This is a genomic window from Kribbella jiaozuonensis (assembly GCF_005233875.1).
Lineage (GTDB): Bacteria > Actinomycetota > Actinomycetes > Propionibacteriales > Kribbellaceae > Kribbella > Kribbella jiaozuonensis.
Window position 1 is genome coordinate 55,876 of record NZ_SZPZ01000008.1, and the last position, 54,291, is coordinate 110,166.

General features: G+C 67.2%; 56 protein-coding genes, 1 tRNA gene and 1 pseudogene (1 of these 58 only partly in view). 35 read left to right on the forward strand and 23 right to left on the reverse strand.

What is annotated here, in order from left to right:
• The 8 genes and pseudogenes from FDA38_RS41550 to FDA38_RS41585 all read left to right on the forward strand — a co-directional run.
• Positions 1-276 carry the 3' portion of a methylenetetrahydrofolate reductase gene (locus FDA38_RS41550; protein WP_233714928.1) on the forward strand. The gene continues 402 nt to the left of window position 1, outside the view, so the window shows 276 of its 678 coding nt (coding positions 403-678); its start codon lies beyond the left edge, outside the window; its stop codon occupies positions 274-276.
• 182 nt (positions 277-458) lie between these two features.
• Positions 459-674, forward strand: a pseudogene (locus tag FDA38_RS43340) (4Fe-4S binding protein); the annotation flags it as partial.
• 128 nt (positions 675-802) lie between these two features.
• Positions 803-1,297: an NADH-quinone oxidoreductase subunit J family protein gene (locus tag FDA38_RS41560; RefSeq protein WP_137256660.1), complete on the forward strand. Its 495-nt coding sequence runs from the start codon at positions 803-805 to the stop codon at positions 1,295-1,297.
• Between the two features lies 1 nt (position 1,298).
• A complete protein-coding gene (gene nuoK / locus FDA38_RS41565; protein WP_137256661.1) occupies positions 1,299-1,628 on the forward strand; it encodes an NADH-quinone oxidoreductase subunit NuoK in 330 nt (109 codons plus the stop codon).
• Positions 1,625-3,391, forward strand: a complete 1,767-nt coding sequence (locus FDA38_RS41570) for an NADH-quinone oxidoreductase subunit 5 family protein (RefSeq protein WP_137256662.1) — start codon at positions 1,625-1,627, stop codon at positions 3,389-3,391. The genes nuoK and FDA38_RS41570 overlap by 4 nt, the downstream gene beginning before the upstream one ends.
• Entirely contained in the window at positions 3,388-4,935 is a 1,548-nt protein-coding gene (locus FDA38_RS41575) for a complex I subunit 4 family protein (RefSeq protein WP_137256663.1), read from the forward strand. Before FDA38_RS41570 ends, FDA38_RS41575 begins: the two co-directional genes overlap by 4 nt.
• Positions 4,932-6,383 (forward strand): NADH-quinone oxidoreductase subunit N, encoded by a 1,452-nt coding sequence (locus FDA38_RS41580; protein WP_137256664.1) that lies wholly within the window; start codon positions 4,932-4,934, stop codon positions 6,381-6,383. The genes FDA38_RS41575 and FDA38_RS41580 overlap by 4 nt, the downstream gene beginning before the upstream one ends.
• Before the next feature lie 18 nt (positions 6,384-6,401).
• Positions 6,402-7,208: a hypothetical protein gene (locus FDA38_RS41585; RefSeq protein WP_137256665.1), complete on the forward strand. Its 807-nt coding sequence runs from the start codon at positions 6,402-6,404 to the stop codon at positions 7,206-7,208.
• Here FDA38_RS41585 and FDA38_RS41590 read toward each other — a convergent pair.
• Positions 7,195-8,046: an arylamine N-acetyltransferase family protein gene (locus FDA38_RS41590; RefSeq protein WP_170989861.1), complete on the reverse strand. Its 852-nt coding sequence runs from the start codon at positions 8,044-8,046 to the stop codon at positions 7,195-7,197. The genes FDA38_RS41585 and FDA38_RS41590 overlap by 14 nt on opposite strands.
• Here FDA38_RS41590 and FDA38_RS41595 point away from each other — a divergent pair.
• Both FDA38_RS41595 and FDA38_RS41600 read left to right on the forward strand, forming a co-directional pair.
• Positions 8,045-8,596, forward strand: a complete 552-nt coding sequence (locus FDA38_RS41595; RefSeq protein ID WP_137256667.1) for a GNAT family N-acetyltransferase — start codon at positions 8,045-8,047, stop codon at positions 8,594-8,596. The two genes, FDA38_RS41590 and FDA38_RS41595, sit on opposite strands and share 2 nt — an antisense overlap.
• A gap of 18 nt (positions 8,597-8,614) precedes the next feature.
• Complete coding sequence (locus FDA38_RS41600) at positions 8,615-9,628, forward strand: lactonase family protein (protein ID WP_137256668.1); 1,014 nt, start codon at positions 8,615-8,617, stop codon at positions 9,626-9,628.
• Positions 9,629-9,630: 2 nt separating this feature from the next.
• On the opposite strand, the gene FDA38_RS41605 is transcribed toward FDA38_RS41600, so the two are convergent.
• The gene (locus tag FDA38_RS41605; RefSeq protein ID WP_202877811.1) at positions 9,631-9,927 is read right to left on the reverse strand and encodes a hypothetical protein; all 297 of its coding nucleotides are present in this window, start codon (positions 9,925-9,927) and stop codon (positions 9,631-9,633) included.
• Positions 9,924-10,790 (reverse strand): phytanoyl-CoA dioxygenase family protein, encoded by an 867-nt coding sequence (locus FDA38_RS41610; RefSeq protein ID WP_170989862.1) that lies wholly within the window; start codon positions 10,788-10,790, stop codon positions 9,924-9,926. The genes FDA38_RS41605 and FDA38_RS41610 overlap by 4 nt, the downstream gene beginning before the upstream one ends.
• A 100-nt stretch (positions 10,791-10,890) precedes the next feature.
• On the opposite strand from FDA38_RS41610, the gene FDA38_RS41615 reads away from it, so the two are divergent.
• Both FDA38_RS41615 and FDA38_RS41620 read left to right on the forward strand, forming a co-directional pair.
• Positions 10,891-11,670, forward strand: coding sequence for an AraC family transcriptional regulator (locus FDA38_RS41615; RefSeq protein ID WP_137256669.1), 780 nt, complete (start codon positions 10,891-10,893; stop codon positions 11,668-11,670).
• 10 nt (positions 11,671-11,680) lie between these two features.
• The gene (locus FDA38_RS41620; protein ID WP_137256670.1) at positions 11,681-12,412 is read left to right on the forward strand and encodes a hypothetical protein; all 732 of its coding nucleotides are present in this window, start codon (positions 11,681-11,683) and stop codon (positions 12,410-12,412) included.
• Here FDA38_RS41620 and FDA38_RS41625 read toward each other — a convergent pair.
• Positions 12,409-13,158 carry a helix-turn-helix transcriptional regulator gene (locus FDA38_RS41625; RefSeq protein ID WP_137256671.1) on the reverse strand — a complete coding sequence of 250 codons (750 nt, stop codon included), beginning with the start codon at positions 13,156-13,158 and terminating at the stop codon, positions 12,409-12,411. The two genes, FDA38_RS41620 and FDA38_RS41625, sit on opposite strands and share 4 nt — an antisense overlap.
• 141 nt (positions 13,159-13,299) lie before the next feature.
• Here FDA38_RS41625 and FDA38_RS41630 point away from each other — a divergent pair, with 141 nt between their 5' ends.
• Complete coding sequence (locus FDA38_RS41630) at positions 13,300-14,535, forward strand: vanadium-dependent haloperoxidase (protein WP_137256672.1); 1,236 nt, start codon at positions 13,300-13,302, stop codon at positions 14,533-14,535.
• Here the strand turns inward: FDA38_RS41630 and FDA38_RS41635 are convergent.
• Complete coding sequence (locus tag FDA38_RS41635; RefSeq protein WP_170989863.1) at positions 14,519-15,457, reverse strand: phosphotransferase enzyme family protein; 939 nt, start codon at positions 15,455-15,457, stop codon at positions 14,519-14,521. The genes FDA38_RS41630 and FDA38_RS41635 overlap by 17 nt on opposite strands.
• Before the next feature lie 57 nt (positions 15,458-15,514).
• Complete coding sequence (locus FDA38_RS41640) at positions 15,515-16,006, reverse strand: YajQ family cyclic di-GMP-binding protein (protein WP_137256674.1); 492 nt, start codon at positions 16,004-16,006, stop codon at positions 15,515-15,517.
• An 82-nt stretch (positions 16,007-16,088) separates the two neighbouring features.
• Here FDA38_RS41640 and FDA38_RS41645 point away from each other — a divergent pair.
• Positions 16,089-16,171 (forward strand) — tRNA-Tyr (locus FDA38_RS41645).
• A 119-nt stretch (positions 16,172-16,290) separates the two neighbouring features.
• Here FDA38_RS41645 and FDA38_RS41650 read toward each other — a convergent pair.
• On the reverse strand, positions 16,291-17,202 hold the full coding sequence (locus FDA38_RS41650; protein ID WP_137258553.1) for a tyrosine-type recombinase/integrase: 912 nt from the start codon (positions 17,200-17,202) through the stop codon (positions 16,291-16,293).
• A gap of 124 nt (positions 17,203-17,326) precedes the next feature.
• On the opposite strand from FDA38_RS41650, the gene FDA38_RS41655 reads away from it, so the two are divergent.
• Positions 17,327-17,935, forward strand: a complete 609-nt coding sequence (locus FDA38_RS41655; protein WP_137258554.1) for a flavoprotein — start codon at positions 17,327-17,329, stop codon at positions 17,933-17,935.
• Here the strand turns inward: FDA38_RS41655 and FDA38_RS41660 are convergent, their stop codons facing one another.
• Both FDA38_RS41660 and FDA38_RS41665 read right to left on the reverse strand, forming a co-directional pair.
• Complete coding sequence (locus FDA38_RS41660) at positions 17,936-20,446, reverse strand: hypothetical protein (protein WP_137258555.1); 2,511 nt, start codon at positions 20,444-20,446, stop codon at positions 17,936-17,938.
• Positions 20,446-21,297, reverse strand: a complete 852-nt coding sequence (locus tag FDA38_RS41665) for a hypothetical protein (protein WP_137258556.1) — start codon at positions 21,295-21,297, stop codon at positions 20,446-20,448. Before FDA38_RS41665 ends, FDA38_RS41660 begins: the two co-directional genes overlap by 1 nt.
• A 628-nt stretch (positions 21,298-21,925) precedes the next feature.
• On the opposite strand from FDA38_RS41665, the gene FDA38_RS41670 reads away from it, so the two are divergent.
• The 3 genes from FDA38_RS41670 (at position 21,926) to FDA38_RS41680 (ending at position 23,702) form a co-directional block, all read left to right on the forward strand.
• Positions 21,926-22,867 carry an aminoglycoside phosphotransferase family protein gene (locus FDA38_RS41670; RefSeq protein ID WP_137258557.1) on the forward strand — a complete coding sequence of 314 codons (942 nt, stop codon included), beginning with the start codon at positions 21,926-21,928 and terminating at the stop codon, positions 22,865-22,867.
• Between the two features lie 113 nt (positions 22,868-22,980).
• Positions 22,981-23,256 carry a YggT family protein gene (locus FDA38_RS41675; protein WP_137258558.1) on the forward strand — a complete coding sequence of 92 codons (276 nt, stop codon included), beginning with the start codon at positions 22,981-22,983 and terminating at the stop codon, positions 23,254-23,256.
• 104 nt (positions 23,257-23,360) lie between these two features.
• Positions 23,361-23,702: a YciI family protein gene (locus FDA38_RS41680; protein ID WP_137258559.1), complete on the forward strand. Its 342-nt coding sequence runs from the start codon at positions 23,361-23,363 to the stop codon at positions 23,700-23,702.
• 6 nt (positions 23,703-23,708) lie between these two features.
• On the opposite strand, the gene FDA38_RS41685 is transcribed toward FDA38_RS41680, so the two are convergent.
• Positions 23,709-24,197 carry an SRPBCC family protein gene (locus FDA38_RS41685; RefSeq protein WP_202878000.1) on the reverse strand — a complete coding sequence of 163 codons (489 nt, stop codon included), beginning with the start codon at positions 24,195-24,197 and terminating at the stop codon, positions 23,709-23,711.
• Positions 24,198-24,403: 206 nt separating this feature from the next.
• On the opposite strand from FDA38_RS41685, the gene FDA38_RS41690 reads away from it, so the two are divergent.
• The 4 genes from FDA38_RS41690 to FDA38_RS41705 all read left to right on the forward strand — a co-directional run bounded on the left by FDA38_RS41690 (position 24,404) and on the right by FDA38_RS41705 (position 31,186).
• A complete protein-coding gene (locus FDA38_RS41690) occupies positions 24,404-27,814 on the forward strand; it encodes a phosphodiester glycosidase family protein (protein WP_170989983.1) in 3,411 nt (1,136 codons plus the stop codon).
• A gap of 133 nt (positions 27,815-27,947) precedes the next feature.
• Positions 27,948-29,036 (forward strand): hypothetical protein, encoded by a 1,089-nt coding sequence (locus tag FDA38_RS41695; protein WP_137258562.1) that lies wholly within the window; start codon positions 27,948-27,950, stop codon positions 29,034-29,036.
• A complete protein-coding gene (locus tag FDA38_RS41700) occupies positions 29,033-29,551 on the forward strand; it encodes a YciI family protein (RefSeq protein WP_137258563.1) in 519 nt (172 codons plus the stop codon). The genes FDA38_RS41695 and FDA38_RS41700 overlap by 4 nt, the downstream gene beginning before the upstream one ends.
• A gap of 42 nt (positions 29,552-29,593) precedes the next feature.
• Positions 29,594-31,186 (forward strand): purple acid phosphatase family protein, encoded by a 1,593-nt coding sequence (locus tag FDA38_RS41705; protein ID WP_137258564.1) that lies wholly within the window; start codon positions 29,594-29,596, stop codon positions 31,184-31,186.
• Here FDA38_RS41705 and FDA38_RS41710 read toward each other — a convergent pair.
• The gene (locus FDA38_RS41710; RefSeq protein ID WP_137258565.1) at positions 31,158-31,853 is read right to left on the reverse strand and encodes an alpha/beta fold hydrolase; all 696 of its coding nucleotides are present in this window, start codon (positions 31,851-31,853) and stop codon (positions 31,158-31,160) included. The two genes, FDA38_RS41705 and FDA38_RS41710, sit on opposite strands and share 29 nt — an antisense overlap.
• Positions 31,850-32,272, reverse strand: a complete 423-nt coding sequence (locus tag FDA38_RS41715) for a MarR family winged helix-turn-helix transcriptional regulator (protein WP_137258566.1) — start codon at positions 32,270-32,272, stop codon at positions 31,850-31,852. The genes FDA38_RS41710 and FDA38_RS41715 overlap by 4 nt, the downstream gene beginning before the upstream one ends.
• Before the next feature lie 93 nt (positions 32,273-32,365).
• Between FDA38_RS41715 and FDA38_RS41720 the strand changes: the two genes are divergently transcribed.
• Positions 32,366-33,253 carry an LLM class flavin-dependent oxidoreductase gene (locus FDA38_RS41720; protein WP_137258567.1) on the forward strand — a complete coding sequence of 296 codons (888 nt, stop codon included), beginning with the start codon at positions 32,366-32,368 and terminating at the stop codon, positions 33,251-33,253.
• On the opposite strand, the gene FDA38_RS41725 is transcribed toward FDA38_RS41720, so the two are convergent.
• From FDA38_RS41725 to FDA38_RS41735, 3 genes are read right to left on the reverse strand one after another with little or no spacing between them, the layout of a single operon-like run.
• Positions 33,254-34,126: an aldo/keto reductase gene (locus FDA38_RS41725; RefSeq protein WP_137258568.1), complete on the reverse strand. Its 873-nt coding sequence runs from the start codon at positions 34,124-34,126 to the stop codon at positions 33,254-33,256. It lies immediately after the preceding gene.
• A complete protein-coding gene (locus FDA38_RS41730) occupies positions 34,123-34,806 on the reverse strand; it encodes an RraA family protein (protein WP_137258569.1) in 684 nt (227 codons plus the stop codon). Before FDA38_RS41730 ends, FDA38_RS41725 begins: the two co-directional genes overlap by 4 nt.
• Positions 34,807-34,839: 33 nt before the next feature.
• Positions 34,840-35,349, reverse strand: coding sequence for an AAA family ATPase (locus FDA38_RS41735; protein ID WP_233715120.1), 510 nt, complete (start codon positions 35,347-35,349; stop codon positions 34,840-34,842).
• Between the two features lie 111 nt (positions 35,350-35,460).
• Between FDA38_RS41735 and FDA38_RS41740 the strand changes: the two genes are divergently transcribed.
• Entirely contained in the window at positions 35,461-36,717 is a 1,257-nt protein-coding gene (locus tag FDA38_RS41740) for an AlkA N-terminal domain-containing protein (protein ID WP_137258570.1), read from the forward strand.
• Here the strand turns inward: FDA38_RS41740 and FDA38_RS41745 are convergent.
• A complete protein-coding gene (locus FDA38_RS41745; protein ID WP_137258571.1) occupies positions 36,696-37,445 on the reverse strand; it encodes an isocitrate lyase/PEP mutase family protein in 750 nt (249 codons plus the stop codon). The genes FDA38_RS41740 and FDA38_RS41745 overlap by 22 nt on opposite strands.
• Positions 37,442-37,744 carry a putative quinol monooxygenase gene (locus tag FDA38_RS41750; protein WP_170989984.1) on the reverse strand — a complete coding sequence of 101 codons (303 nt, stop codon included), beginning with the start codon at positions 37,742-37,744 and terminating at the stop codon, positions 37,442-37,444. Before FDA38_RS41750 ends, FDA38_RS41745 begins: the two co-directional genes overlap by 4 nt.
• 159 nt (positions 37,745-37,903) lie before the next feature.
• Here FDA38_RS41750 and FDA38_RS41755 point away from each other — a divergent pair, with 159 nt between their 5' ends.
• On the forward strand, positions 37,904-38,698 hold the full coding sequence (locus FDA38_RS41755; protein WP_137258573.1) for a class I SAM-dependent methyltransferase: 795 nt from the start codon (positions 37,904-37,906) through the stop codon (positions 38,696-38,698).
• Here FDA38_RS41755 and FDA38_RS41760 read toward each other — a convergent pair.
• The 3 genes from FDA38_RS41760 to FDA38_RS41770 all read right to left on the reverse strand — a co-directional run bounded on the left by FDA38_RS41760 (position 38,681) and on the right by FDA38_RS41770 (position 41,740).
• The gene (locus tag FDA38_RS41760) at positions 38,681-39,487 is read right to left on the reverse strand and encodes a TrmH family RNA methyltransferase (protein WP_137258574.1); all 807 of its coding nucleotides are present in this window, start codon (positions 39,485-39,487) and stop codon (positions 38,681-38,683) included. The two genes, FDA38_RS41755 and FDA38_RS41760, sit on opposite strands and share 18 nt — an antisense overlap.
• A gap of 9 nt (positions 39,488-39,496) precedes the next feature.
• Positions 39,497-40,675 carry a hypothetical protein gene (locus FDA38_RS41765; protein WP_137258575.1) on the reverse strand — a complete coding sequence of 393 codons (1,179 nt, stop codon included), beginning with the start codon at positions 40,673-40,675 and terminating at the stop codon, positions 39,497-39,499.
• A 66-nt stretch (positions 40,676-40,741) separates the two neighbouring features.
• Positions 40,742-41,740, reverse strand: coding sequence for a LacI family DNA-binding transcriptional regulator (locus FDA38_RS41770; RefSeq protein WP_137258576.1), 999 nt, complete (start codon positions 41,738-41,740; stop codon positions 40,742-40,744).
• A gap of 124 nt (positions 41,741-41,864) precedes the next feature.
• Here FDA38_RS41770 and FDA38_RS41775 point away from each other — a divergent pair, with 124 nt between their 5' ends.
• From FDA38_RS41775 to FDA38_RS41790, 4 genes are all read left to right on the forward strand, one after another.
• Positions 41,865-43,691, forward strand: a complete 1,827-nt coding sequence (locus FDA38_RS41775) for a glycoside hydrolase family 127 protein (protein WP_137258577.1) — start codon at positions 41,865-41,867, stop codon at positions 43,689-43,691.
• A 2-nt stretch (positions 43,692-43,693) separates the two neighbouring features.
• On the forward strand, positions 43,694-45,004 hold the full coding sequence (locus FDA38_RS41780) for an extracellular solute-binding protein (protein ID WP_202878001.1): 1,311 nt from the start codon (positions 43,694-43,696) through the stop codon (positions 45,002-45,004).
• Positions 45,005-45,080: 76 nt separating this feature from the next.
• Entirely contained in the window at positions 45,081-45,962 is an 882-nt protein-coding gene (locus tag FDA38_RS41785) for a carbohydrate ABC transporter permease (protein WP_137258578.1), read from the forward strand.
• Positions 45,962-46,792: a carbohydrate ABC transporter permease gene (locus FDA38_RS41790; protein ID WP_137258579.1), complete on the forward strand. Its 831-nt coding sequence runs from the start codon at positions 45,962-45,964 to the stop codon at positions 46,790-46,792. Before FDA38_RS41785 ends, FDA38_RS41790 begins: the two co-directional genes overlap by 1 nt.
• Here the strand turns inward: FDA38_RS41790 and FDA38_RS41795 are convergent.
• Complete coding sequence (locus tag FDA38_RS41795) at positions 46,782-47,990, reverse strand: TerC family protein (RefSeq protein ID WP_137258580.1); 1,209 nt, start codon at positions 47,988-47,990, stop codon at positions 46,782-46,784. The genes FDA38_RS41790 and FDA38_RS41795 overlap by 11 nt on opposite strands.
• A gap of 101 nt (positions 47,991-48,091) precedes the next feature.
• Between FDA38_RS41795 and FDA38_RS41800 the strand changes: the two genes are divergently transcribed.
• Both FDA38_RS41800 and FDA38_RS41805 read left to right on the forward strand, forming a co-directional pair.
• Positions 48,092-48,700 (forward strand): acyl-CoA-like ligand-binding transcription factor, encoded by a 609-nt coding sequence (locus FDA38_RS41800; protein ID WP_137258581.1) that lies wholly within the window; start codon positions 48,092-48,094, stop codon positions 48,698-48,700.
• Positions 48,701-48,765: 65 nt separating this feature from the next.
• Complete coding sequence (locus tag FDA38_RS41805; protein ID WP_137258582.1) at positions 48,766-50,322, forward strand: FAD-dependent monooxygenase; 1,557 nt, start codon at positions 48,766-48,768, stop codon at positions 50,320-50,322.
• On the opposite strand, the gene FDA38_RS41810 is transcribed toward FDA38_RS41805, so the two are convergent.
• The gene (locus tag FDA38_RS41810) at positions 50,289-50,852 is read right to left on the reverse strand and encodes a helix-turn-helix domain-containing protein (protein ID WP_137258583.1); all 564 of its coding nucleotides are present in this window, start codon (positions 50,850-50,852) and stop codon (positions 50,289-50,291) included. The genes FDA38_RS41805 and FDA38_RS41810 overlap by 34 nt on opposite strands.
• 38 nt (positions 50,853-50,890) lie before the next feature.
• Here FDA38_RS41810 and FDA38_RS41815 point away from each other — a divergent pair, with 38 nt between their 5' ends.
• The gene (locus FDA38_RS41815; RefSeq protein WP_137258584.1) at positions 50,891-51,412 is read left to right on the forward strand and encodes a GNAT family N-acetyltransferase; all 522 of its coding nucleotides are present in this window, start codon (positions 50,891-50,893) and stop codon (positions 51,410-51,412) included.
• 11 nt (positions 51,413-51,423) lie between these two features.
• On the opposite strand, the gene FDA38_RS41820 is transcribed toward FDA38_RS41815, so the two are convergent.
• Positions 51,424-51,972, reverse strand: coding sequence for a M15 family metallopeptidase (locus FDA38_RS41820; protein ID WP_137258585.1), 549 nt, complete (start codon positions 51,970-51,972; stop codon positions 51,424-51,426).
• Positions 51,973-52,057: 85 nt separating this feature from the next.
• Between FDA38_RS41820 and FDA38_RS41825 the strand changes: the two genes are divergently transcribed.
• From FDA38_RS41825 to FDA38_RS41835, 3 genes are all read left to right on the forward strand, one after another.
• Positions 52,058-52,720 carry a response regulator transcription factor gene (locus tag FDA38_RS41825; protein ID WP_137258586.1) on the forward strand — a complete coding sequence of 221 codons (663 nt, stop codon included), beginning with the start codon at positions 52,058-52,060 and terminating at the stop codon, positions 52,718-52,720.
• Complete coding sequence (locus FDA38_RS41830; protein ID WP_202878002.1) at positions 52,717-53,793, forward strand: sensor histidine kinase; 1,077 nt, start codon at positions 52,717-52,719, stop codon at positions 53,791-53,793. The genes FDA38_RS41825 and FDA38_RS41830 overlap by 4 nt, the downstream gene beginning before the upstream one ends.
• Positions 53,794-53,835: 42 nt before the next feature.
• Positions 53,836-54,291: GNAT family N-acetyltransferase (locus FDA38_RS41835; protein ID WP_137259663.1), on the forward strand; the 456-nt coding region annotated here is incomplete at its 3' end.

A 54,291-nucleotide genomic window follows, 5' to 3' on the forward strand; every position in this document is an offset into this window, starting at 1 on the left:
CTCCGCTGGCGCGAGTCGGTCGAGCTCGACATCCCGGTGTACGCCGGCGTGATGGTGCTCGCCTCCGCGAAGATGGCCCACAACCTCGCCGCGCTTCCCCAGCTCACCATCCCGGACGAACTGATCGAGGCAGTGGAGCGGGACCGCGACGCCGGCGTCGACCATGCCTGCGAGCAAATCCTCAAGATCCGTGACTCAGGCGCCTTCGACGGCGTTCACCTGATACCTGTCAGCCGCTACCGCCAGGTGGCCGCCCGCCTCGAACGCGAGCTGTAAAGGCGGCAGATCAGCTAATGTCCTGCTAAGGAGACGGGAGGTGGAGCGTGGGGGTGCCTGGTAAGGGGCTCGTCGAAGGGCTGAAGGTCACCGCGAAGACGCTGGCCCGTCGGTCCGTCACCGAGCAATATCCGGATGTGCTGCCGGAGCTGCCGCCGCGCAGCCGTGGCGTGATCGCGTTGATGGAGGAGAACTGCACCTCCTGCATGCTGTGCGCCCGCGAGTGCCCGAGCTGGTGCATCTACATCGACTCGCACACCGAGACCGCGCCGTCGGTCGGTGAGCAGGCGCGCGAGCGCAGCCGGAACGTGCTGGACCGGTTCGCGATCGACTTCAGCCTCTGCATGTACTGCGGGATCTGCATCGAGGCCTGCCCGTTCGACGCGTTGTTCTGGTCGCCGGAGTTCGAGTACGCCGAGACCGACCTGCGCAACCTGACCCACGAGAAGGACCGCCTCCGCGACTGGATGTGGACCGTCCCCGCACCACAACCCATCGACCCCGGCCCGGCGACCGAGGACGAGGCGTGACGACATTCCTCTTCAGCGTTGCGGGCGCGGTGGCCCTCATCGCCTCCGTCCTGGTTGTGACGTCCCAGCGGATCGTGCACGCCGCGCTCTGGCTGGTCGTTGCGCTCGGCGCGATCGCCGGCTGCTTCGGCGTACTGCATGCCGAGTTCGTCGCGCTGGTGCAGATCCTGGTGTACGTCGGCGCGATCGTCGTACTCGTGCTGTTCTCCCTGATGTTGACCAAAGCGCCGACCAACCCGCTGCCCAGCCTGACCACCGGCCGCAGTCCGTTCGCCGCCGTCGTCGCCGGTGTGCTCGCGGTACTCCTCGGCACCGGCGTGGTTCTTGCCTTTGGCAACGAGAAGATCAAGCCGGTCGCGGACGGATCCGCACAGGCCGTGGGTACGCAGGTCTTCAAGACCTGGGTGCTGCCGTTCGAAGTTCTCTCGGTTCTCCTGCTGGCCGCGCTGATCGGCGCGATCGCCCTGTCCCAGCGGAAGAAGGAGGACTGACGTGCCGTTGATCCTCCCGCTGCTGCTGGCCGTCGCGCTGTTCTGCATCGGGGTGTACGGCGTTCTCGCGCGCCGCAACCTGATCACCCTGCTGATGTCGTTCGAGCTGATGCTGAACGCGGTCAACCTCAACCTGGTCGCGTTCGACGCGTGGCGGATCAACGAGGCCACCGGTCAGACGCTGGCGGTCTTCGTGATCACGCTGGCCGCGGCCGAGATCGGTCTCGGGCTGGCGATCGTGCTGCTGCTGTTCCGCGGCCAGGGCCACGTCGACGCAGATGCCGCACGTGACCTGGCAGAACAAGTGGTGGAAGAGGAGCGAGCCACGTGATCGCCACCGCCTGGCGGGTGGTCGGCGTCGGCTTCTCGCTCCTCGTCGTGCTGGCCGCGGCCCTCCTGTACGGCGTTGACCCGCAGCAGACCATGGCCGGCGGAGCCATGATCGGCGAGGACTTCTGGTTCTCGTACGAGTTCCGCACCGACGGCCTGACCGTACTCATGCTCGCCGTCGTCGGGGTCGTGTCCGCCTGCGTCCAGATCTACTCGATCGGGTACGTCCGCGAGCGCATCGCGTCGTACACGGCTCTCGTCACGCTGTTCACCGCGGCGATGGTGACGGTGGTGATCTCGGACAACCTGTTCCTCCTGCTGATCGGTTGGGAGGTGATGGGCGCCTGCTCGTACCTGCTGATCGGTCACTACTGGGAGCGCCGCGACGCGCGGGCCGGTGCGATGAAGGCGTTCCTGATGACCCGGCTCGGCGACGTCGGGTTTCTGTTCGGGATCTTCGTGCTGGGCGTCGGGTACCACAGCTTCCGGATCTCCGAGCTCGGCACCAGCCCGATCGAGCCGCACACGTTGACGATCGGCACGATCCTGCTGCTGGTCGGCGTCATCGGCAAGTCCGCGCAGGTCCCGCTGCAGACCTGGCTCCCCGACGCGATGCCCGGCCCGAGCCCGGTCAGTGCCCTGATCCACGCGGCGACGATGGTTGCCGCTGGTGTCTTCCTGATCGCCCGGCTGTACAACGTCTTCGTCGAGGCCCAGACCACGCTGACGGTGCTGGCCGTCGTTGCCTGCGTGACGATGCTGTTCGCAGCGTCCTGCGCGATGGCGGCGGTGGAAGTGAAGCGGGTGCTCGCCTGGTCGACCGTGAGCCAGTTGGCGATCATGTTCGCCGGGCTGTCGCTCGGTACGCACGACGGTCGCCGCGCGGCGCTCTTCCACCTGCTGACGCACGCGGCGTTCAAGGGTCTGCTCTTCCTCTGCGCCGGCGTGCTCCTGCATCAGGTCGGCAGCGCGGCGTTCGTCGTACTGCGCCGTTACACCCGCCGCGGCGCTTCGCGGAAGCAGTTGCGGGTGACGTTCGTGACGATGACGATCGGGCTCGCCGCGCTGGCCGGCGTACCTGGGTTCGCAGGCTTCTTCTCGAAGGACTCGGTGGTCGAAGCCGCCTGGGAGCAGGCCCGGGACGGTTCGACGGTGGGCTGGATTGTGCTCGTGTCGGTTTGCCTGACCGCGGCGATGACTGCGTTCTACTGCGTCCGCCTGTGGCTGTGGGTGTTCTTCCGTACTCCGGCCCTCGCGGGCGCGGTCGGCGCGTTCGAAGGCGATGACCCGATGGCGGATCTCGACGAGCCGGACGCGAACAAGCTGCGCGACGGTTCGTGGGTGATGCTCACGCCGATGGTGCTGCTGGCCGTCGGCGCGATCGGGCTGGGCTACACGGACGGCGTGCACCTCAACTGGGCGATCGCCGCCATCACGACCGTGCTCGCATTGCTCGGCGGCCTCGCGGCGTACTCGCTCTGGCATCGGGGCGCTGATCCGCGACCGGTCGTGCTGGAGCGCGAGTACGGCGTGGATCCGGCGTACCAGCGGCTCTTCGTCGTACCGGTGCAATGGCTGGCAAAGCTCGCGGTCGGCAACGATCGGGATGTCATCGGCGCTTACGTACGGGCGACCGGACGCGCCGGCGTGCTGGCTTCGCAGGGGTTCCGGAAGCTGCAGACGGGGAACGTGCAGACGTACCTGACCGCGGCCGTGATCGGTGCAGTCGCGCTCGCGATCCTGGCGGGGGTGATCGGCTCGTGAGGGACTCGTTGCTGATCGCCCTGATCGCGGTACCGACGCTGACCGCTGTGGTGCTGTGGGCGCTGCCCGTGGTGACTGCCGATCGCATCGCGGCGCTCGTCGGGACGATCGTGTCCGGGGTCCTGCTGGTCGCGTCGATCGTCCTGTGGTGGGACATGCGGCGGCCGCACTGCCCGTGTACAGCTGAAGCCGTCTTCGGCCCGCTGCCAAGGACGGTGCCCGGCAAGCTGACGCCGTACGTCGACATCAACACGCCATGGATCCCGTCGCTCGATGTGCGCTTCCACCTCGCCGTCGACACGATCTCGATCCCGCTGATCGCGTTGACGACGCTGCTCGTCTTCCTCTGCTGCGTTTACTCGCTGAAGATCACCCCACGCATCGGTCGGACCCGCTCGCTGATCGCGTTGCTGCTCGTGATCGAGACCGGCGTGATCGGCACCTTCTCCGCCTCCGACCTCGTGCTGTTCTTCGTCTTCTTCGAGATCGTCCTCATCCCGATGTGGCTCGTGATCGACATCTGGGGTGACGACCACGACCGGGCCGGGCGTCGGCGCGCGGCGACCACGTTCATCTTGATGACGGTGTTCGGCTCGGCGCTGATGCTGTTGGGCTTCCTGCTCATCCATCGGCACGCGGGCACGTTCGACCTGGTGTTCCTCGGGCAGCATCCGGTCAAGGGCGGGCACGGCGTTCCGCTGGCCGCCGCGATCCTGATCGCCGTCGGGCTCGCGGTGAAGATGCCGCTGTGGCCGTTGCACATCTGGTTGCCCGACGCCCATGCCAAGGCGCCGACGGTCGGCTCGGTGCTGCTGGCCGGCGTACTGCTGAAGCTGGGCAGCTACGGGATGATCCGGATCCTGTTGCCGGTCCTGCCTGACGCGACGGCCACCATCGCGCCGTACCTGGCCGGGTTCTCGGTTGTCGCCATCATCGCCGGATCGTTGGCCTGCCTGGCGCAGACCGATGTGAAGCGGCTGATCGCGTACTCGAGCGTCGGGCACATGGGCTTCATCGGGCTCGGCATCGCGACGATGTCGCCGGAGGGACTGAACGGCGCGCTGTACGCGAACCTTGCCCACGGCATCATCACCGGCCTGCTGTTCTTCCTGGCCGGGGCGATCAAGGACCGGCACGACACCAGCGACCTGCGCGCGATCGGCCGGGCGCTGTACGCGCGGTTGCCGCGGATCAGCGGGCTGCTCACCTACGCCTGCCTCGCGTCGCTCGGGTTGCCCGGGCTGGCTGGGTTCTGGGGCGAGATGCTGGTCCTGCTCGGTGCGTATCACCCGGCCGATTGGTTGCCGCGGGCTACTTTCATCGTGCTGATGGTGATCGCCGGGCTGGGCACCGTACTGACCGCCGCGTACTTCCTCCGGCTGATCCGCGAGCTGTGCCAGGGTGATCCCGCCGAGAATCCGCCGGCCGCGTTCGCCGTCGACCTGAGCCGGATCGAGTTCGTGACGTTCGCGCCGTTGGTCGTGCTCACGGTGTTCCTCGGTCTGTGGCCCTTCACGTTGCTCAACCAGTGGACGTTCCTATGACGCTGACGTGGACCGATTGGCAGGCGATCGCCGTACCGCTGGTGCTGGCGATCGGTGCGGTTGCGGTGCTGCTGATCGACAGCTTCTGGAAGAGTGCGTCGGCTGAGCTGCGGCATACCGTCGTCACGCTGCTGACGAGTGCGGTGCTGCTGTTCGGGCTCGTGTTCGTATGGGCGCAGCGGGGCGGGTTCAAGCCTGCCTTCTGCCGGCCGGCGGTCGAGGGGCCGGCGGAGTGCAGCTTCGTGTTCGAGCCGTTGACGGCCGGGTTGTGGGCGGTGCTGCTGGTCGGCGGGCTCGGTGTGGTGGGCTTGTCGACGTACCGGCTGTTGGCCTCGGATGTTCCGATCGGGGAGTACCACTTCCTGCTGCTGAGCGCGCTGACCGGCGCGACCGTGCTGGCCGGCGCGCGGGATCTCGCGACGCTGGTGATCGCGCTCGAGGTGGTGTCGCTGCCGAGCTTCGCGATGGTCGGACTGCGGCGGGACCGGCGCGGCTCCGAGGGCGCGATGAAGGCGTTCCTGGTGTCGGTGCTGTCGACTGCAGTGATGCTCTTCGGAGTGTCTTATCTGTACGGCGTGACCGGCTCGCTGTACCTGACCACGATCGCGAACCGGCTGACCGGTCTCGACCCTGACCTCGGGCGGGTGGCGTTCGCGGCCGGGCTGTTCGTGATCGTCGGGTTCGCGTTCAAGATCGCGGCGGTGCCGTTCCACGCCTGGTTGCCGGACACGTACGTCGGGGCGCCGATCGAGGTCACCACGTTCCTCGCCGTCGTCTCGAAGTCGGCCGGGGTCGCCGGGCTGCTCGTGCTGGTGACGGCCGGGATCGCGCCGGACGGCTCGCATCTGCGCACGGTGATCGCGATCCTCGCGGCGCTGACGATGACGGTCGGCAACCTCGCCGCGCTGCGTCAGGTCGAGGCGGTCCGGCTCCTCGCGTGGTCGTCGATCGGCCAGGTCGGCTTCCTGCTCGCGCCGTTGGCGGTCGGCGATGCGCAGGCGGTCGTCGGGTACTTGGCGGCGTACGTCGTGGTCACGCTCGGCGCGTTCGGGGCGGTCGCCGTCGTCCAGCGCCACCGCCCCGGCGGGCTGCTGACCGACTACCGCGGCATGGTCCGCTCCGAGCCCGGTCTCGCCGCGGCGCTGATCTTCTTCCTGGTTGTCCTGGCCGGTTTGCCGCCGGGTCTCGCGGGCCTGTTCACCAAGTTCGCCGCCTTCCAGGCCGTCATCGACGCACACCTCGGCTGGCTGGCGATCGTGATGGCCCTCAACGTGATGATCGGCCTGGCCGTCTACCTCCGCTGGATCGCCGAACTCTTCCGCCTCCCCGCCGACGACCCGTTCTCGGTAGACATCGAAACCCCCGCCGTCGCCATGATCTCCCTCTTCGCCGCCCTCACCGCCGTAGTCTCAGTCCTCCCCAGCATCCTGTTCGCCCTGGCCACCTGACCGGCTAACCTTCGGCGGGTGAGCGCGCGACTTCTGGTAGTTCTGTTGGCGCTGGGGGCCCTGGTGGGATGCGGAAGTTCGGGCACGTCCGCGAGCCGCCCGACACCAGTGCAGGTCGAGTCCGTTCCGGCGACGCCGGTGGCGCGGACCTCCACCCCGGCGATTGCTCCTGCGGCGAAGGACGGGCAGAACTACAAGGCCTGTGCCGACGGCAACTGCGAGGTGCTGATCCGCGGCTCCGCCGTGATCGCCGTCTACACCGTGCTGTTCACCTTCACCGTCGCCGAAGGCTCCTTCGACGAACGCGGTGGCGGCGGCTTCCTGCACGTGTCAGGTATCGGCGGTCCCGCCCCTTTGGGCGGCTTCACAGGTGCCGAGCCCGCTCTCGAGGTGACGTTCCACGAAGGTGACACAGCTGTCGTGGCGATCCGCACGATCGGCACTCCAACACCCACGCGATTCCGTACGCCGATCGCGATCGCGACCGCGTCGCCCCGGCGCACGACCCCGCCGCCCACCAAGCTGCCGATCTATCAACCGGCCGACGGTACGAACTACGAGGCCTGCCGCGACGGCCACTGCGAGGTCCTGCTGCACCGGTCCGCGAAGATCACCATCGGCAACCTGCCCTTCGACTTCACCGTCACGAACGGTGCTGTGCACATGCTGTCGTGCAGGCAGGACAACCCGCTCGACTGCTACGACTTCCACCTTGACGGCTCGGGCGGAGCAGGCTGGTCGGACGAGCCCGGCGGCGTGATGTACGACGCGAACCTGAAGGCCTACGACGGTGAGGATGCGGTGCTGTCCGTCACGACGGAGTAGTCCGTGCGAGGAAGTCTTCGTACTGGGACCACACTCGGCGCCAGAGTTGGGCGCGGTCGGATTGTGTGTAGTGGGGGAGGGGGAGGTGGAAGACGTCGGCGAGTGCGGTGAAGTAGTCGGCCGGCGTTTCGAGGAGGGTGTTGTCCACTCGGTCGGCGGAGGTTTCGCTCAGGCCGATGGAGCGGAGTACGACGACGGACTTCGGCGTACGGCGGAAGGCGGAGGCGAGTCGGACGAACGGGGACGTGGGATCCGTCGACAGACGGGCGTGCTGGGCGGTGAACGCGTCGAGGCCGACGGATGCCGACTCGAAGTCCATGCCGATGAGGTTCGCGCGGGGATCGTGGTCGAGGCGCCAGCCGTTGGTCAGGTCTGATGGGCGGAGGCGCAGGGTGAACGGGTGCTGGCGGACCTCGCCGACTTCGAGTGGCATCGGGTGACGTAGGCCGTCGCCGAGGCCCACGTCGACCAGCCAGACGCGGTCGGGATCTTCAAGCAGCCCGGTGACGGTGAGGACCATGTGACTGGCGTCGACGCCGCCTGGGCGGTTGGCCGTCTGTACGCCGCCGCGGTGCATCTGCACGCGATAACCGAGCTCCGTGAGCAGCAGCGCGAACGACCCGTTCATCTGGAAGCAGTACCCGCCGGCCTCACGCGCGATCATCCGCTTCACCACGTCCTCCGGCTCCAGCGGGCCGCCCGGCGTCAGCTGGTACTGAATCGACTCGTACGGCACCCGATCCACGAACGCTTCGTGCAGTCGCGTCAACGCCTCCAGCCGCGGCGGCCCGTCGTACTCGCCGACCCCGATCCGCTGCAGGAACGCCGTGGTATCCATGCGCCTTGGGCTAGGCGAGGTGATCGACACCCTCGACCGAGATGCAGCGCTTGCCATCGGCCCGGAGCTCGGTGAGATCTTCGTCGCGGCCTTCGGATCGTACGGCGAGGAGCCCGCGGACGCCGACCGGTTCGCGACTGAGCAGCTCCCGACCCACGCTGACCGCGAGGACTTCAGATTGGTCGCCGCACGGCTGGACGGTCGCGTGGTGGGATTCGCCTACGGGTTCACCGGGCGGCGCGGGCAGTGGTGGCCGGACCGGATCGCCGAGGCTGTGTCTGCTGAGCTGGCCGACGAGTGGATCGGCGGGCACTTCGAGGTGGTCGAGCTCGCCGTCCACCCCGATGCCCAGCGCAACGGTCTCGGCACCGCGCTGATGACGGCATTGATGTCGGGTCTGCCGCATGAGAAGGCGTTGCTGACGACGTACTCCGATGACCGTCCGGCACCGCGGCTGTACCGACGGTTGGGATGGCAGGTGCTGGTCCCCGACCTCGGCTGGGGCTCGGCGCTCTACGGTTTGGACAGGGGAGTGCCCGTCGCCCGATGACCTGGCAGGGTAGGGCTCATGACTTCTGAGCGGATCTATGTCGGGAGCTACACCAGTCAGGCCGGCGGTGGGGACGGGATCGCGTTCGGGCCGCTGGACGGGATCGCGACGGTGGCGACGATCGCCGATCCGTCGTTCCTGGTCAGGTCCGCGGACGGGCGGTTCCTCTACTCGACCGACGAGGAGGACAACGGCCGGATCGCGGCGTTCGCCATCCAGCCGGACGGCGGGCTCGAGCTGCTCAACCAGCAGCCGACCGGCGGCGTACACCCGTGTCACGTGGACATCGACCCGTCCGGCCGGTTCGTGCTCTCGGCCAACTACACATCGGGCTCGGTCGCCGTACACCCGATCAACGAGGACGGCTCGCTCGGCGAGACGGCGTACTTCATCCAGCGCTCCGGCACCGGACCGAACGCCGACCGCCAGGAAGGGCCGCACGCGCACCAGATCGCGTTCGACCCGGCCGGTGCGTACGTGTTCGACATCGACCTCGGCTCCGACACGGTCTACACGTCCACACTGACCGAGGACGGGCAGCTGGAGGAGGTCGACCAGCTCCACATCCACCCCGGCGCCGGGCCGCGGCACATGGTGTTCCACCCGACGGCGGGCGCGGCGTACGTGATCAACGAACTCGACTCGACGCTGACCGTCTGCAGCTACGCGGACGGGAAGCTGCAGACGGTGCAGACCGTCTCGACCCGGCCCGCCGACTCGCCGGGCGAGAACTACCCGGCCGAGCTGCTGATCTCCGCCGACGGCCGGTTCCTCTACGGCTCGAACCGCGGCGACAACACGATCGCGGTGTTCGCGACGGCGGCCGATGGTCTGTCCGTCGAGCTGGTACAGACCATCGGCTCCGGCGGCGACTGGCCGCGACACCTTGCCTTCAGCAACGACGGACAGACGCTGTACGCCGCGAACGAGCGCTCGGACCAGATCGCGACGTTCAGCATCGACGACGGCAAGCTGACCGCTGCGGGTGAGCCGGTCAGCTGGCCGAAGCCGGTGTGCATCCTGCCTGTCTAGACCTAGACGAGCTTCTCGAAGAAGAACTCGTGCTTGAGGAACGACACGTCGTACTCGTGACCCGGGTACGGCGGGTTCAGCTGCGACGCCTGGAACAGCCGCCAGCCGTCCTTGAGCGCGTCCAGTCCGGTCGTGTACGGCGGCTCGTCGCTGTCACCCGTGGTGGGGTGCGTCTCGCCCGTGCCGTCGTACGTCGACCAGCCGACCACGCGCGCGTCCAGCGCGGAGGAGGCCAGGTAGAGCACCAGCACCTGCTGGCGCAGACCAGTCTGGACCGGGGTCTCTGCTGTGGCGGTCATACCATCTCCCTCTTGACCTTGGCGTGCGGGTTGTTGGCGCGGTCCGTCACGACACGCTGCGGCCGGTTCGAGACGCGCGTGACCCAGTAGTTCGGGTCGTACGTGTCGTCGCCGCTGATCGCGCGCCACAGCAGGATGCGGTTGTACCGCTCCAGCCGCCCGGTCGCGTTCTCGTACCACGGGAAGTTCTGCTCGAGCTCGGCCGCGACAGCGTCGTCGTACAGGTCGTCGGTGTTCCAGAGCCGGACCTGCCGGACGGTCGGGTTGAACCGGATCTTGAACATGTAGCGGTCCAGGTCGCTGTCGTTCTTGCGACCGCCGTGCCAGATCCCGTGGTGCAGGAACTGGACGGTGCCGGCCGGGCAGACCAGACGGGTCTGGCCGAGCAGGTTCTGGTAGCGGCCGGTGTCGGACTCGTTGGTCCGGCGCAGGTGGCTGCCGGGAACGCTGAGCGTGCCGCCCATCTCGAGCGTCACGTCCTGCGGGTAGTACATGAGTTGTACGTCGAACGCGTCGGTGCGGACGTCGATGATCGCGTCACCGTGCAGGTTCTGCGCCTCGCCCTCGTGCGCCTTGCGGATGTGGACGGCGTGGTGATCGACGGTCGGCTCGGGACCAACCAGGCTGTGGATGGCGCCGGCGACCTCGGGCAACTGGACCAGTCGCTCGACGAACTCGCTGTCCGCGAACGCCTCCGACAACGGGGTGCCGTACGGAACCCCCGGGATGCCGTTCTTCAGGACCTCGATCGCCTGCTGGTTCATGTCGTCCGGTACGACGGCATCCATCCGGAGCGCGCCGGTGGCCACGAAATGCGCCATCTGTACCGAGGTGAGCAGGTGCTTGCGATGCGGATGGGGCATCAAGACTCCCTGGTGGATAGTGGTTACTACTCCTCCAGCGTAAGTTTGGACAGCGTTGTCTCGCGTGGGCTGTGATCACCACTAGTGGTAATTTCTCACCATGATCGAACTGCAGCTGGCAACTCCGCCCGAGGTGCTGAACGTCGGTGCGGGGATCCACGGCGTGCGCAAGCGCAGGGACGTCTTCCGCCTGCCGGACCTCTGGCAGCTGCACCTGTACAACTACACAGCCGAGCTCACGCTGGACGGGACCGCCTACACCGTGGCTCCTGGCTATGTCTCGATCACACCTGCCGGTGCCTCGGTGCAGTTCGACTACCTGGGCCGTTCGGAACACCTCTACGCACACTTCCGGCCGCGTGCGTCCGGCTCGCCGTCACACGTCCCCGCCGTGCAGGACGCCACCGCGATCGCGCCTTTGCTCTCCACGCTGCTGCGGTCCGCCATCGAGTCCTCCCCGTCCGGCTCCGGCCGTACCACCGCCGAGGTCTGGACCGCTCTCTGGCGCATCGCCGAACTCACGCCGGCCACAACCGAGACCGGACACCCGGCTGTCGCCGCAGCCATCGCCTACATCGAGGCGAACCTCGCCCAACCCCTGACCGTGCCCGCGCTGGCCCGGCTGGCCGGCGTCTCGCACAACCACCTCACCCGTCTCTTCCAGCAGGAGACCGGTCAGACGGTGATCGCCTACATCCGCACCCGCCGGATGAACCGAGCTCGCCACCTCCTGGTCTCGTCCACGCTGTCCATCCCCGCGGTGGCCGCCTCGGTCGGAGTCCCCGACCTGCAGGCGTTCAACAAGACCTGTCGCCGGGAGCTCGGCGCATCGCCGCGCGGGGTGCGTAATGCGGTAGCCGGGGTCGGAGCAGCGGGCTAGCGTTCCGAGCATGTATGAACTGATCCCGGCCGCCGACGGCCCGCAGTACGACGAAGAGGCCGAGCGGCGCTTCGTCGAGGAGTGGCCGGAGTTCATCTTCCACGACGAAGGCGTCACGCCGTACCGGGATCGGCGGGTGCAGTACTTCCCGGACTGGGAGTTCTACCTGGTGTCGGACGAGCGGCTGATCGGGGGCTGCTGGGGTGTGCCGATCGCGTGGGACGGGACGGTCGGCGATCTGCCCGGCGGGTTCACGGACTCGCTGGCGCGGTCGGTGACGTCGTACGAGCAGGGCGTCGTACCGAACACGTTCGTGCTGATGGCGGCCGCCGTACGCTCCGACGAACAGGGCCAGGGCCACGCGGGCCGTGTCATCACCGCCGTCCGCGAGCGGGCGATCGCCCGGGGGCTCGGCCAGGTGATCGCGCCCGTCCGCCCGACCCTGAAGTCGAGCTATCCACTCACTCCGATCGAGACCTTCATGCACTGGACTCGTGACGACGGCCTCCCGCTGGACCCGTGGCTGCGCACGCACGTCCGCCTGGGCGCCACCTTGCTGGCACCGGCCCCCGCCTCCCAGACGATGACCGGCACGGTCGCGGACTGGGAGAAGTGGACCAAGATGCTGTTCCCGTCGACCGGCACCTACACGATTCCGGCGGGCCTGACGACTTTGACCATCGACCGCGAGGCCGACCTCGGGACGTACGTCGAACCGAACGTCTGGATGCGGCACGCCTAGGCCGAGACGGCGACCGGGAACGCCGTAGCGACGGCCGCGGTTCGGCTGTTCACGCCGAGGCGCTCGTAGATGTTCTCCAGGTGCTTGCGAACGGTGCCCTCGGCAACGAACAGCCGACGGGCGATCTGCGTGTTGGTGTGCCCGGCGGCGACCAGGCGTAGCAACTCCCACTGGCGGCTGGTCAGCTCGGGGATGCCGGCGCGGCGGCGCTCCAGATCGCGACGGATCTCGACCAGGTGCGGCCGGAGCAGCTGAAGCATCAACCGCTCACGCTCGGAGAAACCGGGCCCGGTGGTCCGGAACAGGAGCATCCGGCGGTCCTCGCCGTCGTGCTCCGGGAGTGGCACCACGATCTCGCTGCGTACTCCGTTCATCCGGTCCCACAGGCCCGCCTCGCTGTTCACCAGTTGACGCATGGACAGGTAGTCGGACGTCATCCAGACGCTTTCGTGGTCACCGGTCCGCTGGGGCCGGCTGCACGTCTTGTGCCGCCAGAACAACTGCCAGAACAGCTCGTCGCAGTCGTCGTCCAGCCCCGGAGGCACGCTGGTCAGCTCCTCCAGACCGACGAAGACGCGGTCGTGCGGCCGGCTCACCTGGAACGTGACGTCGTCGGCGGGGATCAGCTCGTGGAGCGCGCGAAGTACGTCCCGCGGGAACTCCTGGCCGGCGCTGTCCCATCGCTGGTGATCGACGACGTCGAGCATGCGGCGCAGATCGCGTTCGGTGACGGTCAATTGCTCCATGACTGCCCTCCCCCTGAATTCAGCCTAGGCCCGATCCGCTACCGGGCAATACGTCGAACTGCGTATGGCACGCGCGGACCCGGCGCGGCGACGGTGGATGGGGGGCGGCATCGCGCCGCCCGTTCTCGGGAAGGAACGACCGTGAAACTGCTGACTCGCCGGCTTGCGTTGCTGCTGACTGGATCGTTGGTTCTGACCGGGGTCGGATTGTCGCCGCCGCCGAGTACGGCCGGTGTGAGCGATGCCGCGCCGGTGCTGGATTGGAGTCGGTACGCGACGCAGGCGATCGTGGCCGGGCGTCCGCCGGCCAGCTCGGAGGTGTTGCTCGGGATCGTGCACGTTGCGATCGCGGATACCGTGGCTGGGCTCGGGTACGGTCGGCCGTTCAAGTTCGCCGTACGGCCGGATCATCGGGCGTCTCCTGCGGCGGCGGTTGCTACAGCGGCGTACGACGTACTGCGGGCTCGCGTGCCTAATGCAGCTGGGTTGGATTCGACGTACGCCGACTATCTGGCGCGGGTGCCGTCTGGGTCGGCGAAGGATCGCGGGGTGGTTCTGGGGCGGTCGGTGGCGGCCGCCGTACTGGCGTGGCGTGCGGGGGATGGGCTGGGCAACACCGTGCCCTATGTGCAGCGGACGCCGGGGCCGGGGGTGTGGGAGCCGACGCTGCCTACTCCGCCGGCGGATATTGTGCTGACGCAGGTCCGGCCGCTGGCGCTGCGGTATCGGGCGCAGTTCCGTCCGGACGGGCCGGATGCGCTGACGAGCAAGCGGTACGCACGGGACGTGGCTGAGGTCGCTTCGCTCGGCCGGGCGGACAGTACAACCCGTACGGCGAAGCAGACCGAGACCGCGATGTTCTGGTCGGAGCAGACCGCACAACAGTGGAGTCGGGCGCTGCTGCAGTTGGCGGCTGACCGGCACCTCTCAATGGCTGCGGCTGCGCGGATGCTCGCCCTGGTGCATGTGTCGGCCGGTGACTCGGTGATCGCCTGCTGGGACGCCAAGTTCCACTACCTGTCGTGGCGGCCGGTCCACGCGATCCAGCGCGCCAACACGGACGGCAACCCGCGTACGCACGCCGATCCGGGCTGGCAGTCGCTGCTGAACGTCAATCACCCGGAGTACCCCTCCGGCCATGCCTGCTTCACCGCTGGAGTGGCAGGTGCGTTGCAGGCGTTCTTCCACACCTCACACGTGCGCCTGTCGATGTCCAGCCTGGTCACCGGCACCACGCGCGTCTATCCGAACCTGTCCGCGGTGAGGGCCGACGTACGAGAAGCTCGGATCGTCTCAGGGCTGCACTTCCGTCACTCGATGGTGGACGGCGATGCACTGGGCACGCAGGTCGTCGGCTGGATCAGCGCTCGGCACTGACCGCCAACGCAGCCAGGCCGTGGTTGAGGATGCCCTTGACCACGGTCAGCGCGTAGGACTCGTCCGGTCCGGTGATGGCTTGGTGGGACCAGCTGATGACGTCCTCGAAGGCTCTGACGTGGCGGTAGTAATGGATGGCGTCATCGTCGAGGGTGTGGGGACCGTAGCCGGCGAGGAAGGCCTCGCGCTGGGTGGAGGTGGTGGGGCCGACGTCGCCCATGCCGCCGAGCATGAACATCAGGTCCTGCTCGCGGGGCGCGAAGATGACGTCGTCCCAGTCGATGAGGTGGAGGTGCTCGTCGACCAGTACGTTGCCGAGGTGCGGGTCGCCATGGCAGATCACCCGCGGGCCGGACGGCGCCGGCGGGCGGTTGGTGCGCAGGTCGGCGATGACGTCGTCGTACTGCTTCCACACCGCCGCCAGCTCCTCCTCGACCTCCCCGTCGGGTGTCTCGAGGCGCTTGTCGACCTCCTGCGCGATGGCCGGCATCCGTACGTCGATGTGGCTGTGCTTCGGCAACGCGTCCCGCAGCCGGTGCGGGGGTTCCGAATCATGCACCCGCCGGATGAGTACGCCGTACTCCGACCACTGCTCGTCCGTCAGCCCGCTCTGCGCCGCACGGACCCCGTCGATCCACGGCGTGATCGTCAGCCGCTTCTTTGCGTGGACGGACCACAGCCCGCCCTCCGTGGTCCGGATCAGCTCCGGTACGCCGGGCAGGCCGCTGTCCGCCAGGAACGCCGCCACCTGATGGCCGGTATTGGTCCCGGCGGCGCTCCACTTCACGGCGTACGTGTTGGTCGCCGTAGCGGCCTTCCACACCTGCGCGGCGACGTCAGCGCCGTACACGACCGGTGTGAGCTCGACCACCTCGAGCCCGAAGTCCGCCAGTAACCACTTCCGCAGCAACGTCTCACCCACGCCCGCCAGCATGCCCGGCAACCGCCCTCGGAGCGAGCCGATTACCGGGCGTCCGGGTCAGCGGTAGTTGACGAACTGCACCGCGAAGTCGAGCTCCTGGCCCTTGATCAGGGCCTGCACCGCCTGGAGGTCGTCGCGGCTCTTGCTGGAGACGCGGAGCTCCTCGCCCTGGATCTGCGCCTTCACGCCCTTCGGGCCCTCGTCGCGGATCAGCTTGGAGAGCTTCTTCGCGTTCTCCTGGGTGATGCCGGCGTCGATCGTCGCGGTGATCTTGTAGATCTTCCCGGACAGCTTCGGCTCGTCCGCGTCCAGCCCCTTGAGCGAGATCTGCCGCTTGACCAGCTTGTCCTTGAACACATCCAGTACGGCGCTCACCCGCTCCTCGGTGTTCGCCTGCATGTCGATCGCCTCGCCGGACCACTTGATCCCGGCGTCCACGTTCTTGAAGTCGAACCGCTGGCTGATCTCCTTCGCCGCCTGGTTCACGGCGTTGTCCACCTCCTGACGGTCCACCTTGTTCACGATGTCGAAGGAGGACTCCGAAGCCATGGGCACATCCTTTCCGATTTGCTGTCAGGGCCACTACCTGTTGTATCGTCTCCCACGCCGGTTCACGAACCGGCAGCACCCTGGCGGGTTGCCCGAGCGGCCAAAGGGAGCAGACTGTAAATCTGTCGGCGTATGCCTACGCAGGTTCGAACCCTGCACCCGCCACACGCGAGAAAAGAGCCCCTGACCTGCGGAAACGCAGACCAGGGGCTCTCGTGTTGTGTCCGGTGGTGTCCGGCCGCGTCCGGTGATCTACGGCTGTCCTTGCCCTATTCCTGCCCTAGCTAGAGGCCTCCTCCAACGCCGTCGCTGCCATGAGGACCCGGAGGGCAGTCTGGGCCTGGCCCTCGATGCAGCCCGCGTAGACCTCCAAGACGACCTTTGGCGGAGTTGCCCGCCCACTCCGAGACCTGCGTTGCAGTCACGCCGCCGTTGAGTTGGAAGGTGATGCCGGCGTGCCGAAGGTCGTACGGCCGGGCCGCGAGCTTCTTGGCGACCTGATCGTCGGTCAGGACCTTGTGGCGAGCCTTGGCCCCCACTCGGCTCACGGTGTTGGGGTGCACCGGCTTGCAGTAGGCCACGGGGACCGGGCGGCCGAAGCGTCCCGTGCGGGTGACGAACAGGTGGCCGTCCGGCCCAGCACCGAAGAGTTCGACGTGCCGCCTGAGCACCTGGACGAGTTCTGGATCCGCCGGAACTCGCCGGGTGGTGTTGTCGGGTCGGTGCTTGAGCGAACGCTCCTGTCGTACGGAGCCGTCATCGCTCCAGCGAGCGCCCGTCTGCTGTGTAGAGCCGTCGAGCAACAGCTCGCCCCAACCTTCATCCGGAAGGTCGATGAGATTGTCCAGGCTCAGGTGCCTGGCTTCTGCGGGCCGCATCATCGCGTAGTAGAGGCAGGCGAAGTACGCCTCCAGCCATGGGCAGAAATCACGGATCTCAGCCAGTAGCCGCTTGACGGTACTTCGGTTGGGCAGCTGACGCGGGTCGATTCGGACGCTGCTCCGCGGTGATTCCCACTGGATCGTGTCGAGCGGATTGGCAGGCAGCAGACCGAGCGGTACGGCGTACTGAATCGCCGCGTGCAACGTCGCTCGCCGCCTGGTGATCGTCTTTGCTGCGGCCGGCTTCCCGTCGCTGCGGGTAGCTAGCTTGTCGAGCACACCGGACAGGACCTCGTTCTGTTCAAGGTCCGCCACGTCCAGTGTGTTTCCTTTCAGCCATTCGATAGCCGACTCGTACTCCGTTGGCGGGACAGCCTGCACGATCGGCACTCCATCCCGCGCGACCTTGCTGAAAGCCCAGTTGTGCAACGCCTTCCGGATGTCTGCGTCCGTAGGCCGACCATTGCCGCGACCGAGTAACATCGTTGCATGCGGCGCACCCCTGGCGTCCCGGATTGAAGACGGTGTGCGCGCAGCGCGCGAGCGAGGCTGGCAGCCCTATGTCATCCCAACGGACGCTGCGCTTCCATGGCTTGAAGGGCAGGATCTAGCCGAGGTTTCAGTCGTCAGCGGCAACCGCGGTCCCGGCGAGCCTAAGCGCACGCCGAAAGCAGACGCGGTGGCTGTGGTGCCGACCACCTTCAATACGCTCAACGCCTGGGCGAACGGCAGCGCCAACACGTATCCGCTCACGATCCTGTGCGCGGCACTCGGCTCTCGTACCCCCATCGCAGCAGTCCCGTTCGCCAAAGACGACCTAGCCGGCCACCCGGCCTGGCTAGCGTCGCTGGCTGTGCTCCGCTATGCGGGAGTGCGAGTGATCGATCCCCATGACGGCTCGGCCGCATCGCTCAAGCCTGTTGTATACGGCACAGGGGATCGAGTCGCCGACAACTTTCGATGGGACTGGGTTCTCCGCGAACTCGAACCTCTAACCCAGTATCCAGGCGATCAAGAAGTTCTTAAATTTACATTTCCCAAATGCTAATCACTCTCGGTGCTCCACAGTTGGTCGGCGGCCATAAAGATTGAGTACGGTCTCAGCCGAATCCCTGACAATTCGCGAACCATGCAAGTCGAATAGAGCACGCACCTCCTGCTCGCACCATAGGGTCTCGGGAGTGAGCGCCTGATCACGTCTTGCTGCTGCCAAACCCTCCAAAGCTCCAAGCGCCACAGCAAGACCCGGCCTGGCAAGTAGCGAAATGACGCGGTCGGCTACCGCGTTTCCTAGGGCCAAGTCTGGCAGCACACTGAGGTATGCCAGCCATTTAGAAACGTTGCGCATGACGCGAGGATCCTGATCGTGAGACAGCTGTATCAGGATGATTTCTGGCCATTCCAGCGCCGGTGCGCTGACCGCCGCGAAAAAGCAGGCCCGTGCAGCCTCGCTGCGTACTCTACTTTCTCTCGAACCAACGTCGCGCAGTGTTGCCATCTGCATTTCTTCGGGTGTTGCGATATCGAACGCTAGATAGAAGCTCCGACACGCGGCGTCGAATTGCCCCTCTGGCAGTGCGAAAAACGTATGGTCTAAGTCATGGCCTGCCCACGGGATACTCTTCGAGGTCAACTCGGACTTAACTTCAGGAGGCAGTTTAAGTGGCCAAGCATGAGACATCAGGGCATCTAGTGCATCGAGCTTCCCGTCGTTTGGTAACGCAGGATCACTCAACGCGGCCGTTAGGCGAGGCCAAAGATCTGTTCTGCCCTGGGATGCAATGAGATAGGCCGCCATCGCGAATGGCGACCAGGTATATCCCGTATAAACGCCATTTACAGCGTCTTGTCGCATGGAATCTAATGTGCTTCCGACCGTTTCGACGGCCTTGTCCAGATCTGCACTCGATGGCGGTTCGCCAAGCAGGCCTTCTATCAATGCTGCGGTGTGCTCAAGCCCATCAAGTCTAGAAAGCACCTCTTTGGGCTTCGGGGCGTCAAGCGCTGCGTACACTCGAATGCAATCAATAGCAAGAACGTCTGGCGACTGACTTGCCACCTCAACGGTTTTGGCCCATTCCGCGCGAACATCCACTGAGACAGCCGGCCAATTGATTTTCGATGCCAACCTGGCCATGGCCGAAAATATCAATTGATCCGCTGCTGATCTCGGGAAGTCGACCAATTTTAGGGTCGAGGAAGCGATGTACTCCATGTCAACTTTTCGATTTCCAGAAACGATCGCATTGGCGGTCTTGAGTGCCTTTTCAACGAGCGACCAGTCCGCCGCGCGTGACCCTTTGACCCGACCGCTCGCGTTCTGGCTGGCATACCTGATTGCTAACCCTAGGCCGCGGTCACAGTGCAGCGTCGAAATCAGATCGGCCGCGAAGTCGATCAGAGCTAGATCCGCACTAGTAACAAATTCCTGGCTGTTTCGCGTATCGATTAGTTTCTCAGCCGCGAGCTTGATGGTGGCGAACGAGCCCTGAGCTCTTAGGTTGTCAAGGAACGGGCGGAGGTGATCCTCAGAATCTCCCTGCCTGAATAGCCGGATCGCCTCTTCGTACCACTCTAGGTAATTCGGCTCGCTTGACAGTCTGACGGCAAACACGTTTCCCACTGTCTGGCGCAGCCGTGCCGTGCGAGCCATATTTCCCGTTAATTCAGCATTTAGCAGCGATGAGTACAGGAGCTGAAGCGCGGTGTCGCCACCTCCCAGGATAATGCCCTGTCTTCCCCTGGGTGAATACTTCTGTTTGAATATCTCATCGACGACTGTGGTCATCGCTGACAATGCATCTTGTACTGGGCGTGCAGCTGCATTCGGAAACGGAGCCCTCACGACTTCGGTCCACGATCGGTCGAGGTGATCTCCAGTATTTACGAGAAGGGACCGCGCATTACTGGTCGTTAGTTCAGTCAGTCGACGCTGAGAAACAGCCGCATTCCAACTGATACCTCTAGATACTGCGAAATCGTCCCAGTCGTCGTCTAGATCGGCGAGAGTCTCAACTACCTTGCTCGCAAACGCGCGTGCTTCTGACTTACGACCGGACTGCAGGGATTGAAAAGCGCATTGTTGAAGTAGAATTCCGGTCGCCAGATTACGGGAAGAGGAGCCGCCGAGGGTACTATCCTGGATAGCTGAAGCGAGTTCTGCGAGCAAGCTGACGTAAGCGTCCGGCTTGTCGAGTTCGCTGCTCGAAATCGCCGCGAGAAGAGCAGCAGCCGCCCGTTGCCCCAATGCCAGCTCGTCATCTTCCGCCTCGGCGACCAAGCGGTTAAGACCATCCAGGATGCTTACGGATTCAAGAGCCTGCCGTGCGGCGTCTGGAATCGCATATCGCTCGATGGGGGTTCCAGGCTGGTTCTCTTGCCCGTCCTCTGAGAGGTCGCGATAGGTCGCATATTCTCGCCACTTGAACTGAACCACGAGAGCAAGTAACTCTGCGCCTTTCGCGCTGTCGCTTTTGAAGTTCGGATGTGGAGCAACGTCTCCGGGTGACAGGCAAGCTACGAGCCACTCGATGTGAAGGTCGCCGCTACTGCTCGTCATCACTCAATCTCCCGGTCAGAGATGCGGGTATTCCGGGCCTGGTCTAAGAGGGCCTGCATATTTTCGACTTCAACTGTAAATAGCAAATTCGAGGAGAGGCTTGATTGAAATTCGTCTTCGGTGGCGCAGATGATGAACTGGGCGTCGTCTAGATCATAGCCCGCCGCCTGAAGGAGGCGGTGGCCGTCCTCGGTCGTTATCGGCTCGTCTGCGAAGTCCACGGCAGCCAAGATCAGAGGAGTTTCGGGATAGCTCTCCCTGGCACTTCTCATCTTGGCGAGCGTCCGCTTCTTGACCAGCGCCTGTTGAGCCGCGGAGAACGCAATCACGATCGCAGTGACGTTCGAAAGCTTCATGTTCTGCTCTTCAAGCCGAACGCATAGTGCGTCTGGGTTGACGGCCCTTGCTGTGGTCAGAAGTCTCTGACGCCACGAGCCGTCGAGAAATGGGGACGCGTAGAACAGGACCACTGGCTGCGACCGTGGCTTCCTCTCGAGTTGCGGTTGCGCTAGCTCCTCAGCGGGTTGCGCCGCGCTGCTCATCGCCGGCGCGCCTGCGCCTTGCGAGAGCGCGACCGGCCCGTTGAAGGTCGAACCCTGCAGGTTAATCGTGGGTCCGGGGCCGCTGGTTACTTGGCCTCGATCGACCCAGCGGCGTCCCAGGAGGATGAGTGCCGTCAGAGCGATCGTCGTGCCAGCTACGAACCACCACGAATGCTGCCGGACGTAGTCGAGCGGACCGGGCCACTTATCCAGGCCAGCTGCCCTATCGAGCGCGAGGCCACCCACCTGGCCGACCCAAAGAAGACCGACGGCGACGACTGCCGCCCAGAGAGCTTCCCGTCGGCCCACTTACGCTCCACAGATTCTTGTGGTGGGTGGCACTCACGGTGCCGTCGGGTAGGTAGCGTATCGGTTGAAGTGACCGAGATCACTCGCGACCCCGCCCTCATCGGGGTTCGGCTGCGAGGCCGGCCGGCTCTTGGCATCGGCCGAGCGATCTGGGCGACCGACGGGAAGCTCGCCTGACGGCGACCAGCCGGTCACTTGGAGCCAACCATGCAGCTCCGTGCGTGTCCGCGGTTCCTGACGCTCGGCCGAAGGACTGACACACCTCGAACTGGCCAGGTCAACACTGATCACGGCGACGGGGGCATCGGACCTTGCAAGGAGGAGTAGGCGCGCCCTAGCCATGCCCTGAGGGTGGCAGGAAGGGGCATTTCTGCTGGTAAGAAGGCGTTTGTGGACTGGGCTGTAAATCTGTCGGCGTATGCCTATGCAGGTTCGAACCCTGCACCCGCCGCCAGCTTCCAGCAAGCGTGACAATGGCCCTTGACCTGCGGAAACGCAGACCAGGGGCCATCGTCATGTATGGGTGTCAGTGTCCGGCTGTGTCCGCCCTCGTCCTGGCCATCGATGCAGCCCGCGTACACCTCTAACTGTATGTTGGGAAGCCACTGCTGCGTCATAGCGTAATGAAATGGCAGGAGCAGACACAGGCAAGATGCCGAATGACCAGGTTCTGCGCTGGGCGGCCGAGGCGGTTGGTGGGACGAGCGTCGTTTCGGCCGAGGGCCTGACCCGCGGCGAGCACCGCCCTTCGGGCACGTTCCGGCTGGGGATCGAAGGACCGGCGGCCCGGACCAGGGACGTGATCTTGAAGGTCCCTGTCCGGGGATGGATCGCCGCCGCGTGGGTGATCACGAACGCACGCGCGCTTCAGCTGGCCGAGACTCATCGCCTGGCCGCGCCGCGGCTGATCGCTTCGGATCTCGACGGGAAGGCGAGCGGAACCGTCGCCACCCTGGAGACCTTCCTGCCCGGCAGTGCCGGTCTCTCGCCGACGGTTTCGGTCGCCCGCCTCCGCGAAGCGGGAGCGGCCCTTGCCAGGGTCCACGCCTTCAGGCTGGATCCGCAGGACCACCTGCCATACCGGCCCCGGCCGTGCGCCGTCGACGACCGCGCCGATGAACGCCGGCGGGGCCTGATGCCGACCACACCTTTGCTGCAGCAGGCCGACGAGCGGGTCAGGTCGCACGGGATGCCGGCAGTCGCGTCGGTGTTCGTGCATGGTGACGCCTGGGGCGGCAACATGCTGTGGGAGGGTGACCGTTGCGTTGCGCTGATCGACTGGAATACAGCCGGGGCTGGTAATCCGGGCGTCGATCTCGGCAGCCTGCGGATGCAGATGACCCTTCAGTACGGCCAGGACGCGCCGTCCCATGTGTTGGAGGGCTGGGAGCGGCAGGCGGGCCGGGAGGCAGTCGGCGTGCCCTATTGGGATGCCGTGGCCGCGCTGAACACGCCGACGGTGATGGACGGTTGGGCGGGATTCGCCGACGACGGTAGCCTCCTGGGCGCCGCTGCCGTCACCGAAAGGCGCGACGCTTTCCTTCGCACCGCTCTCAGCCAGTGGTCATAAAGGTCGCTCGCTCACCTGTGGTGGTTGGGTTGGGTGGCTGGCTCACCGCCTGTGGTTGGGGTGGTGGGGATACTGGTGGTGCGGCTGGATTGGTCGTGTTGGAGGAGTTGGGTATGAGCCTCATCGGTGACCTTATTGGGTATGTCTTGTCGGCGTTCATCCTCTTGTTGATTGTGCGGATGGTGTTGGACTGGACAGGGGTGTTGGCCAACGGCCCGCAGTGGGCTGGGCGGTTGCGGGCGGTTACGCATGCTTGGACCGAGCCGGTGATTGCGCCGGTGCGGCGGCGGTTGCGGCCGGTGCGGGCCGGGGGGTTTGCGCTTGATCTGGCGTTTACGGCGGTGTTCTTCGCGGCGCTGATCTTGCGGTCGATCGCGTTCAGCTTGTAGGAGCGGCTTTGTAGAAACTTTTGCTGGTTGTGTCGGAATCGGGTCTTGGTGTTCGTAGCGTGGGTGGAGGCGGGCGTGGGGTCCGCCCTAGCTAAGGAGCAGGCATGCCTGAGTACCTCATGTACTTCAACCAGCAGTGGGTGGGTGACCACACCGAGGAGTGGTTCCGCGGGCGCGGGCCGCTGGCCAAGGCGGTTGTGGAGGACATGAAGACGGCCGGGGTGTACGTGTTCGCCGGGGGACTGGAAGAGGAGGACGGCCCGATCTACGCGGCCGACCCGACCAGTGGCGAGGTGCTGATCACCGACGGGCCGTACGTCGAGTCCAAGGAGTTCCTGGGCGGGTTCGCCGTGGTCGACGTGCCCGACGACGAGACCGCCAAGATGTGGGCGGGCAAGGTCGCGGAGGCCTGCGGTTGGCCCCACGAAGTACGCCGCTTCAAGTAGCCGAGGTTAGCGACCGTCGATCGGGACGGCTTCGTACGCCGGGATGAGTTCGCTCATGCGGGCGTCGGAGTCGCACCGGCCGCCGCCGGCGAGGTGGGAGGCCAGGTCCTCTAGGTGGATCTGGAGGCCGGCGGCGAACGCGGCGATCCAGTCCAGGCGGAGGCCGCGTTGCTCGAGCACGAGGATGGTGTCGTCCCCGTCGGCGGTCAGGACAGCATCGACGACCTGCTCGTTCGAGGCCTGCGCGCCCTTGTTCGCCACCGTGAAGTGGCGCGGTGGCTCGCAGGCCTCGACCCGGCCGGTGACGTTCGCACCGCTGGAGAAGAAGTGCGCCTGGTAGCTGCCGCCAAGCTCGAGGTCACCCTCGAAGTCGCCCAGCCACTGGGCCAGCCGGCTGGGATCGGTGAAGGCCGACCACAGATCGTCGATGCCGGCGCGGAACCGGTTCTCGATGTGCACGATTCCCTGACCGTCCGCTGAACGCAGACTTCCCAAAACCTCAGTATTGGCCACCGGTACAGACTGCCGACTTCGCGGCGGCGGCGGAAGTACCAGCGCGTGGTCGAGCGGTAACTGGCCTACATGTTGACCTGATGGCGTCGTCAACGGTTAACCGAACCGTTGTCGAGCAGGTGAAGAGTGGCAGCTCCTGCCATCGCGCCTTCAGAAAGCACAGGTCAACGGTGAAATCTCGTCATCGCTTGGCGACAGGGATGGTGGCCGCCGCGGCCGCCGCATCCCTGTGGTCCCTCCCGGCTCTCGGGTACGCCGCCGACGCGCCGGCCGGGGGTCTCGCCCTGGTCAACACGACCGAACTCGTCGGGCCCGGCATCGCGCTCAATCACGTGAAGAGCGTCGACCAGCGTGGTTGGGTCGACGCGCAGTACCTCAGCATCGATCTCGCTGACAAAGCCGTCAGCACCGACCTGCTCACCTCTGGCCCGGTCGCTTCGGGCGGCCCGCTGAGCGTTTCCGCCAACAAGGCCGGAGCGGTCGCGGGCGTCAACGGCGAGTTCTTCGACATCGGCAACAGCAACGCTGCGCTCGGTGGCGAGGTCCAGAACGGTCAGCTGATCAAGTCCGCCGACGCCGGCGGCCGCCAGCACGTCGGGGTGAGCAAGGACGGCATCGCGCAGTTGGTCGACCTGGCCGTGGACGCGACCGCGACGTTCGCCGGCACCGACCACAAGGTCCTGACCCTCAACGCTGCCAACGGTGGCGGCGTACCGGCGAACGGTCTGGTCGCCTACACCCCGGCCTGGGGCGAATACAGCCGCGCCCGCGGATTCGCCGGCGTCACCGACCTCGCCGAAGTGCTTGTCCAGAACGGCAAGGTCGTGAGCGTCAGCCCGACGGCCGGCTCCGGCCCGATCCCGGCGGACGGCTTCTACCTCGTCGGCCGCGACGCATCGGCGACCGCGCTCCGGGCGCTGCAGCCGGGCGATGCGCTGACGCTGCACTACGCACTCGCCAACGACGTTGCCAAGACGATGAAGTTCGCCCTCGGCCAGGGCGGCACGATCGTGAATAAAGGCCAGGTCGTCCCCGGCCTCGACACCTCCATCGCCCCGCGTACGGCGCTCGGCTTCAAGAACGGCGGCCGGACCCTCGTGCTCGCCACCTGGGACGGCCCGGGCGGCACCGGCAAGGGCGGTATCGGCATCGACCGTGAGGCCCAGGAACTCGCGGCCCGCGGCGTGGAGACCGCCGTCAACCTCGACGGCGGCGGCTCGACCACGATGGTCGCCCGCGCTCTCGGCGAGGACGGCGTCTCGGTCCGTAACAACCCGTCGGACGGCCAGGAGCGCAACGACCCCAACGGCGTCGGCGTCTTCGTCAGCCGGGGTGACGGCAAGGTCGACCAGCTCCTGCTGAAGCCCGGCGCAGGTCAGGCCGCGGCCGACGGCGGCATCAAGGTCTTCCCGGGAATGCACCGCCGGCTCGCCGTGAAGGCGGTCGACAACCACCTGACCCCGGTCACGCCGGACCCGAAGAAGCTGGTGTGGAAGGCGAAGGGCGGCAGCATCAAGGACGGCTCGCTCACCGCCGGATCACACGGTCCGATCACGGTCAGTACGACGTACGGCAAGACCCACGCGGCACAGCAGGTCGACGTACTCGGGCCGCTGAAGAGCCTGAAGCCGTCGACCGCCAAGTTGTCGATCGCGGACGCGACCGCGGCCGACGCCGTGAGCGTCGCCGTCACCGGCCGCGACGACCAGGGCTACACGGCGCCGGTCGACCCGCGGGACCTGAAGCTGGACTACGACCACAGCGTCGTCGACGTGCAGTCCGTCGACGGCAAGCTGAAGATCACCCCGCTCACCAACGCCGGCACGATCCTCACGATCTCGGCCGCGGGCCAGTCGGTGAAGCTGCCCATCACGGTCGGCGTGCAGACCAAGGTCCTGTACGAGTTCGACGACGACGTCCTCGCGCGATGGAACAACAACAGTACGGCGGCCACGACCCGCTCGGTCGACCCGGACGGATTGCGCATCGACTTCCCCGCGATGCGGAACGTCGGCATCTCGGCCAACGGCGCCGCCAACCGGATCCAGGTCCCCGGCCAGCCGTTGCGGCTCCGGCTGCGGATCAAGTCGAGCATCGACGTACCGAGCGGCCTCGACTACGTCGGTCTCATCGACGGGAACGGCAAGTCCCTCGGCGTGTACGGCACCGGACTCAAGGCAGGCCCGGACTACCAGAACGTCACCTGGACGCTGCCGGCCAACACGGTGTACCCGATCTCGATCTCGTCGTTCCAGGGGATCAACACCGCGGTCGCCCAGCAGAAGGCCGGCACGTTCGTGCTCGACCGGTTCGAGGCCGACGTACCGACGTCGGTCGACCTCCCGGCCCAGCCCGACCTCGTCGCCGATCCGCTCGTCTCGACCGACGGCAGTCTGGCCGGCGGTCATGACACCTGGAAGTTCGCGACGCTGTCGGACGTCCAGTTCACCGCCGACAACCCGGCCCTGTCGCAGGTCGCGACGGCGGCCCTCGCCCGGATCCGCAAGACCCACCCGGACCTCGTGGTCCTGAACGGCGACATCACCGACCGCGGTCTGCCGGAGGACCTGACGCTCGCGCGCAAGGTGCTCACCGATGCGGGCTGCGACCTGATCCCGGTCGGCCACGAGCCGCCGCCGAACAGCACGCCGAACCCCAAGGGCTCAACCGTCCCGTGCTACTACGTGCCGGGTAACCACGAGTCGTACGGGCTCAACAACGTCCAGCAGGACCTGACCAACTTCACCAAGGAGTTCGGCCAGCCGTACCGGACGTTCGACCACAAGGGCACCCGCTTCATCCTGCTCGCCAGCTCGCTCGGCAGCCTTCGTGCGTCGGACTGGGACCAGCTCCCGATGCTGAAGACGGCGCTCGACAGCGCCGCGCACGACCGGTCGATCCACAACGTCATGGTCTTCGCGCACCACCCGGTCGACGACCCGGAGGAGACCAAGTCCAGCCAGCTCGGTGACCGCGACGAGGTCGCGCTGATCGAGAAGATGCTGACCGACTTCCGCGGCAAGACCGACAAGGGCGCCGCGATGGTCGGCTCGCACGCGCAGGTCGCCAACGTGCACCGCGTCGAGGGCGTGCCGTACACGGTGCTCCCGTCCTCCGGCAAGGACCCGTACGGTACGCCGGACCGCGGCGGCTTCACCGGATGGGTCGACTGGTCGATCGACGCACACAAGCCGGCCGACCAGCAGTGGCTCGAGGCCGACGTAAGGGCGTTCGCGCAGTCGATCACGCTCACCGCGCCGACCTCGCTGAAGGCCGGAACGTCCACCCAGCTCAGCGGCAGCATCGTCCAGCCGGAGGGCGTCGGCGCCGGTACCCGCGTCGTACCGCTGCGCTACCCGATGTCGGTGCACTGGAGCGGCTCGTCGGGCCTCGCCATCGGGTCCGGTTCCGAGGCGATCAAGAAGGCGCGGTATGCCGGGAAGGTCGCCGTACTGGATCCGGCGACCCGCACTCTGACCGCTCTGCGTCCGGGCACCGTCACGGTGTCGGTCACGAACGACTCGATGCGCCCGTACACCGACGACGCATCGCTGGCGCCGGTCACGACCTCGGCGACGATCACGGTCGGTCGCGGCTGATCCACGCGGTTCGTCGAGGCCCGGCCGGGAACGCCCCCGGCCGGGCCTCGGCCTGTGCGCCACGCCGGTGGGGAATAGGGTCTGCTTGGGCGGGAGTTGTCGGTTATGACGGAGTGTCCGAGCGAGGAGAGCAATGAAACCCACTGAGTTCGTCAAGGTGAACGCACAGTTCTGGGGGGAGCACCTGAAGGAGGCGGCCGGGCACCTGCCGGTGAGCCACCGGGGTGAGCTGGCCGGGCCGATGCTGTTCCCGCGGATGATGGTGCTGACCGAGACGCCGGACTGGAACATCCTCGAACTGGTCGGACTGAGCCGTGAGTACCGCAGCCCCGAAGTACGGCGGCAGAAGCGGGCGAGCGTCGAGGAGTACTTCGGAGTCGGCGAAGGCACCGTGGTCGCGAACCTCGAAGGGCAGAACTGGTTCAAGGACGCGACGATCGCGACCGAGCAGGGCCGGCAGTCGCTGGACAAGCGGTTCCCGACGGCGGCGAACATGCTCGGCACCGAGGTGGTCGGCCCCGCGGACGAGCTGCTGCGGTTCGCGCCGGGCAACTACTCGACCTTCGACCGGACGCTGCTCGTGCACGGCACCGGCGACTCGCTGCGCGCGCACTGGGTGTTCTTCGCGCTGGCGATCCACCGCTCGGAGCCGGTCGACAAGTACCTGGACTTCCTGCGCAACTACTCCAACTCGCAGCCGCACCTCGACCCGATCGGCACGATCAGCCTGCCGGTCGACCCGGCCGAGCTGAAGGCGGACGCGTTCGACAGCACGTACCTCGCGCACGGTCTGCAGGACGCGACCGTCGACGAGTTCCTCGAGAAGCACGAGAGCATCCTGCTGTCGACGTTCGGCGCGACCCGGTTGCTCCGCCAGCCGTCGCTCGACGACGACCTGCAGCCCGACTTCATCCTCGAGCGCGCCGACGGCCGTCACATCGTCGGTCGCCTCGAGCTCCCGGTCGTCGATGTGGTCAACGGCAAGAAGCGTCGTCGCTCGTTCCGTACGCCGATCCTCGAGAGCGCCGCCGAGCTCGAGCAGTACGCGGAGTACTTCGGCACCGCGGACAACCGCTCGCAGGTGAAGTCGAAGTACGACGTCGAGGTGACCGACCCGCGGCAGCTGCTGATCGTCCCGAGCCAGGAGACGGTGGTGCCCGCGGTCGGGGTGGAGATCGTCGACTACGACACGATCCTGCGTCTGCACCTGGCCGGCCAGTGACGCAGTACTTCGTCCACGGCCGCGATCGGGCCGGCACCGGCGACCTGAAGGGGCGGCTGACGGAGGAGCACTGGGCCTTCATGGACCGGTACGCCGAGGAGCTGATCGCCCGCGGCCCGACCCTCACCGAGGACCGGGAGGAGTCGACCGGCAGCCTGCACATCGTCGACCTCCCGGACGACGAGGCCCTGAAGACCTTCGCGTACGACGAGCCGTACTACCTCGGCGGCGCGTTCGACACGGTCGAGCTGTACCGCTTCCACAACCACACCGGCCGCACGATGTGGGAGTTCACGACCGCCGTCGAGGGCCTGGGCCGCTACCTCGTCCTCACCAAGGACGGCCCGCGACCGCTGACGTCGGACCACCTGATCGTGTACGGCGACCTGCTCGACGGCGACGTACACGTAGGGCGAGCGGGTCTGGTCGAAGCGCCCGACGCGGCAGCTGCGGCCGAGTTGCTGCAGGCCGCGGACGCCGAGGTACATCCCTGGGAGTTCGGCGGCAGGCGGTAGTGAATTGGCCCCGGATTCATCTGGGGCGCTCAGCGTGACAGTGTGATCGATGACGAAGAGCTGTTCGAGTCGCACTTCTCACGGCGTGGAATTCTCGCGTCTGCCGCGGTCGTCACCGGCGGGGCCCTGCTGACAACCGCAGCGCCCGCCCAGGCCGCTCCGGTCCTGCAGTCCGCGCCTGCCGCCGACCCGGTCACCACACCCCGGGTCGGCGGCCTGCATCTGCAGTTCGGCGCCGACGCGGCGTCGGAGGTCGTCGTCTCCTGGCACAGTCGCCAGCCGGTACGACGGCCGCGCGTCCTGCTCGGTGGTCCGGACGGGGACTTCGAGCGGACCGTGACCGCGGTCAGCACCAGCTACACCGACGCCAAGTCCGGGCAGAACGTGTACGTCCACCACGCCCGGATCAGCCGGCTGCGGGCGAACAACGAGTACGTGTACGCCGCCGTACACGAAGGGGCCGAGGCCGAGTTCGGGACGTTCCACACCGCGCCGAAGGGCCGGGCCAAGTTCACCTTCACCAGTTTCGGTGACCAGGGCACGCCGACCCTGGGCAAGCGGTACGTACCGCCGCCCGGTGTGACGATCCCGAACCCGCCGTTCGTGAACGACAACCTCGGCTCGCCGGCCGCGGGCGACGTCACTGCCGGGGTCGAGCGGGTCCGTCCGCTGTTCCACCTGTTCAACGGCGATCTCTGCTACGCGAACCTGGCCGACGATCGCGTGCGGACCTGGAACGACTTCTGGGAGAACAACACCCGCAGCGCACGCAACCGCCCGTGGATGCCGTCGGCCGGCAACCACGAGAACGAGCTCGGCAACGGCCCGATCGGCTACGAGGCGTACCAGACGTACTTCTCGCTGCCGCGCCAGACCGGTCAGACGGACGTGACGCGCGGACTCTGGTACGCGTTCACGGTCGGCTCGGTGCGCGTGATCAGCCTGGCGAACGACGACGTCTGCTACCAGGACGGCGGCAACAGCTACGTCCGCGGGTACTCCGGCGGCGCGCAGAAGGCCTGGCTGGAAAAGGAGCTCAAGGCAACGAATGCGAATCGCGACATCGACTGGATCGTGGTCTGCATGCACCAGGTCGTGGTCAGCAGCGCGGACCAGGCCAACGGCGCCGACCTCGGCATCCGGCAGGAATGGGTGCCGCTGTTCGACAAGTACGGCGTCGATCTCGTGGTCTGCGGGCACGAGCACCACTACGAGCGCTCGCACCCGATCCGCGGCCAGCAGCCCAACCAGACACTGACCCCGATCCCGGCCGCAACGCGGACCGATGTCGTCGACACGTCGAAGGGCACCGTCCACATGGTCATCGGTGGCGGCGGTACGTCGGTGGGCTCGAACGGCGTGCTCTTCAACCCGCCGGCCTGCCGCGTCATCACCTCGGTCGGCGCACCGGATCCGACCACCGGCAAGCGTCCGCCGGTCTACGTCACCGAGCCGGCCCCCTGGTCCGCCTCGCGCAACGCCGCCCACCCGTACGGCTTTGCTGCGTTCACGGTCGACCCCGGTCACCCCGGCGGTCAGACCACGATGGCGGTCACGTACTACGACGTACTCGGGCCTGGCGGTGAGCTGTCGGAGTTCGAGTCGTTCACTCTGAAGCGACCGCGCCGCGGCTGATCAGGCAGTCCACGACGGCCTGGGCGACGCGCCGACCATCGGCCGACGCGTCGCCCAACCCGCAGGTGGAATGGGTCAGGCCCGCGAACTCGAGGTACGTGAAGCCAATGCCTTCCAGGACGGGCTTGAGCCTGCGAAAGCGACGGATCGCTGGGTCCTCGGTGCCGAGGTACGCGATCTTCGCGCCCGGGTAGAGCCGGAGCTCGTGGTGCCAGTCGTACGAGCGATAGCTCCGCCAGAACTCCAGCGCGGGTCGGGGGAGCCGTGGCTCGCGTTCCATCCGGCGCATTTCTCCGTCGGCCGGAAAGCCGATCGGCGGGACACCGCCCATGACGAGCGCAGTCGCGCGATCCGTCGACCGGGCGGCGATCGCGGACATGCAGGCCGGCTGTGAGAAACCCCAGACGGCGAACTGGTCGATGCCCTCGCGGTCCAGCACCTTGAGGACCTGGTCGCCGATGTTGCCGAAGTCGTAGGCGTTCGGGCGGTCGCTGGCGCCGAAGCCGACCGGGTGGATCTGCAGGACCCGGAATCGTTGGGCGAGCCAATCGGCGATCGGGAAGTCGGACGGTCGGCGGTTGTTCTTGATCAGTACGACGGCCGGGCCGGAACCGCTTGCTCGGTAGGCGATGCGGGCGCCGGCGTGGTCGGCGAACTGGTAGGTCACTGGGTGAGGATCGACTTCAGGGCCGTGGTGAGGGTTGTGCGGGTGGCGGCCGGGAGGTCTCCGGTCAAGGTCGCGATGCGGTCGACGACCGCGTCGTGACATTGGTGCGCCAGGTCCTTGCCGGCGGGGGTGAGCTCGATGCGGCAGGCGCGGCGGTCGGCGGGGTTGGCGACGCGGGCGACGAGGTCGCGGCGTTCGAGGCGGTCGACCATGCTCGTCAGGCTGGAGCGCTCGATGCTCAGGATGCGGCTGAGCTCGGTCATGCCGAGCGGGCCGGTGATCAGGACGCAGAGCAGATGAGCCTGCTGCGGGGTCAGGCCGAGCGGCCGGCTGGTCTCGGCGTGCAGGTCCTGCAGCCGGTGCATCGTCTGGACCAGCGCACTCGCGAGGTCCGAATCCCGAGCCGTCGTCGTCACCATGACCCCATGGTAGTCCGGTGGCCGGATAGTTCGTAGGCACGATAGTTCGTGGTGCTACTGTTTAGGTGTTCGAACTATCTGAGAGGCGACGACATGACTGTGCGTTTCGGTTACGGCTCACCCGACCACCTGCGCGATGTGGATGCGATTCTGCGGCTGGCCGCGCAGGCGGATCGCGACGGCCTCGACCACGTCAGCCTGTCGGACCACCCGTACGTCCCCGACCTGCTCGAGGGGTACGCCGCGATCGCGTTCATCCTCGGCCGGACCGAGCGCCTGTCCGCGTTCGTCAACGTGACCAACCTGCCGCTGCGGCCCGCGCCGGTTCTTGCCCGTACGGCGACGTCGCTGTCGGCCTTGTCCGGCGGGCGATTCGTGCTGGGTCTCGGCGCCGGTGGCGCGTGGGACCGGATCACCACGATGGGCGTGCCGGAGCTGCGTCCCGCCGAGGCGGTCGAAGCGTTCGAGGAAGCCATGCAGTTGGTGCATTCGATGTCCGACGGCGGGCACCCGGAGCCGACCAAGCACTACCCGATCGGCGCGCTCCGGCCGGCCGCCGTACCAGCGCCCTTGATCTGGACCGGCTCCAAAGGCCGCAAGTCGCTCGCGGCGACCGGTCGGCACGCCGACGGGTGGATCCCCGGCCACGCTGCGGACTGGCTGAGCGACGGCTACCTCCAGGCCCGCCCGGTCATCGACGAGGCCGCGCTCGCGGTCGGCCGCAAACCGTCCGACATCGCGACCGTCTACAACTTCCCCGGCGCGATCACCGCTACCCCACTCCCTCGAACCCGAGACGAAGAGGGTCGCTGGATCGGCGGCTCACCGGCGCAGTGGATCGAAGAGCTCACCGACGCCATCCTCAACCACAATGCCGCCGGCTTCACCCTCTTCCCCCGAGGCACCGACCCGTACGACGTCCAGCTGACCCGCTGGTCCCAGGAGATCGTCCCCGCCGTCCGCGCCGCAGCCTCGGTCTGATCAGCCCAGGCTCGCGAGCTCCTCGGCGCTCAACTCCAGACCGCCCGCCGCGATGTTCTGCTCCAGGTGGGCGGGGTTGCCGGTGCCGGGGATGGCGAGGATGTTCGGGGAGTGGTGGAGGGTCCAGGCGAGGCGGACCTGTTGCGGGGTGACGTTGTGGGTGATGGCGATCTTCTCGATGGCTGCGGAGTGGTCGGCGGTCGCGCCACCCTCGCGCGACGAGCCGGCGATGGCGAAGAACGGGACGTAGGCGATACCCCGGTCCGCGCAGAAGCCGATCAGTTCGTCCTCGTCGCCGCGTAGATCGACGGAGTAGCTGTTCTGTACGCAGACCACCGGCGCGATCGCGAGCGCTTCCTCGACATGGTCGAGCCGGACGTTCGACACGCCGAGCTGCCGGATCAGGCCTTCGTCGCGGAGGGCGGCGAGCCAGCCGAAGCGTTCGGTGATCGAGTCGTCGCCGGGCTTCTTCATGATCCGCAGGTTGACCACGTCGAGGGTGTCGACGCCGAGCTGCCGCAGGTTCATCTCCACCTGCTCCCGCAGTTCGGCGGCCGTCGTCGCGTTGTAGAACCCGCGCTCGGCATCCTCACCCGGTCCGACCTTGGTCGTGATGACAAGCCCGTCCGGGTACGGCGCCAACGCTTCGCGGATCAGCTCGTTCGCGTGCCGCTTCTCGCCCTCACCCACTCGCAGGGTCCCACCCGGCGACGCGTAGAACGCGGCCGTGTCGATGTGGTTCACGCCGAGCTCGACCGCGCGACGCAGTACCGCGATCGCGACCGACCGGTCCGGGTTCGCCGTGATCCGCATGGCGCCGAAGCCCACCCGGTTCACGGTCACGTCGCCCAACTGCCAGGTCCCTGCGCTCATTCCTCGATCGCTCCTCTCACCGCACGAAGATGTTGCCGGAACGTCAGCGACGGATCAGCCGCTCGCGCGGTCAGGAACTCCGCGAACCGCACCTGCTCCCGCAACGACCGCCCGGCCCGGATCTCGTCCGCCTGCCGATGCTCGGTGTCGCGGATCGATTCCGCCAGCCCGAACAGGTCCTCCACCCGATCCGCCGGTACGAAGATCGCGCCGTCCTCATCCGCGAGTACGACGTCGTCCCGCGTCACCGTCCACTCGCCGATCGTTGCCTTGGACAACGCATCGTCGGGCTGCGGGTCGAGCCGCAACGGGCCGGTCGGCAACGCACCCAGGCTGAACACCGGCATCCCGATCGCGGTGATGTCGACCGTGTCCCGGTGCAGTCCCCAGATCACGATCCCCGCGATCCCGGCAGCTGCAGCCTCCAGCGCGACCAGATCGCCGACACAGGCCTCGTCCCGCCGGCCGCCGTTGTCCACGACGAGTACGTCGCCCGCCGCCGCGGACTCGAACGCCTCCAGGAACACGTCCACGCTGCCCACATGCTGAGCCGGCAACACCCGCCCCGCGACCCGCTCACCGACAACCGCCGTCAACGACACCGTCCGCACCGGCACACCAGCCCGCACACACGCATCGGCAACATGCGCCGTCGTCAACGCCGCAAACCGCTCCAGCATCCCCAGCCCCTCTCGATCGATCCGGGATCGACCTTAGGACAGGAAGGCAAGGATCTCGTCGAGAGACGGCTCACGGGTGGTGTCGACGGTGATGGACGGGACCGGCAGATCGACCGGCTGGAAGGAGTTGTGCGTCCGCAGCCGGGCGTCCGGGCTGATCTGCGCGTCCTCGTGCGCCGAGCGGCGCGGATCCGAGGTGGTACGGGCGTTGATCCGCGCCAGTGCGACCTCGGCCGGCACCTCGCAGTGCACGATCCGGATGTCAGCGCGGCCGAGCAGCGGCGTCAGCCCGGGGTTCCACAGCCGGTCCTGGAACGCCGCCTCCGCGACCACCGTCGTACCGCGGCCGACCAGCAGACCGATCACGTCGAAGAACGTCGACAGTGTCCGCATCGTGAGCGGGTCACCGGGACCAGGGACGAATCCCGGTGTCGCGTGCGCCATGCCTTCCTTGATCTCGTCGCGGCAGATCGCCGGGCAGCCGATCGCGGTCGCGATCCGGTGCGCCAGAGTGGTCTTCCCGGTTCCGGGCGGACCGCTCACCACGACAAGCATAGGTTTGGAATGCACTCGCCGTACCTTATCGGTGACGGTCGGCGCGCGGTGTAAAACCGAGGTCAGGAACTGTCGGTGGGCGTGATTAGCGTTGGATGCGTGACGACGTACTCCGCTGTTCGGACGACCGGCATCTACTGCCGGCCCGGTTGTGGGGCCAAGCCGCTCGCGGAGAACGTGAGCACCTTCGAGCTGCCCGCCGCCGCGGAGGCGGCCGGATATCGCGCCTGCCTGCGCTGCCGTCCGTACCGGGTGGCGGGGACGGTTGCCGACGAGGCGCCCGAGTTGGTCTGTCGTGCGGTGCAGTTGATCATCACCGGTCTGCTGGACGAGTCCGGGGAGGAGGCGCTAGGGGAGCGGCTCGGGGTGTCCGCGCGGCATCTGCGGCGAATGTTCAACGAGCACCTCGGTGTCACGCCGGACCAGTTCGCGCGGTCGCGGCGGGCGCATTTCGCGCGGCGGTTGCTGGACGACACCGACCTCAGCATCGCGGACATTGCGTTCGCGTCGGGCTTCGGCAGCCTGCGGCAGTTCAACCGGGCGATGCGCGAGATCTTCCGGGCGTCACCGCGCGAGCTCCGCGACCGGCGGCGTCGCGGCGATCGCTTGGCCGCCGACGGGGGATTGGTGCTGCGGTTGCCGTTCACGCCGCCGTACGACTGGGAGGCGATGTGCGCGTTCCTGCGATCGCGCGCGATCCCAGGAGTGGAATCGGTCGAGGGCGGTGTCTATCGGCGGACGATCTCACTCGACGGTGAGCCCGGGGTGCTGGAGGTGGGTCAGGGTGGCGATGATCATCTGATCCTGCGAGCGCACCTTCCGTACTGGGAAGGCGTCATGCATGTCGTGGACCGGGCCGCGTGTTTGGTCGGTCTGGACTGTGAGCCGGTGCGTGCTCGTGAGCACCTGGCGGCGGATCCGGAGTTCGGGCCGTTGGTTGCGGCTCGGCCGGGGGTTCGGGTGCCCGGTGCGTGGGGGCCGTTCGAGGTTGCTGTTTCGGCGGTAGTGCGGGATCAGTTGCCGCCGGAAGACGCGACCGATGCGCTTCACAAGCTCGTCGAGGTGTACGGCGTACCTGTGCCGGGGCTCGCTCATGGGCTGACTCACGCGTTCCCCGGACCGGCAGCCCTGGCAGACGCGGAGCTGGTCGGGCCGCTCGCGCGAGAGGTTGCTGATGGCAACATTGTTCTCGATGGTGAGGTGAAGACGTTGGCGCGAGTGATGCGCAAGCGTGCGGCGGAAGAGGTCGCGCTCCGCCTCGGTGCCCGCGACGCCTGGCCGCTGCCGGGCGCGAGCGAGCGCCTCCGCCCGTGGCGCTCGCTCGCCGCCGTCTATCAACTGGTCAACGAGTTGTAGGTGCCGGCGTTCAGGAGTTCCTTCGCCGCAGCCGTGGCCAGCGCGTAGGCCGCACCCGTGATCGCCGGGCCGACGCTGATCCGGGCGACGCCGAGTTTCGCGAGTTCACCGACCGACGGAGCGCCCGGGCCGACCATCACGTTGAGCGGCAGCGGTGACCCCTCGACCAGTTCCGCGATCGTCGCCGCGTCCACCACACCGGGTACGAACAGGACGTCGGCGCCCGCATCGGCGTACATCTTCGCGCGTTCGAGTGTCCCGGTCTTGTCGCCGAACAGATAGGTGTCCGTCCGCGCGTTGATCACCAGTTCGATGCCTGCGGCAACAGCCGCCGCGCGCGCCGCCTTGATCCGCTCGACGTGCACCAGCGCATCATCAACCACCCGCCCAGTACTGTCCTCGAGATTCACGCCGACGACGCCGGCCTCGAGTACGCCGGCCACTGTGCCCGCGACATCGCCGTACCCGGCCTCGATATCCGCCGTCACCGGCACCGAGACCGCCGCACAGATCAACCGCAGCGCCACGACCGCGGACGATTGATCGAGCCCGCCCGCGTCATCGACACCATGCGCCCAGGCGACACCCGCGCTCGTCGTCGCGATCGCCTTCGCGCCCGCGGCCTCGATCGCCCGTGCCGAACCCGCGTCCCACGCGTTCGGCAGCACCAGCGGCGGCTGCTCGTGCAGCGAACGCAACTGCCGTGCCAACTCGTTCTGCGTGCTCACAGGCTGACCAGCAGCTCGTGGTCGATCTCGACGAACTCGACGATCAGGTCCGCGAACCGCCCGGCGATCAGTTCCTTGTACGCCGACGACCCGGTGTGCGCGTCGTACGCCGCCTGGTCCGCGAAGTGCTCGACGAACAACAGGTAGTCGGGCTTCGCCGGGTCGCGGTACACGCGGAACGACAGCGTGCCCTCCTCCGTGCCCGGCCCCTTCGGCCCGAACTCCTGCACGATCGCCTCGGCCGCGGCCTGGTTGCCGTCCTTCAGCTTGATCGGAAACACCTTTGCCAGCATCTGCATCCTCCTGAGGTTTTGTTCCTCAAGATTCGCCCGCCGGCGGGCCGCTGGTCTGGCCATATTCGGTCATGTACGTCGTCTCGTATCTCAAGACGATATGTCTCATAAATCAAGATTGTGGATTAGCGTGGAGACTGTTGAGAGAGGGCAAAGGAGCCTGGGATGAACAACGTGTACACACACGGACATCACGAGTCGGTACTGCGATCGCACACCTGGCGCACCGCCGAGAATTCGGCCGGCTATCTGCTGGCGCACCTGCGGCCGGGGATGTCGTTGCTCGACGTCGGCGCCGGTCCCGGCACGATCACCGCCGACCTCGCCCGCCTGGTCGAGCCCGGCCGGACCACGGCGCTGGAAGCCAACGACGCCGCTCTCGACATCACCAAGGCGACGTTCGCCGACCTGGACCTCGAGGTGGACTTCGTCGTCGGCGACGTGCACGCGCTGGACCTGCCGGACGACACGTACGACGTCGTACATGCGCACCAGGTCTTGCAGCATGTCGCAGATCCCGTGCAGGCGTTGCGCGAGATGCGCCGGGTCTGCAAGCCGGGCGGGATCGTCGCCGTACGCGACTCGGATTACCACGGTTTCGTCTGGTATCCGGAGCTGCCCGAGCTGGACGAGTGGATGGCGCTCTACCAGCGGATGGCCCGTGCCAACGGCGGCGAACCGGATGCCGGTCGGCGTCTACTGTCCTGGGCTCTCGCTGCCGGTTTCGAGCACGTCGATGCGACCACGTCGACCTGGGCGTTCACCAACCCCGAGGATCGTGCGTTCTGGGGCGGCATGTGGGCGGACCGCATTCTCAAGTCCGCGCTCGCGGATCAAGCCCGGGCAGCCGGCGTACCGGAGCAGCAGCTAGAGGCGATCTCGCAAGCCTGGCGGACCTGGACGGCCACGCCGGACGCGACGATTTCGATCCTGCACGCCGAGCTACTGTGCCGCGCGTGAACGCTGGCGCGAGATCTCGTACAGCACTGCGGTTGCGGCGTTGGCCGCGTTGAGCGAGCTGGCTGAGCCGGTGATGGGGATGCGGACCAGGTGGTCGGCTGCTTCTCTCCACGCCGTGCTCAGACCGGCCGTCTCGTTGCCGATCAGCAGCAGGACGGGCTGCGTGAAGTCGAAGTCGTAGACGTCGGTCGGCCCGTGCTCATCGGTGCCGACGACAACGATCGGCACGGATGAACGTCGTACCCAGTCGAGCACCTCGCGATGGGAAGGTGCGCGTACGGCGGGAACCGCGAACAGCGAGCCCGTCGTCGCGCGGACCGCCTTCGGGTCGTACACATCGGCCGCATGTCCGGTGACGATCAGGCCGTCGGCGCCGAACGCGTCCGCGGACCGGATGATCGACCCGATGTTCCCCGGCCCGGTCGGCCGGTCGAACACGACGCCGAGGAACTCCGGCCCGACCGGGATCCGATCGAGATCGTCGGCGGGCAGCTCGAGTACGGCGATCAGCTCGGGATCGTCCTTCTCGCCGAGCTCCGCCAGCAGCTCGGGCGCCATCGCGACCCGCTCGACATCAGGCAGGCGCTGCAGCAACTCGGACGCCCATTTCGACAGCGGCCGGGAGGCGTCGGTGATCACCGTCCGCACCGGCCAACCGTTGTCTACGGCAACAGAAATCGGCCGGACGCCCTGGACCAGGAACTCGCCGGCGCGCTGCCGCTTGGTCCGATTGGTCAGCGACGCCTGCCACACCTGGAACCTGGCGTTCCGCGACGAGATCCGTTGCACAGAACCACCTTAGTGGGCACGCCTCCGTCGTCGGCCGCGGTGCCTGAGCCGGAGCGCGCCCCACAGGATCAACGCCGGCAACCAGAGCACGACCAACCACGGAAGCCGCCACCAGCCCGAGCCGCCGTCGAGCCTCGGCTGCTCGGGTGCGACCAACGGCCGGGCGGAGGTCGACCAGGCCAGGAACGCATCCCCGATCGGCACCGCCCCGAACACGTACCGCTTGGTCTTCAGCCCGCTGAACGGCAGCCCGATCAGCTCACCTTCACGCGAGAGCCGGTCGCCGAGCGGATCGTTGTGCACCCGCGCCGCACCCATCGCGACCACTGTCGCCGACAGACTCATCCCGAGCACCAGCGGCCCGGAGTCGACATCGCCCTTACCGCCGGTGCCCTTCGGGTACTCGCGGACGCCGGCCCCGGTGACGAACTTGTCCTTGAAGATCTCGTACTGCGTGCGCGCGAACGTCGGGTCGATGTCGACCAGGAAGCGCTGGATCATCGCCTGCGACGAACCGCGCGCACCCGACAGCTGGGGCGCCACCTGGTGTGGCAGCAGCCCGGTCGCTGGATCGAGCTTGGTCTTCGCCATCGTCACCCAGTTCCGGGCGATCTGCCCGAACCGCGGCGCGATCAACGCGTCGTACTGGCGGAGGGAAGCGATCGCGACAGCCGAGTCGACCGGCCAGGCCTGACCCGGGTACGCCGCGAGGAACGGCGTCTTCGCGGTCCGGAACGCGGTGGCGAGCTCGACCGACTCGCTGGTGAACGTGTCGAGGTCGGCCGCGTCGGAATGGCCGAGCGCGATCAGACCGCCACGCAGCCAGTTCGTCCAGCCCGCGTAGAAGACGCCGTACTGCGGTTGCAGCGACGCGTCGAACGGCGCCGTACCGTCGGCGGAGGCGAGTCGGTCGAGGGACCAGCGGACCTCGGCGGTCGCATCGGCGGACCGTACTGGATCGTCGAGGCCGACCTGGACCCAGCTGAGACCGTAGAGCGCGTTCAGAAAGAAATAGCCTTCCGGAAACTGTTTCTGCGCGGCCCGATCGGCTCCGCCCGAGATCTCGGCGCGCAGGAACGCCAGCTGTTTCACTACGCCACCGGTGGGATCAAGAACCAGGCGTGCGGTGCCCACCCCCGCCACCAGAGTGGCGATCACCGCTACGCCGATCACGAGCTTGCGCAGCACCCGCACCAATCTAGGGGGCGTTCGGCGACTACTGGGAGTCGCCGAGGTGACGTTCAGGTGCCCAGGTCAGGTGCCCAGCGTCGATTCGCGGGTGATCAGGCGGGTGGGGAGTTCCATCGGGCCGGGATGGGCCGAGCCGGCGATCGCGTCGAGGAGGAGGTTCGCCGTACGGCGGCCGAGCTCCTCGAGCTCCATGTCGACGGTGGTCAGCGGCGGCCGGCTGGCGAGCGCCATCACCGACCAGTTGTCGTAGCCGGTGACCGCGATGTCGTCCGGGACCGAGCGGCTCAGCTCGCGCAGACGGTCGCAGACCCCGCGAGCGATCTGGTCGCTTCCGCAGGCGATCGCGTCGACGGCGGGTTGCGCGCGCAGCAGTACGTCGACCGCGTGCCGGCCCCAGCGTTCGCTCCACTCGCCGTGCAGCGGCTCGCCGGCGAACGCGTCGCCCGCGGCCTCGATGGTGGCGGCGGCGCGGACCCGCGCGCTGTGGTGGGAGTCCGGCCCGGTGACGTACGCGATCTTCGAGCGGCCGAGTGACAACAGGTGGCGCACGGCCGAGCCGGCGCCGCCGTGGTCGTCGACGATCACCGACGTGTCGTCCGGATCGGTCGACGGGCTGAACGCGTAGATCACCGGGATCGGTACGTCGATCGGCGCCCGCGGCTCGGTCCGCCGACCCGTGACGATGATGCCGTCGACCCGGCGGGACACCAACGACTTCAGGTAGTGCTGCTCGCGGAGCGGGTCGTCGCGGGTGTCGCACAGGACGAGCGCCATCTCGCCGGCGCTCAGTGCGTCCTCGGCGCCGAGCATGATCGGGATGCTGAAGCGGCCGGAGCTGTCGGTGGTGATCAGCCCGACCGTGAAGCTCCGCCCGGACGACAACGCCCGGCCGCGGCTGTCCGGCGTGAATCCGAGCTGCTCGGCGGCCCGGCGTACGCGCTCGCGGGTCTCCTCGCGGAGCTGGCCGGTGTCGTTGAGCGCCTTCGACGCCGTGCTCGTGGAGACACCCGCCAACGCGGCCACATCGGTGATCCGAGGCTGCGAGCGCAGTGATGACGCCATCCGGCAACTCCTTTCCGGGGTTTCCGGAAGTCTAGCCCCAAGGGTTGACGTTGTGCTGCAGCGGCTCTACCTTCGTGCAGGAAAACGTGTTCCCGATTTTCCTAAACTTCAGGAGACACGCGATATGAGCGCAGCCCCCCGCAGCCCGGCCGCCAGCACCAAGGGGCGCCGCCGCCCGCTCGGACTCGGCCAGGCCACGATCACCGGTGGCTTCTGGGCGCCACGGCAGACCCGCAACGGTCTGGACGCGATCCCCAGCGGCCAGGACCAGCTCGAGAAGGCCGGCAACCTGCAGAACCTCCGCCTCGCCGCGGGGATCGGCGAGGGCGAGGCGATCGGCCCGATCTTCGCCGACTCCGACGTCTACAAGTGGCTCGAGGCCGCGGCCTGGGAGTACGGGCGCAACCCTGACGAGGACCTGCTCAAGCGCATCCGCGACCTGACCGCGGTGGTCGCGGCCGCGCAGCGCGAGGACGGGTACCTCGACTCGGTCGTCCAGCTCCGGTACGGCGACGAGGGCCGGTACCAGCAGCTCGTCTGGAGCCACGAGCACTACTGCGCCGGCCACCTGATCCAGGCCGCGGTCGCGCAGGTCCGCTGCACCGGCGATACCGCTCTGCTCGACGTCGCAACCAAGCTCGCGGATCATCTGGTCGCGACGTTCGGCGACGGCAAGACCGTTGACGTCGACGGTCACCCGGTCATCGAGATGGCCCTGGTCGAGCTTTATCGAGAAACGGGTACGGCGGCGTACCTCGACCTGGCCAAGTGGTTCGTCGAGGCGCGCGGTCACGGGATCATCGAGAACCACGGCCACTCGCCGACGTACTTCTCCGACCGCGTCCCGGTCCGCGAGGCGACCACGGTCGAGGGGCACTCGGTCCGCGCGGTCTACCTTGCCGCGGGCGCGACCGACGTCGCGCTGGAGACCGACGACGCCGAGCTGCTCGAGGCGCTGAAGCGGCAGTTCGACCACATGTGGTCGACCAAGACGTACGTCACCGGTGGTCTCGGTGCGCGTTGGGAGGGCGAGGCGTTCGGCGACGAGTACGAGCTGCCGACGGACCGCGCGTACGCCGAGACGTGTGCGGCGATCGGCGGGATCCAGTGGGCGTGGCGGATGCTGCTGGCGACGGGCGAGGCGTCGTACGCGGACGCGATCGAGCGGATGCTCTACAACGGGTTTCTCGCAGGTGTGTCGCTGTCGGGTACGGAGTACTTCTATGTGAACCCGCTGCAGCTGCGCGGGGCGGCGCACCCGGACAACGGACGGAGCCCGGCGCACGGTCGGCGCGGCTGGTTCGACTGCGCCTGCTGCCCGCCGAACATCATGCGCACGCTGTCGAGCCTCGACGGCTACCTGGCGACCACCACCGACGACGCCATCCAGATCCACCAGTACGCAACCGGTGTGATCGGCGATCTGCAGGTGGAGACCGCCTACCCGTGGGACGGCACGGTCCGCATCACGGCTCCGAAACCGACCGTTGTCGAACTCCGCATTCCTGCGTGGGCAGAAGGTGCCACCGTCAACGGCGAGCCCGCCGAACCCGGCACGTACGCCCGCGTCACCGGCACCGATATCAACCTCCAGCTACCGCTGCAGCCCAGGGTGGTCGGCGCAGATCCCCGGATCGACGCGGTTCGCGGCTGTGTTGCTCTCGAGCGTGGTCCGCTCGTGTACGCCGTCGAGCAGGCGGACAACTCCGCGAACGTGGACGACGTACATCTGTTGCCCGAGGCACCTACTGCTGAGACTTCGGAGCTTCTGGACGGGGTGACTGTGCTGAGAGCCCAGGGACGTGTTGGGGTTGGACATCAACCCGGCTGGTCCTTCCGGCCCGGGGTCGAGGACGCCACCGGTGACGAGGTCGAGGTCGTGGCGGTGCCGTATTACGCGTGGGCGAACCGGGAGATCGGTGCCATGCGTGTCTGGCTGCCCAGGGGCTGATCGTGGTCACGCGTCGGCAGTTCCTCGGCCTCGCGGCCGGAGCGACCACGGCCGGTCTGCTTCCGGGCTGCAGCTCGGTCCTGCCCGAACCCGACGTCCAGGCGGCGGGTTTCGGGCAGGAGGCCACCGGCACCGTGCAGGTGTGGTGCCGGGCGGCGACCCAGACCGGTCTGACGGACCTGGTGAAGAAGTTCAACGCGTCCCAGGACCGGCTCACGGTCGAGCTGACGCCGGTCCTGGACGCGCAGTACGTGACCAAGCTGGCGACCGCGATCCGCGGCCGGAGTGTGCCGGACCTGGTCGACATCGACGACATCAACTCGATGCTGTTCATCTACCGCGACGCGTTCACCGACCTGACCGAACCGCTGGCCGCGCTGGACTTCCGGGACAAACTCAGCCCGGGCCACCTGCGGCTGGCGACGAAGGACGAGCGTGTGTACGGCGTTCCGTACCTCGCCGACAACTCGATGTTCTGGTTCAACACCGAGCTGTGCGACCGCGCCGACGTCGATCCGGACGAGGCGGTGAAGTCGTTCGACAACCTGCTCGACGCGGCCCGGAAGCTCCGCAAGCTCGGCGACGACATCTACGCGTGGAGCTTCCCGGCGAACAGCCCGGGCGCGCTCGGTTTCGTCGTACAGCCGATGATCTGGGCCGCCGACACCGACCTGATCCAGGGCACGATCGGCAGCCAGTCCGGGCACATCGTCGGGAACGACGTGGTGCAGCGGATGCTCGAGCTGCACCGGCAGTTGTGGGTCGACGGATTGGTGCCGAGGGCAAACTTCTCCGACGACGCGTCCCGGTGGGGCAGCGACTTCCGGGCCGGCAAGGTCGGCATCTTCCCGTCGAACTACAGCGTGGTCGTGTCGGCGTCCGACGACGCGTTCCACAAGAAGGTCACGCCGCGGCTGTTGTCCGGGCCGGACGGCGGTGCGGCGTTCTTCGACGGCGGCGACAACATGTGTATCCCACGCGGCGCTCGCAATGCATCGGGGGCGTGGGAGTTCGTGCGGTTCGCGCTGGATCTGCCGCAACAGATCGATCTGCCGGCCGGTGGGTACACGCCGGTACGGTCCGATGCGCGGACCCCGGAGTTCGCGAAGAAGTACCCGTTGGCGACGCTGCCGCTGGAGCGCATCCAGGAGGGGTACGCGCCGACCACGCTGTCCTACAACCTCCTCTACAACCAGCCGGACGGGCCGTGGCTGCAGATGTTCCGCCGCGCGGTGTTCGACGGCGAACTGGAGGCCGCGATGAAGGAAGCCCAGCAGAACTACGACCGAATTCTGAAGCAGGGGCAGGCATGAACGAGCGTAGCGAGTTCATCATTCAACACTGCGTACCTCGTGCCTCATCGGCGCCCGGAGCGAAGCGAGGACGACGATGAGTTTGCCGCGATCGTTGACGCACCCGGGACGAACCGGGCTGTTGTTGGTCACCCCCGCGGTTCTCTTCGTCGGCGTCTTCGTACTGGTGCCGCTCGGGTTCGCGTTGGTGATCTCGCTGACCAACTGGCCGTTGATCGGCTCGGTGAAGTTCAGCGGACTGAAGAACTACACCGCGATCGTCTCCGACGCCGCGTTCGCCAAGTCCGTTCTCTACACCTTGCTGTACACGGTCATCGTGACCGGGCCGATCCTGGTGCTCGGCTACGCGCTAGCAGTCCTGGTACGCCGTAAGCGCCGCGGCTCCACGCTGTTGCGTACGGTCTTCTTCCTCCCGTTCGTCGTCGGGCTGTCGACGCTCAGCTTCGTCACGGTCCTCGAGGCGCAGCCGGAGAGCGGCGTGATCAACATCGTGCTGAAGAAGCTCGGCATCACCGACGGTACGACGGCCTGGCTGGTGGACGGACCGCTCGCCACCGGGCTGATCTGCGTGCTGGTGATCTGGGCGGTCAGCGGACTGACGATGATGCTGCTGATGGCCGGCATGCAGGCGATCCCGCGGGAGTACTACGAGTCGGCCGAGCTGGACGGCGCCGGCTGGTGGAAGACCGAGCGGGAGATCACGATCCCGATCCTGCGACGGACGATCGCGATGGCCGTGATCATCTCGGTGATCGGCTCGCTGCTCGCGTTCTCGCAGTTCTACATCCTGACCCGCGGCGGCCCGGGTACCGACACCACGACGGTGGTCCAGTACATCTACAACCGGGCCTTCGTTCAGCTGCAGCTCGGTGCCGCGACCGCGCTGTCGATCGTGCTCGTCATCGTGGTCGGCCTCGTCACCGCCGCCCAGTTCCGGCTGCTTCGGGAGAAGGACTGATGAGACTCAAGAACACCTTCTACGTCATCGGCGGTAGCGGCGCGTTCCTGGTCTTCGCCGTACCGTTGCTGTGGGCACTCTTCCGCTCGGTGCAACCGAACGATGTGATCGTCGCGGCTCCGAACGCATCGACGTTCTTCCATCTGACCTGGGGCAACTTCCGGACGTTGATCGAGGGACCGGGCAACTTGATCCGGGCCGTCGGCAACAGCTTGATCGTTGCTCTGAGCACCGCGATCTTGACGGCGCTGCTGGCGACGTTCGCCGGCTACGGCTTCGCGCGGTTCCGCTTCCGCAGTGCGCCGGTGCTGTTCGCGCTCGTGGTCGTCTCGATGATGATCCCGTTCCAGGCGATCCTGACCCCGCTCTACCTGGAGATGAACACCCTCCGGCTCACCGACAGCCTCTTCGGCCTCGTGCTGTTCTACACCACGGTCAACCTGCCGTTCGGCGTCTTCGTGATGCGCAACTCCTTCGCCTCGGTCCCGGTCGAGCTCGAGGACTCCGCCCACGTCGACGGCTGCGGAACATTCCGGATGCTCGGCTCGGTCCTCCGGCCACTCATCATGCCCGGCGCCGCCACCGTCGCCCTCTACGCTTTCCTGGCCGCCTGGACCGAGTTCCTGGGCGCGCTCACTTTCCTGACCAAGGACGAGCTGTACACGTTGCCGGTCGCGTTGGTGAACGTCCAGGCAGGCGCCTACGGCGAGATCAACTTCGGCTCGCTCGTCGCGGGGGCCGTGATCGCGATGATTCCGTGCGTGGTGCTGTACGTCGGGCTGCAGCGGTTCTATGTGAGTGGACTCGCCTCCGGCGCTGTCAAAGGCTAGGGCGGATCTCGTGGTCGGCGTGGGCGGCGGCGTGGGCCTCGCCGACCTCGCGGCAGAGGGCCATCAGGTCGGCTTCGTTCAGGACGTGCTGCTTGGCCTTCGGACCCAGTTCGGTGATGTGGTCGCGGGCGCGGAGGAGGCGTTGGAAGACGCGTTCGCGCTCGTCCGGGTCGTCGGTGTACTCGGGGTCGAGGTACGCGTTCGCGTCGCGGCGGATGTGGGCCATCGCGGTCTGCGTCCGGCCGCGGGTACTGAACAGTGAGGCGAAGATCGTGATCAGCAGGACGACCAGGATCACCGCCAGCGAGAGGCCGGTGCTGATCTCGACCACCTCGACTGGCTCGCCGCCGTTCACGAACGGCAGGTTGTTCTCGTGCAGTGCGTGCAGGATCAGCTTCGCGCCGATGAACATCAGGATCGCGGCCAGCCCGAACGACAGGTAGATCAGCCGGTCCAGTAGGCCGTCGAGCAGGAAGAACAGTTGCCGCAGGCCGAGCAGGCTGAACGCGGTCGCGGTGAACACGACGTACACGTTCTGGGTCAGGCCGAAGATCGCCGGGATCGAGTCGAGCGCGAACAGCAGGTCGGTGGCGCCGATCGCGACCATCACCAGCAGCATCGGCGTCAGCATCCGGCGGCCGTCGACCACCGTGGTCAGCCGGTCCCCGTCGTACTCCTCGCTGGTCCGGAACAGCCGGCGGGCCAGCCGTACGACGATGTTCTGCGCCTGGTGCGACTCCTCGGTCTCCGGCTTGAGCATGTTGCCGGCGGTCAGCAGCAGCGCGACCCCGAACAGGTAGAACACCCAGGAGAACGTGTTCAGCAGCGCGGAGCCGGCGAAGATGAACGCGGCCCGGGCGATCAGGCTGACCACGATCCCGACCAGCAGCACCTTCTGCTGGTTCTCCCGCGGCACCCGGAAGCCGGTCATGATGATCAGGAACACGAACAGGTTGTCGACCGAGAGCGCCTTCTCCGTGACGTACCCGGCGAAGTACTCCGAACCCATCTCGGTGCCGCCGATGACGAGCGTGCCGAGACCGAACAGCACCGCGATCCCGACGTACAGCGCGGACCAGACCGCGGCTTCGCGCAACGTCGGGACGTGCGCCGACCGGACGTGGAAGAAGTAGTCGAACAGCAGCAGGCCGACGATCGCGACCAAGGTCAGCACCCAGACCAGCGGGGACACCGTCATGTCGTAACCCAACCATGGCCGGCTGGTGGGATTCCCGGGTTGGGATGAAATTGCCTAAAAGGCATCTTTGCTCTTTCGGCAACTTCTGCTACGGTCGTGTCATGGCCGAAGGGTTGCGGGAGCGGAAGAAGCAGGAGACGCGGATCGCGTTGAGCTGGGCGGCGGTCCGGCTCGCCGTCGAGCGCGGGTACGGCGCGGTCCGGATCGAGGACATCGCCGCCGAGGCCGGGGTCTCGCTGCGGACGTTCCGCAACTACTTCGACAGCAAGGCGGATGCGATCGCCGCGCGCGAGGTGGATCGCAGCCTGAAGATCGCCGAGGAGCTCCGGGCGCGGCCCGCCGACGAACCGCTGTGGGTGGCGATCCGGGCCGCGATCGAGGCCCATTTCGCGCTCGGCGAGGAGGGCCACGGCAGCCGGCGGCCGCCGGACGAGCAGTGGCTCAAGGGCATCCGGTTGATGATGACCGAGCCCGCACTGCAGGGTGCGATCGTGCTCGCCTACGCACGGGTCGGCGAGGAGATGGCGGCCGCCATCGCCGAGCGGACCGGGATCACGGGAATGTATCCGCGGCTCGTCGCCGATGTGATCGGCGCGGCCCGAGGGGTCGTGATGGCCGAGTGGATGCGGGCCGATCCGCCCCGCTCGATCGCCGACCTGCTGACCGAGGCGCTCGACCAGATCGAGGCCGGCCTGCCAGTGCCTGAATAAACCAACTTCTTGATTCCCCCGGTCAGTCGCCGGGGTGGTCAGTCATGCCCAAATGGAGGAACGTCATGGATGCTGAAGTCATCATTGCCGGGGCCGGACCGAACGGCCTCATGCTCGCCATCGAACTGCGCCTGGCCGGGGTTCAGCCCCTGGTGCTGGAGCGACTGCCCGAACCGAACTCCATCCCGCGAGCCAACGGTCTCGTCGGCCAGGTTGTGCGGATGCTCGACCGACGCGGGCTGTACGAGCGTCTCGCCGGTACGCCAGGTCCGCCGCAACCGCAAGCGGCGTACATCTTCGGGGCGATGGAGCTGCCGCTCGCGGAGCTCGAGGACAACCCCGTGTATCTGCTGCCGGTGCCTCAGGTCCGGGTCGAGGCTGTACTCCGCGAGCGGGCGCTGGAGCTCGGCGCCGAGATTCGTCCGGGCCACGAGTTGTCCGGTCTGTCGCAGGATGCGGACTCGGTCACCGTCGAGGTCACCGGTCCGGACGGTGTGTACGAGCTGCGGACCCGCTATCTCGTCGGCGCCGACGGCGGCCACAGCCTCACCCGCAAGCTCGCCGGTATCGATTTCCCCGGCGTGACCAACGACCGCATGGTCTCCCGTACGGCGAGTGCCCTGGTGCCGCCGGAGCTCATCGATCCGGAGACCGGTGCGCTGACGATTCCGGGGTACGGCGTGATCCCGCCGTTCATGCATCATCGGACGGAGCGGGGGATGTTCGTGTTCGCGCCGTTCCCTGGTCGTCAAGCTGTGAGCACGGGGGAGTGGGACGATCCGGGTGATGCCGGTGAGATGACTTTCGAGGAGCTGCAGGCGAGCGCGGATCGCGTGCTCGGTGTGCATGTTCCGTTGACGCCGCCGGAGGGTGACGGGCCGCGGTTGTTGCGGCGGCTCGTCGGAGGTAACAGCCGGCTGGCGGACCGGTACCGCGAAGGGCGGGTGCTGTTGGTCGGCGATGCGGCCCACGTTCACTCGGCGATGGGCGGGCCTGGGTTGAACCTTGGCCTACAAGACGCGATCAACCTCGGCTGGAAACTGGCCGCCGAGGTGAAGGGCACAGCCCCCGCGGGCTTGCTGGACACCTACGAGTCGGAGCGACGCCCGGTAGGCGAGCGAGTCGTGATGCAAACCCAGGCCCAAACCGCACTAATTGCCCCCGGCAACGAGGTCACCGCCTTGCGGCAACTCTTCGCCGAACTCTTCACCGAACCACGAAACGTCCAACGAATCGCCGACCTAATCACCGGCGCCGACATCCGCTACCACGCGGGCGCCCACCCGCTGGTGGGAAGGTGGGCACCCGACCTGGTGATCGAGCAGGCGGCCTCCTCTTCGCTCGCGCCTGAGTCGTCCCCCGTGCGCTTGGCCGAGTTGATGCGCGCGGGCCGCCCGCTCCTCCTGGACCTGACCCCGGCCGGCACCTTCGCGGCAACAGCCGTGCCTGACCAGATCGACGTGATCACCGGTAGCAGCGATCGTCAGATTGCCTTGCTCATCCGGCCCGACGGTTACGTCGCTTGGGCTGCGGAGGCTGATGGAGATGCTGAGCGAGACGGGCTGCGCGATGCGCTTGCTGTGTGGATTCAGGCGCGGCCTTTGACGAGTGCGACGAGGTAGCGGCACGGCGTCGTACCTGGGTTGTGGAAGGTTGTTGCCGAGGGTGGCCCGAGCTGCAGGCAGTCGCCGGTGTGTAGTTCGTGGACCTGCCGCCCTTCATGGAAGCGGAGATGTCCGTCGAGGATCCACAGCTGCTGGTATTTGAAGATGTATGCGTCGGCCGGATACGAGACCGACGCTCCCGCCGGGAGCTCGACTTCGACCAGCTCCAACGATGATTCGGTCACCGGGGACACCGCGCGCCGGTGGTATCCGGTGATCGGGTCTGTCCAGACCGGCTGATCCTCCGCCCGTCGCAGCAGCTCCCCGGTGTTCTCCGCGCGGGCGACCAGCTCGGACAACGTCATACCGAGCGCACCCGACAACTTCCCCAGCAGTACGGCGGTGGGCTGCGCCTCGCCCCGCTCGATCTTCCCGATCATCGCCCGCGACACCCCCGACCGCTCGGCGAGCGCGTTGACAGACAGGTCCAGCGCCGTACGCGCCTGCTGCACGGTCGAGGCCAGAGATCGAGACAGATCGTCAATCACGTTGCCACTATAGCGGCAATTGTGGCTACTATCGTGCCATGGTTCAGGTTAGAGACGCCTCGGCCGCCGACGCCGAGGCCTGCGCGGCGATCTACGCCCCCTACGTCACCGACTCCGCCATCACCTTCGAGATCGACCCGCCCAGCCCCGCGGAGATGGCCGACCGGATCGCTCAGGCCCAATCGACCCACGCCTGGCTGGTCGCCGAGGACGAGGACCGCGTCATCGGCTACGCGTACGGCGGCCCGATGAAACCACGCGCTGCGTACCGCTGGTCCTGCGAAGTCAGCGTCTACCTGGAACCAGGCCGCCGCCGCACCGGCACCGGCCGCGCCCTCTACGAAGCCCTCTTCACCCGCCTCACCACCCGCGGCTACCGCACCGCCGTAGCCGGCATGACCCTCCCCAACCCAGCCAGCGAAGGCCTCCACAAGTCGCTGGGCTTCGAACCCATCGGCACCTACCGAAACATCGGCTGGAAACTCAACAACTGGCACGACGTCACCTGGGTCCAACGCCCCCTAGCAATCCTCCCCGACCCACCCGCCGAACCCAGCTAGCCGGGTGTCTGTTAGTTCTTGGTGGGGTCTGTCATTGGTGGGCAGTCGTCGCCTGGTTTGGTGGCTAGTTCGAAGTGCCAGATTTCGTTGGTGAGGGTTTGGCATAGGCCGTAGCGGTTGCCGTGGCGGGTTAGCCAGTCGTCGGCGTTGGTGGGGCCTATGTCTACGGCGTGGCCGGTTACGTGGTGGGATTCGTCTGGTTCGGCTACGTATTCGAGGGCCTTTTTCTTAGTGCCGTATTTGCGGATTGCTTTGTCCAGGAGCTCTTGCTGGTACTTCTTGCTGCGCCAGCCCGTCGTGACCTGCATCTTGATGCCGTCGTGGTTCATGGCGGTTTCGGCTTGCTGGACTGCTTTGCGGAGGGCGGGGTCGAGCTTGGCGATGCCGGGGAGGTCGGTGTCGTAGGCCGAGGTGTGGTCGGGGAGGACGCCGTCCGCCGCGCGGGGCGGCCCACTCGGGGTTGCGTCGTCCTGGGCGGAGGCCGCTGTGCACGAGGTCAGCCCCAGACAGGTGACTGTGGCAACAATCGCTACGACGGTGGTGCGGTGATCGGTCAGCATGCTGACAGTTCATCCAAGGCGATGTTGCGAGAGCGTCTGCAAATCCGGATACGTTTTCGATACGCGGCCTGGTTCAATGGTTGCTATGAGGGTGCTGGTCGTCGAGGACGAGGTCTATCTCGCCGAGGCGATCCAGGCGGGGCTGCGTCTGGAGGCGATCGCGGCCGATCTGGCGTTCGACGGCAACGCCGCGCTGGAATCCGTGACGGTCAACGCGTACGACGTGGTCGTCCTCGACCGCGATCTCCCCGGCATCAGCGGCGACGAGGTCTGCCGGCGGATTGTTGCGCAAGGCATCGGATGCCGTGTGCTGATGCTGACCGCGGCCGGCGATCTCGACGACAAGGTCGTCGGGTTCGAGCTCGGCGCCGACGACTACCTGACCAAACCGTTCGAGCTGCGCGAGCTCGTCGTACGCCTCAGAGCTCTGGTACGCCGACCCGCCGCCGCCACACCGACGATCATCGAGTACGCCGGAGTGCGCCTCGACCCGTACCGGCGCGAGGTGTACCGCTCCGGCCGATACGTGAAGCTCGCGCGCAAGCAGTTCGCCGTACTCGAGGTGCTGATGGCGGCTCGAGGTGGAGTCATCAGCGCGGAAACGCTGCTGGAGAAGGCCTGGGACGAGAACGCGGACCCGTTCAGCAACGCAGTACGACTCACGATCTCGGCGTTGCGGAAGCGGCTGGGGGATCCGTGGGTGATCCACACCGTGCCCGGCGTCGGCTACCGGATCGGTGAGTCGTGAGCGACGAACGGCTGATGACGTGGCGGCCGCGGCTGACGGTCCGGCTGCGGCTGACGCTGAGCTACGCGGGGCTGCTCGTCGTCGCCGGCGCCGTGGTCGCGTGCATCATCTGGCTCGTCTTCCGGATCGTGCCGAACTACCCGCTCACCGCCGCCAACCCACGCGACCAAGAGCCCGCGCCGACCCGCGGCGAGATCCTCCACCTGGTGGTGACGCTGTCCGGATGGGCGCTGGGGTTCCTGGCGATCATCGGGCTCGTCGGCGGATGGTTCCTCGCGGGCCGGATGCTCAAGCCGCTGCAGGACATCACCGCCGCGGCGCGGAAGGCGGCGAGCGGGTCGCTCGATCATCGGATCGGGCTGACCGGCATCCGGGACGAGTTCACCGATCTGTCGGACACGTTCGACGAGATGCTGGAGCGGTTGCAGCAGTCGTTCGAGCAGTACCGGCGGTTCGCGGCCAACGCCTCGCACGAGTTGCGGACCCCGCACGCGGTGATGAAGACGATGCTCGACGTGGCGCAGGCGGATCCGGAGCATCAGGACGTGCCGCAGCTGGTGAAGCGGCTGGCGGAGACGAATCAGCGCGGGATCAACATCGTCGAGACGCTGCTCAGTCTGACGGCGCTGAGCAACCGCGAGGTGGAGCTGGACCCGGTCGATCTTGCCGCGGTACTGCGGTCCGCGTGGCCGGCGCTCTCGGCGGAGGCGGCCGAGTCCGGGGTGACGCTGTCGTCCGACATCCAAGAGTCCGTTGTGGAGGGCAACGATGTGCTGCTGCATCAGCTGGTGACGAACCTGGTGCAGAACGCGATCCGTCACGGCGGCGGCGCCGCCGAGGTCACGGTCGGGCGCGGGAGGCTCGTCGTACGGAACGACGGGGCGGTGCTCGAGCCGGCCGTGGTGCGGACGTTCGTGGAACCGTTCGCGAAGAGCAGGTACGGCGCCGGGCACGGGTTGGGGCTCGCACTGGTGGATCGGATCGTCGAGGTCCATCACGGGCGGCTGGAGCTGGTCGCGAACGTCGACGGTGGGCTGACCGCGACCGTCGTACTGCCCGAGGTGGATGCCTGACCCGGCAAGTGATTGGCCCGGTCTGCGGGGGAGGATGGTGCGGTGAGTGACGAACGACCTTCAGCCGACCGCCAGGTGACCGTACGACGTGCTGTCGAGGAGGACGATGCCGCGCTGCTCGCGATCGAGCAGGTCTCGTGGGACGCGTCGTCGGGGTTCCCGTCGTACCAGGACACCCTGACCGACACGTTCTTCGCGCGGACTGGTCCGGATGCGCATCTGGTGGCGGAGTACGACGGGGAGGTCGTCGGGTACCTGCGGTTGCAGGACAAGTACCCGTTCCCGGAGGGCGCCGGCGTACTGACGATCAACGGCCTCGCGACCGCGCCGACCGCACGCCGGCTGGGGGTCGCGTCGGCACTCCTGGACGCAGCCGCGGCCGAGGGCGTACTCCGCGGCGCCCGCAAGATCAGCCTCCACGTCCACAGCACCAACGCCCCCGCCCGCCGCCTCTACGAACGCCACGGCTACGTAGTAGAAGGCACCCACCCGAACGAA

Coding starts and splice junctions, on each gene's coding strand:
- FDA38_RS41580 (WP_137256664.1), top strand. CDS start 4,932: ATGACGCTGACGTGGACCGATTGGCAGGCGATCGCCGTACCGCTGGTG.
- FDA38_RS41595 (WP_137256667.1), top strand. CDS start 8,045: ATGCGCCTTGGGCTAGGCGAGGTGATCGACACCCTCGACCGAGATGCA.
- FDA38_RS41590 (WP_170989861.1), bottom strand. CDS start 8,046: ATGGATACCACGGCGTTCCTGCAGCGGATCGGGGTCGGCGAGTACGAC.
- FDA38_RS41600 (WP_137256668.1), top strand. CDS start 8,615: ATGACTTCTGAGCGGATCTATGTCGGGAGCTACACCAGTCAGGCCGGC.
- FDA38_RS41605 (WP_202877811.1), bottom strand. CDS start 9,927: ATGACCGCCACAGCAGAGACCCCGGTCCAGACTGGTCTGCGCCAGCAG.
- FDA38_RS41610 (WP_170989862.1), bottom strand. CDS start 10,790: ATGCCCCATCCGCATCGCAAGCACCTGCTCACCTCGGTACAGATGGCG.
- FDA38_RS41615 (WP_137256669.1), top strand. CDS start 10,891: ATGATCGAACTGCAGCTGGCAACTCCGCCCGAGGTGCTGAACGTCGGT.
- FDA38_RS41620 (WP_137256670.1), top strand. CDS start 11,681: ATGTATGAACTGATCCCGGCCGCCGACGGCCCGCAGTACGACGAAGAG.
- FDA38_RS41625 (WP_137256671.1), bottom strand. CDS start 13,158: ATGGAGCAATTGACCGTCACCGAACGCGATCTGCGCCGCATGCTCGAC.
- FDA38_RS41640 (WP_137256674.1), bottom strand. CDS start 16,006: ATGGCTTCGGAGTCCTCCTTCGACATCGTGAACAAGGTGGACCGTCAG.
- FDA38_RS41655 (WP_137258554.1), top strand. CDS start 17,327: ATGTCTGCGTCCGTAGGCCGACCATTGCCGCGACCGAGTAACATCGTT.
- FDA38_RS41660 (WP_137258555.1), bottom strand. CDS start 20,446: ATGACGAGCAGTAGCGGCGACCTTCACATCGAGTGGCTCGTAGCTTGC.
- FDA38_RS41670 (WP_137258557.1), top strand. CDS start 21,926: ATGGCAGGAGCAGACACAGGCAAGATGCCGAATGACCAGGTTCTGCGC.
- FDA38_RS41675 (WP_137258558.1), top strand. CDS start 22,981: ATGAGCCTCATCGGTGACCTTATTGGGTATGTCTTGTCGGCGTTCATC.
- FDA38_RS41680 (WP_137258559.1), top strand. CDS start 23,361: ATGCCTGAGTACCTCATGTACTTCAACCAGCAGTGGGTGGGTGACCAC.
- FDA38_RS41695 (WP_137258562.1), top strand. CDS start 27,948: ATGAAACCCACTGAGTTCGTCAAGGTGAACGCACAGTTCTGGGGGGAG.
- FDA38_RS41715 (WP_137258566.1), bottom strand. CDS start 32,272: ATGGTGACGACGACGGCTCGGGATTCGGACCTCGCGAGTGCGCTGGTC.
- FDA38_RS41720 (WP_137258567.1), top strand. CDS start 32,366: ATGACTGTGCGTTTCGGTTACGGCTCACCCGACCACCTGCGCGATGTG.
- FDA38_RS41725 (WP_137258568.1), bottom strand. CDS start 34,126: ATGAGCGCAGGGACCTGGCAGTTGGGCGACGTGACCGTGAACCGGGTG.
- FDA38_RS41730 (WP_137258569.1), bottom strand. CDS start 34,806: ATGCTGGAGCGGTTTGCGGCGTTGACGACGGCGCATGTTGCCGATGCG.
- FDA38_RS41750 (WP_170989984.1), bottom strand. CDS start 37,744: ATGCAGATGCTGGCAAAGGTGTTTCCGATCAAGCTGAAGGACGGCAAC.
- FDA38_RS41755 (WP_137258573.1), top strand. CDS start 37,904: ATGAACAACGTGTACACACACGGACATCACGAGTCGGTACTGCGATCG.
- FDA38_RS41770 (WP_137258576.1), bottom strand. CDS start 41,740: ATGGCGTCATCACTGCGCTCGCAGCCTCGGATCACCGATGTGGCCGCG.
- FDA38_RS41775 (WP_137258577.1), top strand. CDS start 41,865: ATGAGCGCAGCCCCCCGCAGCCCGGCCGCCAGCACCAAGGGGCGCCGC.
- FDA38_RS41785 (WP_137258578.1), top strand. CDS start 45,081: ATGAGTTTGCCGCGATCGTTGACGCACCCGGGACGAACCGGGCTGTTG.
- FDA38_RS41790 (WP_137258579.1), top strand. CDS start 45,962: ATGAGACTCAAGAACACCTTCTACGTCATCGGCGGTAGCGGCGCGTTC.
- FDA38_RS41795 (WP_137258580.1), bottom strand. CDS start 47,990: ATGACGGTGTCCCCGCTGGTCTGGGTGCTGACCTTGGTCGCGATCGTC.
- FDA38_RS41800 (WP_137258581.1), top strand. CDS start 48,092: ATGGCCGAAGGGTTGCGGGAGCGGAAGAAGCAGGAGACGCGGATCGCG.
- FDA38_RS41805 (WP_137258582.1), top strand. CDS start 48,766: ATGGATGCTGAAGTCATCATTGCCGGGGCCGGACCGAACGGCCTCATG.
- FDA38_RS41815 (WP_137258584.1), top strand. CDS start 50,891: ATGGTTCAGGTTAGAGACGCCTCGGCCGCCGACGCCGAGGCCTGCGCG.
- FDA38_RS41820 (WP_137258585.1), bottom strand. CDS start 51,972: ATGCTGACCGATCACCGCACCACCGTCGTAGCGATTGTTGCCACAGTC.
- FDA38_RS41825 (WP_137258586.1), top strand. CDS start 52,058: ATGAGGGTGCTGGTCGTCGAGGACGAGGTCTATCTCGCCGAGGCGATC.